Below are 57,671 nucleotides of genomic sequence, written 5' to 3' on the forward strand. Positions count from 1 at the left end.
CTCCCGTTAAATACAGAAATCATCTTTTAAATTAGTCTATCTTTTTTTAAATTGTCCTTGACAAAGGGTACATTTTATATGGCTAATGATTTTTTTATTTAACACCTATTATAAGAATTTTTATTATATATTTTTTAATGCCTGCAAAGCAGCTATATTTAGTAAACTCCAAGGTTTATTAAAATGTGGTTGGAAGAAAAAATCTGTCATTGCAAGTTCTTCTATAGTCATTTTATTTTGAATTACTACTGATAATGTGTTCATAAATTGTGTTAAATCTAAATTTGAAATTATTTGACCTCCAAGTATTCTTCTACTGTCTTTATCATAAACTAATTTTAATAATGCTTCTTCGTAAGTAGGCATAAACTCTGGTCTATAGTTATCCGTAACAGAAACTGCTCCTACATTAAATGATGTTGTATTTTTTGCAACTTCTTCAGTTAATCCTGTAGATGCAATGCATTTTTCATATATCTTAATTCCTGATGTGCCTTGTGTTCCCATATACTTTAATTTAGGTTCAACTATATTATGAGCAATTAAAGTTCCCATTCTCACTGCATTTGTTGCCAAAGGTATATATCGTGTATCATCAGCCGGATTGAACTTAACAACACAGCAATCTCCTGCTGCAAATACATTTTTTCTACTTGTTTGCATATATTCATCAATCATAATTGCACCATTTTGAAGTGTCTCCAATTTACCTTTTACAAGAGCAGTGCTTGGTGCAAACCCAATACATAATATAACTAAGTCTGCCTCATATTCATTATTATCAGTTACTACATGTGAAACTTTATCATTATCTCCCTTGAACAATTTAACTTTTTCCCCTAAAACTAGGTTTATTCCATGATCTCTAAATTCCTTTTCTGCAATATCAGTAAATTCTTTGTCCAAGTACTTAGACATTATTCTCTCTTCAGCATCTATTAATGTAACATTTTTATTCTGAATTTTGAAAGCTTCTGCAAGTTCCACACCAATGTATCCGCCACCAATTACAACTACATTCTTTGCATCACTGCGTCTAGCTTCAATTTCTTTCGCATGATTATAGTTCTTACATAATAAAATATTTTGTAAATTTCCGCCTTCAAACTTAGGTATTATTGGCCAAGACCCTAATGTTAAAACTAGCTTTTCATAACTGTCTTCAAATATTTCACCATTTTCTAAATTCTTAACTTTAACAATTTTATTATCAAAGTCAATATCTAAAACGTCATGTTTCATCTTTGTTTTAACTCCTAAAGAGCTCAAATTATCTGGCGAATTATAAAATAACTTTTCTGTTTCAGTAACTATTCCGCCTATACTTAACGCAATTCCACAAGATAGAAATGATATATTATCGTTTCTTTCATAAACTACGACATCACTATCTGGGTATAATTCCTTTAAATTAACAATAGCAGCTGTTCCTGCATGTGTGCATCCAATTACAATAACCTTCATATCATATCCTCCTGAAATCTTTTTGATAATTTTTACTTATAAATAATAATTATTAACTAATAATATTATATATCTTTATTCAAAAAAAATAAAGAATTTTTCTTCAAAAATACAATTATTCTCTGATATCTATTTTACAATTAACTCTCTACATTCTGTAATTAGCTATCACTTACTGTTATAAAAGTTTTAGTATGCAGATTTATCATTGAAACATATATATTATTAATTATCTGTTTATGATATATTTTATACTTCCCACTGAATAATATACTTAATGCACTTAAAACCTTATTCTATCTTTTTAAAGTTCAATTTTTCCATTACAAGATCCATTTTTTTTATATCAATAGGCTTTGTCGCATATACTTCACAACCATTGTTAAAAATACTTTTGACTAAGTCCGCATCATTTAGAGCTGTTGTCATTATTATTTTAACTTTTTTATTATTCTCAATATTTTTTTGCTTTTCTATTTCTCGAATGGTCTTTAGAACCTTTACTCCATCTACCTTTGGCATCATTATATCTAAGCACACTAAATCATAAGGTTCGCCTTCGTCTAATGCAATTAGATATGCATCTAATCCTTCCATTCCATCAAGTGTAATATCACACTCACCATACTTGGACATAAATTTAAACAAAAGCTTTCTACTTGAAAGATCATCTTCTACTATTAAAATTTTCACTATTAAGCCCCCTTATAAAATATATGGTATAAAACTTATAAACTATTTGTAATTTTCTCGTAGTTATTTTTAATTCCCAACTCATCTTTCTTTCTTGCCGCAAGTTCAATTTTAAATGCTAAAATCTTAATATTATTCAAACTATTTTCTTCACAATATTCTTTTATTTCATGAGCTATATTTTCAATCTTAATGTAATCTTCTAGCGTTTTTTCTTTAATAAAATATCTCTCCATGCTATATAACCATTTTAACAACGTCTCCTTAATCTCTTTATCAACTATAATAAAATTATTATTATATGTAGTATTTCTTAAGAATAGTTGAATGGTGCTTTTTGCCTCTAAGTCGATGTTCTTTAGAGTCCTTTCCAAAATTTTTTTAAGTTTATTTATATCTATTGGTTTTGAAATATAGTCATCCATGCCTTGTGATAAAAATCTTTCTCGATCTCCCTTCAAAGCATAGGCCGTCATCGCTACAATAGGAATATGCCCTCCTGTTTTTATTTCATTTTTTCTAATTATCCTAACAGTTTCACTTCCATCTAATTCAGGCAATTGTACATCCATTAGAATTAAATCAAATCTGTAATTTTCAATAAATTTCAAAGCTTCAACTCCATTTGATGCAATCTTTATATTAATATATCCCAGCTCTTTCAACACTTTTTTAATCACTATCTGATTGATCTTATCATCTTCTACTACGAGAATTTTTTCACTCTTAGAATTTTCATCATTTATTCTTTGATGATCTAATTCTCCAATATCATCCATTGCCTTTTCTAATTTAATAGCAAAGTAAAATTTACTTCCAACTCCTTTTTCACTCTCTACTTCTATATTCCCACCCATTAATTCTACAAGTTTTTTGGAGATAGAAAGTCCAAGTCCCGTTCCTCCATATTTTCTTGTTATAGATCCATCAACCTGACTAAAACTCTTAAAAAGGTGTTTCATCTCATCTCTGCTAATTCCAATCCCTACATCTTCGACCACAAACTGAATTTCATATTCATTTTTACTTTTGTTTATCTTTCTTACTTTTATAATTACAAATCCAGATTCTGTGAATTTTACAGCATTAGAAACTAAATTGTTTAATACTTGCTCAAGTCTATATACATCTCCAACTAAAACTTGCGGAATATTCTCATCAATCGTATAGTGAAGTTGTATATACTTTTCATTAGCCTTTGGCAAGTTAGTATATATTACATTTTTAATAAGAACTTGTATATTAAAATTCACATTCTCAATCAAGACTTTCTCTGCTTCAATTTTTGACAAATCTAAAATATTATTTATTAATGATAATAACGAATGAGCACAACTTTTTACAATACTCAGATTTTCTTTCTGCTCTTCTGTAAGATTAGTTGAAAGCGTCAAATCTGTCATGCCTATTATTCCATTCAATGGAGTTCTTATTTCGTGACTCATATTTGCTAGAAACTCACTTTTAGCTCTATTAGCTGCCTCTGCTGCTTCTTTAAGTTTGAAAAGCTCCTCTTTTGTCAGTGCTCGGTCAAACTTATACACATTTTCTCTTTCATTCCCCACAATATTCCCCAACCTTTCCCTTTAGATATATTAACTCCTGTTAATACTATCCTTATTTTAGAGGAATAAACCGCTTATCTTATCTCATTCTATATAATTAAGGTAGGAAGCAAAACAAAAATTTCTCTTAATTTTCTCTTCCTACCTTTATCTTTGTAGATTAGTATTTACCAAATTCACTATCACTTAGTTTTATTCTTTTTTTATTTGAAGTAACTGCCACTTCTTTATCTAACGAATTATCTCCCATATAATATGATTGTTTCAATATATAGTTTTTACTATTTTTAATTGCTCTCCCTTTCAAACTATCATTTTTAAGTTTAAAACTAGATACTAAATCTTTAAGCAGTTCTGATTGACTTGAAAGTTCCTCACTAGCTGCCGCACTTTCTTCTGCCGTTGCTGAGTTTGTTTGAACAACTTGTGATACTTGCTCTATTCCTAAATTTACTTGTGATATTCCAGTAGCCTGTTCATCTGAAGATGCTGCTATTTCTGATACAAGAGTCGCTGCTTTAGATACTCCATCAACTATTTCGTATAAGGCTTTTGCTGTGTTATTAGCAATTTCAGTTCCATTTTCAGATTTCTTTATAGACCCTTCAATAAGTGCTGTTGTTTCTTTCGCTGCATTTGCACTCCTAGCTGCTAGATTCCTAACTTCTTCAGCAACTACTGCAAAGCCTTTTCCATGTTGTCCTGCCCTTGCAGCCTCAACTGCTGCATTTAGCGCAAGTATATTGGTCTGAAATGCTATTTCATCTATTACCTTTATAATTTTTGAAATATTGGCTGAAGATTCATTTATTTCACTCATAGATTTAAGCATTTCATTCATATGCCTACTTCCTTGTTCTGCATTTACTTTTACTTCAAGAGCTAATTCCTTAGCCTGATTCGCATTAAAAGCATTTTCCTTAGTTTGTGCTGCAATTTCGGTTATTGAAGATGTCAATTGTTCTATCGCACTTGCTTGCTCTGTAGCTCCCTGTGATAATAACTGGCTACCGTCTGAAACCTGGCTCGCACCTGTATAAACTTGTTCTGACACATTATTTATTTCACTAAGAACTGAATTTAATGAATCTATTATTGTATTTAGAGAAGCTGATATGCTATTAAAATTACCATGAAACTCTTTTACATTTTCAATATTGAGATTACCTTGTGAAATTTGCCCTATTATATCAGAGATCTCTCCAACAACACGTTTTAATCCATCTTCGGTCTCATTAACAGCTTTAGCTAGAATTCCGAACTCTCCTTTATAATTTTCACTTACTGGAACATCAAGGTTCCCTTTAGATATTTCACTCATAACACTTGTAACTTCCTTAATTGGTTCTACCATAGCTCCAATCAGTTGATTTATACCCTCTACAACCTGTTTAAAGTCTCCACTGTGTTTTGTTTCATCTGCTCTTATATCCAATTTCCCTTCTACCGCAGCATTTGATAGCATTTTGGCATCAGATATAAGATTATCTATCGCACTCTTAACATCTTTTAAACTATTAGATATTCCTTCAAATTGTCTGCTAACTTCATCAGTAAATTGATCTGCTTCTTTAATTTTTAAGTCAAAATTAGTATTTCCACATGCCAAAAGCTTTAGATTTCCCTCAAGTCTCTTAACTTCACCCTTTGTATAATCGCTTACCCTAATAATAGGTGTTAAATCAGTTACGACTTCCACATATCCTACATTCTCACCATTTTTATTCTTTAAATAAGACGTATCTTGCTTATTGCTCATGCCACACCATTCAAAGAAACTTTCTGATTTTCCCTTATGAAGCTGTTTTATACCACATTTTTCAGTATTACATATATTAGCCCCTGCATGACTACACGCCAACCCGTAACCAGATTTTCGATCTCTAATGACACCTTGATTAATCATTAAATTTTCAAATGACTTGTTCATATACGTCCAATTCATATCATTGTCTGTAACATGAATTGGGAAAGGTATAGCATCTATAATAGCCTCATACCAAACAGCCTTATCTACTACAGTATCTAAAGTTCCATTTACTCCATCTATTACTTTTCTGAAATCTCCTTCATGTTTTCCTGAATCGGCTCTTGTTTCAAACCTTCCTTCTATTGCCGAATTTGATAACATATTTACATCTGTCACCAGCATTCTTACATTCTCTACTACCTTATTTAATGCAGGAGATATTTCATCTTTTTCATCTTTCGCAACTATATTAATATCCATGTTACCTTTAGCTATTTTATTCATAGCCCCTATAACATCATTCTGTAATGTGTTAGAAAACGAGTCCATAACTTTAGCCATTTGTCCTATTTCATCGTTAGTTGATATGTCTACTCGTTCACCAAGATGCCCTTTACTCATTTCCCCAAGAATAGTTAATACCTTATTTATTGGCCTACTAATTAATCCTGATATTATTATTCCAGATACTAATGCAATAACTATTCCTATAGAAATCACTACAAGCATTATAATAATTGCACTACTCGCAGCTTTTGAATTAGTGTCAGCCTTCACTTTACCTTCTGCCTCTTTTAGCTCAATAAGTTTGGTAGCCGAATTATCAATATTACTAGAGAATATGCCTGCATCACCATTCATGATACCTACAGCCTCCGTATCCTTATTTTGTACCGCCAAATCAATAAATTTATCTCTAAGTGGTCTGTATTTATCCATATTTACTTTTAAATTATTATATTCATTAACTGATTCCTGATCTTTAAGGGTGAGCTTAAGAGATTCCATAGCTTTATCTATTTCTTCATCATTTTTAGATATTATGTTCTTACTTTCATTATTTTTATATGTATCAGTTTCAATTAACAAAGTTCTACACAATACTTTATTTTTTTGTAAATTTACTTGTATAGTACTGGCAAAACTAATAGCTTTTGTGTTGTCTTCGTATAGATCACTATCTAATTTACTGATTTTTTGTAAATTAAAAATCCCCACCGATCCTACAATTCCCATTAATATAACAATTCCTAAAAACGCCGTTAAAATTTTACCCCTTATCTTTAAATTCAAAAACCACTTCATATTCTTTACCTCTCATCTTCTTTAAATTTTATCTGCACGTAATTTAATTTAAACTTAATACAATCCTATATTTTTTTGTAATTATTAAACTTCTCCTTTATTTAATTCTTCTATTTCATCATCTTCTAAAAGCCTATTACAATCTATAAGAAGTCTTACTTCATTCTGAATCTTTCCAATACCCTTTATATAACTATTTGAATTATATCTCTCCAAATTTACCTTTGGAGGAGGAGAAATATTACTTTCATCAATATTTGCAACCTCTATAACTTTATCTATTATCAAACCAATATCTATATTTTCAATTTCAACTACAATAATGCATGTCCTATCATCATATTCTTTCTCCTCTTTTTTCAATTTAATCCTAACATCCATTACTGGTATTATTTTTCCTCTTAGGTTTATTACACCTTTAATATACTTAGGTAATTCAGGCACCTCTGTTATCGGCTCGACTCCTATTATTTCTATTACATATTTAATATCAATTCCATAGCACTCTTGGCCAATCGAAAAAATCAGGTATTTGTCCTTTTGAGTATCTTCTTGATTTTCAATTGTTACATCTAGTAAATCTGACATTCTAATCCTCCCATAACGCAATTTTATAAGTTAACAATTTCAGATATATCTAATATTAAGCTTATAGTTGCATCTCCTAGTAATGAACAACCACTTATTGCTTTAACCTTTTTTATATATTCTGGAAGTGCCTTAATAACAACTTGTTGCTCTCCAATAAGTTCATCTGCAAAAATACATTTTGCTTTCCCTTGATCTTCAACCATAATTACAATACCATCTTCTATATTTACTACATTAGTTTTTATATTATAGAACTCATGAAGCTTTAGTATAGAATAACATTCTCCTCTTATTAATATCATTTCATTATTATCTATATCTCTTATAATATCTTCCTTTTTGATAATGAATGATTGCCTTATTGAAGTAACAGGAATAGTAAAAGCTGATTTTCCTACCTTTATTGTCATACCATCAATGATCGCAAGAGTTAATGGAATTTTTATAGAAGTTGTTGTTTCTTCACCAGGTATACTATCAACTGTTACAATCCCCCTAATTTTTTCAATCTCCTTTGTAACCACATCCATTCCAACTCCACGTCCTGAGAATTCTGTAACGTTTTCCTTAGTTGAAAATCCAGGTAGAAAAATCATTGAATATATATCTCTATCAGTCAAATCGTTTTCCTTTACTTTTAGTAGTCCATTATCTTTTGCCTTTTTTAATATCTTATCTTTATTAAGGCCTTTACCATTATCTTTTATGATAATCCAAACTTCTCCACCAGTGTTTTTAGCCTCAATAGTTATTTTTCCAATTGAAGGTTTCCCATTTGCTAGCCTCTCTTCTTTGGTTTCTATTCCATGGTCCATTGAATTTCTTACTATATGCATTAATGGATCACCTATATGTTCAATTATATTTTTATCTACTTCTGTCTCTTGTCCTATTATTTCAAGCTCCACTTCCTTATTCAACTTTTTACACATATCCCTAACTATTCTATTCATTTTGGTTAATGTAGGAGCAAGTGACACCATTCTTATTGACATAACAACATCTTGAAGATCAGAAAGTCTTTTTCTATGCTGCCTCGCTGCCTTATTAAAACTATCCAATTGCAATTCAGATATTTCTGGATTCTTAGTTACCATTGCTTCTGAAATAACTAACTCCCCCACTAAATCCATTAATTTGTCTAATTTTTTCACATCTACGCTAATTAAACTTTGTTTATACGATAAGCTTTTAGAAGCCACTTTCTCACTGCCATTTGTATCATTAACTATATTATTAATTGATTTGATAATATCTTCTTGTGGCTTTTCATTCTTTTCACTAAATTGCTCACTGAATTCAATTTCGCTATAAAATTTGTTTATATCAACATTATTCAAAAAAGCATTTTCCATCAAAAGTGTTCTAATATCCTCAATACTTTGATTTGTCTTGAAAAATATTTTAAATCCCTGCTTCTTTATAATTTCACACGTATCATTATTTTCAATAATATCCTCAGGATAATAATATGAAACTTCAGAAATTTCTTTAAGCTGATGCACAACAGTAAAGCATCTTATATTCTCCATATCACATTCTTCATCAAAAAATAAAGTAGCACTAAATAAATTAAGGTTCGAATTTACCCTATCAGTGCTTAAGTAATATTTTTGTTCCACATCTTCCTCACTTACTAATTCATCAGACCCGCCATTTCCTGAATCTTCTGAATTTTCATCGCATGTTTTAAGGAGTTTTAAAAACCCCTTAACTTTTTCTATAAATAAAGTAAAATCTCCATCTGCTTCTTTATCATTATTTATTTTTTCTGTTTCTATTTTTATTAAATCGCTTCCTTCTAAAACTAAATCTGTAAGCTTTGAATAATCTATTTTCTCAGGCTTTGATTCTCTAATAAAATAGAATAAATCTTCTATAGTATGAGAAAGATTAGAAATGTTATCAAACATCATCATCCCAGAAGAACCTTTGATTGTGTGCATTATTCTAAATATTTCGTTTATAGCTTCTGTTTCTAGTCTATCATTCTTTTCACCGTCAATAATGAGTTGCTGAAGTTGTTCTATCATATCCAACGTTTCAAATATAAACATTTCTAGCATCGGTTCTCTAGTATCCATGCTTGTCCTCCTTAGTAAACACTTTTAAAACTTGCTTAATGCTTTAACAAGATAATCTTCTTTAAATGGTTTTACTACGAAACCTTTAGCACCTTGAATTACAGCTTCCCTAATTTTTGTTTCTTGCCCCATAGCACTTAACATAATTACTTTAGCCTTTGAATCAAATTTCATTATTTCAGTTAATGCCTCAATGCCATCCATATCAGGCATCGTAATATCCATTGTTACAATTTCAGGGTTTAGCATTTTATACATTTCAACAGCTTTACGGCCATTTTCTGCTTCCCCAACAACTTCATAACCATTTTTTTCAAGCATTGTTTTTAAAGATAACCTCATAAATGCAGCATCATCAACTACAAGTATTCTTTTCATAAATAATACCCTCCCGTTTCATCATAACTTTATTAAGATAATAATATTTCAATCTATATTACTACATAATCCTTCCAATCTATTTAAATAATAGCCCTTTATAAATTATATTAAAAATAATTGCAAGCATATTTTATTTGCAAACGTTTATAGGTGAAATACTTGCATAAATTGGTTGTATTATGTAAACAACTATCTGATTATAATTTAAATGATTTATCTTTAAAAGTCAATGCTTGTATTATTCTGTCTGTTTGTTCTAAAAATTAAGTATATTTGTATATTCTTACTATACCTATGTTTCATATTTACAATATTTTTTTAGCATAATATTACTTTTTATCAAATTAAACATAAAGTGTGAAATAAGCCAGTATAAATAATAAAACAACTATCCAATTGCTCTCTAATTGGATAGTTGTTTATATTAGTCTTATAACTCTCAACTAATTTTACTTATATTTTAATTCTAAATAAATATATATATATGTTGTAATTCACAATGTACATTTCACAATTCACAATTACGGCTGAAATTCTTGCAATATTTTTAGAATTGTGATGAAGAATTATTTTTACAACGTATATATATACATTGCAAAATATATAATTTATATTGGCACTGCTAAAATTACTAGTAACACTATTTCAACATCTTATTCAATTAGTAATTATCCTGCTATATTAATTTAAACTGTTTTAATCCTTTATAAATACCATCATTCTCAATATTATCTGTTTTATATTTTACAACATCAAGAATCTCTGGACTACTGTTTCCCATTGCAACTCCATATTTAACATATTTCAACATATCTATATCATTTAAACTATCACCAAATGCATATGTATTTTCAATATCAATTTCTAAACGCTTTATAATCTCCTCTATTCCCTTTACCTTAGAAAATCCTTTTGGTACTAATTCAATAAATTCTGAACTATGGCATATGCAGTCAAAATCCTTTTCTATTATTGAATATGCTTCTTTAAAATTACTATTCTCATATGTTCTACATGTAATTTTATTGAAACTATGTTCATTTCCTGTTATTGGCTTTATTTTTTCCCTATATTTATTTTTAAACATCATTATTGAAGATCTTTTATCATCTATAAATTCATCTTCATCCATATATAAATAATCTTGCCCTTCTAGAATACAAAATACTTTATTATTTTTTAAAACACTTATTGCATTATCAGCTATTTGCTTTTCCAAATCTATGTTATAAACTACGTTTCCATCATATTCTACATAACAACCACAAGATGCGAGTATTCCATCAAACCCAATATCAATTAGATCTTGTGAAATCATTGCTCTTGCCCTTCCAGTTGATATAAAAGCAAGATGACCATTCTCCCTTAACTGCCTAATACCTTCTATTGCGCTCTTTGGAACACCAACTTCACGATTATATAGTGTTCCATCTATATCGAAAAAAACTGCCTTCTTTTCCATTCTTACCTCCTTAAAAAACAATTACATTCACAACTATATCATACATTAATAACAAAAGAAGTAAAAGGTAATATATATTATTTACTTTAAATATATAATAATGAGAGCTAAATTTTCCTTAAAATATGTTGCAATTTAATTTCAAATGTATAAATTAATACTATTAAGAAAGATAAGGTGGTATCTGAGTGGATATAAAGAAATTAATAAATGAAATGACCTTAGAAGAAAAAGCATCTCTCTGTTCCGGAAAAAACCTTTGGGAAACTAAAGAAATTGGAAGATTCGGAATTCCTTCAATAACTTTTGCGAATGGTCCCTATGGATTATCAAAAAAAAACTGTGATTCTTATGATCCTGTTCCAGCTACATGTTTTCCTACGCCTACTGCCTTGGCCGCAACTTGGGATGTTAATCTTGCTTATTCTGTCGGAAAAGCTATTGGTGAAGAATGCTTAGCTGAAAATGTTAATATTCTCTTTGGTCCTGCTGTAAATATTCAACGTTCTCCATTAAGTGGAAGAAATTTTCAATATTTTTCAGAAGATCCAGTTCTAAGTGGTGAAATGGGTGCAGCTTTTATAAATGGAATCCAAAGTGAAGGTATCGGAGCATGTGTTAAATATTACATTGGAAATAACCAGGAATCACATAGACAAAATATTAATAACATAATTGATGAACAAACTTTAAATGAAATTTATTTATCAAACTTTGAACGGGTAATAAAAAATTCTAATCCCTTCGCTGTAATGGTTGCTTACAATAAAATAAATGGAATACCTTGTGCCGAAAATGACTATTTGTTAATTGATATTTTAAGAAATAAATGGAATTTTAACGGATTAGTTTTATCAGACTTATATGCAGTAAATTCAATAATAAATTCATTACAGGCTGGATTAGATTTAGAATTTCCAAACTCACCTAATAATACAAAACAAATTATAGAAGCTGTACTTAGTGGCACTTTAGATTCATCAATCCTTGATAATGCTATTGAAGATATATTAAATACTATATCTAAAGTTATTAAACCTGTGAAAGAATGTGAATGCAATATTTATGACAAAGAAAAACATAATGATTTAGCAAGAAAAGTTGCTGAAGATAGCATTGTCCTTTTGAAAAATAAACGTAATCTTTTACCTTTAAAAAAAGATAGGTTAAAAAATAGGAAATTAGCTATAATTGGAGAATATGCAAAAGAAACAAGATATCAGGGTGATGGTAATTCTAATGTCATACCTATAATGTCTGAAAATGCCTATGATGAGATAATAAAACTCGTCGGAAGTTCAGTCAAAATATATTATGAAAAAGGTTATAATATCTCTAAAAATTCAGGAGATGATAATAATACACTTCTTGCAGAGGCAAGAAAAACTGCACGTACCGCAGATATAGTTATATTATTTGCAGGAACTCCAGAATATTATGATAAAGAATATACTGACAAGGTAAATCTAGATCTCCCCACTGATCAAGTGAAATTAATTAAGGAAATAGGTAAAGTCCAGAAAAATTTAATTGTAGTACTTAGCAATGGATCTCCAGTTACTATATCATCTTGGGCCAAATATGCTGATTCTATTTTAGAAACATGGCTTCCAGGACAAGCAAGTGGAGGTGCTCTTGCAGAAATCCTATTTGGCATCGCTAATCCATCTGGTAAATTACCAACTACTTTTCCTATACAATTGTCAGACACTCCAACATATTTAGATTATATAGATTCCGAAAATAATTTACAGTATAAAGAAGGGCTTTTTGTAGGCTATAGATATTATGATAAAAAAAATATGAATGTTGAATTTCCTTTTGGATTCGGATTGTCCTATACTACTTTTAAATATAGCAGCTTAACTCTTGATAAAGATATATTAACTGATAATGATACATTAGAAATTAAACTTAAAGTAAAAAATACTGGAAAATATTTTGGTAAAGAAATTGTGCAGTTATATATAAAAAATACTGATAGTAACATTTTAAGACCTGAAAAAGAATTAAAAGCCTTTACAAAAGTATCTCTTTTTCCAGATGAAGAAAAACAGGTGAGTTTTTTGATTGATACAAAAGATTTTTCTCACTATGATATAAACACAAATAACTGGGTAATTGAAAGCGGTCCTTATGAAATTTTAATTGGTAAATCTTCTAGAGATATTCCTTTATCTAAAAACATTTATGTTCAGTCACCATATCTACCTAAAACTAATTATACTAGAGATACACTCGCACAAGAGTTTCTCATTAATCCAAAAACTAAGGCAATTGTAGAACCTTTATTAAGCAGCGCCGCTCAATCAATAACTTCTGATACAAATGCGCAAGAAAAACTTATAAATTACTTTAAAAACATTCCTATAGGAAGATTCACTACATTAAGTAATGGAACATTCACCGAAAAAATGCTGAATGATCTTTTATATTCTGCAAATGAAGCTTAATTATAGAATATCTTCATTGATAATTCAAAATAAAATTACAACAATATAGCTGAAAAATATAGATCAGTGTATCCACATTAAAAAGAACATGTTTCATATAAGTATTTATCAACTTAGTACAAAAACATGTTCTTTATTTTCATTATTATATTTATATAACAGTTTTTATAGATTCAGCAATGTTTTCTGCTAATTTTTGTTGACTCACTGGGTCTGAACACCTTTTCGCCTCTTCCTCGTTAGTTATAAATCCTGCTTCTACAATTACTGATGGCATATTTGTGCTTTTTATAAATAGTCTGCTATCCTTTGCACCTCTATCATTAAAATTAAACTTCTTAACAATATTGTTATCAATAACTGTTGCTACGTTCTTACTTATCGTTAACTTGTTAGGAGATACCCCACCTTTAAAATTTTGACTTTGCTCTGCCGAACTATAATAAACTTCTACCCCTTTTGCGTCTGGAGCATCCTTTACAGCATTATGGTGTATACTTACAAATAAACTTGCATTTGCTGTATTGGCAATTGTAATTCTATCTTTAAGACTCTGATTGGTCCCTATCGTTTGTACTTCCTTAGGATATCTAGTCATTACAACATTATATCCTCTTTTCTCTAATTCCGTTTTTAACTTAGATGCAACCTGCATATTTAAATCTACTTCTTTATAAGTTATGCCTTTAATTGTAGATACAGCACCTAGATCACCACCGTAGTTATGACCTGGATCAACCACTATTGTCTTTTTCTTTTTATCAAGATTAGCTATAGCAGTCATTGCCTGGTTGCTTAAAGTGCTTTGCGTTAATGTTGATGCTTGTACACGTATTGCCGGAGCCAAACTTGACACTATTGCGAAACCAATTACGAAAGTAACTAATTTCACCTTAAAATTATCCAACTTTCTCATCCCCTCTCTAGTAAATATTACCAGAATTCTTTACATAATTAAAGAAAAATTTGGAAATTTTAATTCGTTAAGAAGGAAGACTAATGCATTCATATAGCTTATTGTTCAAAAGAACCAACAGTTGATGTAAACTCTTCTGAATTAAGCTTTTTTTGATAATAATTGGTTCCCCATACACCCGCTAGAATCATCACTGATCCTATCACATGGTATAATTGGAAGTTTTCATGTAATACAAGTACACCAGCTGCAATAGATACTATCGTTGATATATTTGCAAATACGGCTGATCTAGATGCTTCCATTTTAGAAAGCGTATAATTAGCCAAAAAATATGCTACAACTGAAGATAATATTCCAAGATATAATATAGATACTATAAAGTTAATACTTCTTAATGGTATAAAATATTCTGATAAGTTTCCATTTATTACGTGGTTAGTAATTGAAACAATATTAAAAAATATAGCTCCAATAAGCATCATAAAGTATGTTACTTCAATCGCTGTAAATTGTTGTGATATTTTTCTTGCTATTATATTAAATAATGCAGCTGAAAACACAGCTCCTCCTAGAAGGATAATTCCTAATAGAGTACTCCCTCCTGCATCATTAGAATTTTCCATAAGAATTATCAGTATTACTCCAGATACCGAAAGTATTATGCTTATAACTTGCTTAACAGATGGTTTTTCTTTTAATAAATATACAGCTAAAACTGTTACAACTATAGGTATAAGCGCAATCATAAGCCCACCTAAAGACGAAGATGTTTTCTTAATTCCATAAGTTTCAAATATAAAGTAGACTATGGGCTCTATAACAGCCAAAATAACAAGCCATTTCATAGGCTTATTTTTATAATTTACCTTTATTACTTTTAAAAATATCAAAATTGTCATTATTAGCAAAGCTGCTAAGAATCTAAACGAAAGTAATTCTATTGGTGTAGCTACACTTAATGCTTGCTTCGAAAACAAGAAGCTTAATCCAAAAATAAAATTAGTTATTATAGCAGTAAAGTATGGAATTATATGTGATTTATTTTTCATATTTATGTCATTTCCTTCCTTGTACATAGATCTTAAAATACGGACTTAATAAGTCAAGAACCCAAAAGTTATTATAGATCCCTTAAATATATAAATTTCCAAGTAAGTATACTATAAAAAAATACCATCTACAACAATTTATATAGATATATCTAAAAAGCACTTTCTTGTTTTTAATATTAGCTAAAGTGGTATTTTAATAATTTAATGTAAAACTTTAAAGTAAAATATAGATTAATCCAATTTTTATGAATAATTCTAGTAATTTTGAAAAAGATATAATAATGAGCATGAATTTTATAGGAGTGAAATGTATATGAAGGTTGGAATTCCCAATGGACTATTAAATTACAAATATTCTGCTTTCCTTGAAAAGTTCTTTTCTGAACTTGGTGCAGATATTGTTAGATCACCAGATACAAACAAAACAATACTAGATGAAGGCGTAAAAAATTGTGTAAATGAAGCATGTTTGCCTATTAAAATTTTTCACGGTCATGTAAATGCAATAAAAGATAAATGTGATTTAATGGTTATCCCTAGAATTATGCAATTAAGTGAACATGAATTTATCTGTCCAAAATTTTGCGGCTTACCTGAAATGATTATAAATAGCATTCCCAATATGCCAAAAGTTACTATGGTTCCTATTTATGCAACGTCAAAGGAAAAATTATATAAATGGATAGTTTCAACTGGAAGCTTAATAACAACAAACAAAAAAAGAATTCGGGATGCTTATGATAAAGCTTTAATAGCACAAGATGAATATGAAATAGGAATTAAAAGCGATGGATATAAATTAAATACAGCTCTAATTGGCCATCCTTACAATATTTATGATAAATTTGTGAATATGAACTTAGTGAAAAAATTAAATAAATTAGGTGTTGGTATTATAACGGAAGAATTTATAGACGAAGCCTCTATTGCTGACAAAACAACTGAATTATTTAAAAGACCTTTCTGGACATTTGCAAAAAATGCTTATGGGGCATCTACATACTTAGTAGAAAATAAAAAAATTAACGGTATAGTATACATATCTTCGTTTGCCTGTGGTATTGATTCTGTTGTTATAGATCTTATAAAACAAAAAGTGAAAGATTTTCCTTTCTTAGTATTAAAAGTTGATGAACATACTGGAGAATCTGGATTTGACACAAGAATAGAAGCCTTTGTCGACATGTTAGAAAGGAAGTAATGTTATGAAAATTATGACGCCTCATTTAGGAAATACATATCTGGTTACTAAGGCAGTGTTCGATACTCTTGGTATAGACTATATAATTCCAGAATTCAATAGTAAAAAATCATTAGAAATAGGATCTATGTATTCTCCAGATGATATGTGCCTCCCATTTAAACTTATGATGGGAAATTACATACAGGGAATTGAACAAGGTGCAGATACAATAATAATTACTGGAAGCTGCGGACCTTGCAGATATGGAGAATATTGCGAACTCCAAATAAACACGCTAAAAAAATTGGGACATAATTTGAATTTCATTGTATTAGATAAACCGTCAGAAATAGGCCCAAAAGAATTTCTAAATAGGATATCTTCTATCTCATCTAGCAGCAATAAGAATATGCCGCAAAAGCTAAATGCATTACGTATAGGATTTAAAGTTCTAAATCTAATAGATAAAATAGAGGCAAAGGCACATTACTTAGCAGGATATGAAAAAAATAAAAATGAATGTAAAAAACTCTTAAGTAAGTGTAAAATTGATGCCGAAAATAGTAATAGTCCTAATGAGATGATAAAAATACTAAACAAATATGATAAAAGACTAGATTCCCTAGAGATATGTAGTGATAGGAATCCAATAAAAGTAGCAATAATAGGAGAAATCTATACAATAATCGAGCCATTTTCAAACCTTTTTATTGAGGATAAACTTATGGAATATGGGGTTTCAACTCAAAGAAAACTCACTCCAAGTTGGTGGGCTAAAAATTCTATTATGTCAGTTGTTGGAATGAATTCTTTAGACATACGAAAAGCTTCTAAAGAATACCTTCCATTATATATTGGAGGACACGCAAGAGAATGCATTGGAGAAGCAGTAATGGCTGCACATGATGGATTTGATGGTGCAATTCAAATATTTCCTATGGGATGTATGCCAGAAATTGTTTGCAAAGCTGTGCTTCCTTCCATATCTAAAGATAAGAATTTTCCTATTTTAACTCTTGTGGTTGACGAAATGACGGGTGAAGCAGGGTATATTACAAGAATAGAAGCATTCCTAGATCTATTAGAAAGGAGAAAACAAAAATGTATTATTTAGGTGTTGATGTTGGCTCAGTAAGTACTGACATTGTTCTTTTAGATAATAATCTGAATGTCGTAGATAAACTATATCTAAGAACAAAAGGAAAGCCAATAAATGCAATTCAAGAAGGTTTTAAAATCTTAAAAGAGAAATATAAGAACGAACAAATTAAAGCTGTTGGCACTACAGGTAGTGGAAGGCAAATTGCATCATCTATCCTTGGAGCAGATGCAGTAAAAAACGAGATAACAGCTCACGCATGTGCTGCACTTGCTATAGATAAGGATGTTAAGACAATTTTGGAAATAGGAGGACAGGATTCAAAAATAATAATATTAAAAGATGGAGTTGCCATAGACTTTGCGATGAACAACGTCTGTGCGGCTGGAACTGGATCTTTCCTCGATAGGCAAGCTGAAAGATTAGGAATCCCAATAGAAGAGTTTGGAGATTATGCTTTAAGATCAACAACTCCACTAAGAATAGCTGGAAGATGTGCAGTTTTTGCCGAGTCTGATATGATACACAAACAACAGCTTGGTTATAATGAGCCTGATATTATAAACGGCTTATGTGAAGCCCTTGTTAGAAATTATCTCAATGATATTGGGAAAGGAAAAGAAATATGCCCTAAAATATTCTTTCAAGGTGGTGTAGCAGCTAACAAAGGTATGAAGGCATCTTTTGAAAAAGCTTTAGGATGTGAAGTATACATTCCTGAACATTATAATGTTATGGGCGCCATAGGTGCCGCAATTATTGCTAAAGAAACTGTTGACAAGACCGGTGCTACTAACTTTAGAGGCTTTGATATTGCTGATTCTAGTTTTATATCAACTAGCTTTGAGTGTGAAGGCTGCTCTAATAGGTGCGAAGTTGTAAGAATAGAAGATGATAGTATAATAATAGGATGCTTTGGAGACCGCTGTGGAAAATGGACCAATACCATTAATGAAAATATTACTAAAGGTGCTTAATCATAAAAACATAATTGTTTCTTACATAATTAAGGATAAAAAATACAGACTAAGTAATTGATTTTAATTACTTAGTCTGTATTGCGATATAATATTAATCTCTTTTATATTTTTTTCTTATATAAAAATAAACTGGAAGACCTATTAAAGTTATTCCTATTCCATATATTGCATTTAATGAATCTGTTATAAAAGTACTTATTAATATGTACAGCCCACCAACTATTCCTATCAATGGAACAATTGGATATAAAGGAACTTTGTATGAAGTTTTTAATTCTTTATGTTTACGTCTCAATATAAAAATCCCACATACGCACATAACAAAAAATATCCACATTACAAACACAGCCAAGTTTGTAAGTTTGTCAAAAGATCCACTTAATACATATAAACTTGCTAGTAATACTTCAAAAGCAAATGTATTTATAGGAGTCTCAAATTTTTCATTGATTTTCCCAAAAAATTTAGGAAAAGGGAAAAGATTATCCTGAGCCATAGCAAAAGGAATTCTAACACCTGTCATTAGATACCCATTTAGCGCTCCAAAAATAGAAATCATTATGCCTACCGCGATTAAAGCCGCTCCCATATTTCCAAACAATATTACCGCTGCATCTGAAGCTGGCTTGGAAGAAAGTACTACATCGTTAACTGGCATTATATTTATTATCGCTACATTAATTAATATATACACTATTATTATTGCTATTAATCCCATTATTATTGACTTTGGGAGATCTTTTTCTGGATTTTTAAGCTCCCCAGCCATATTTCCTACGCTAATCCATCCGTCATAGGCCCATAAAGTACCAAGTATTGCAGCTCCAAATCCTGCTGCTCCTGATGTATTTGATGAGAATACCGTAGTCGAGAAATCATGAGCTGTACCATTTATTAATCCAAATATAACAATAAAAATTATCGGAACAAGCTTACCAATTGTAGAAATTACTTGTACCTTCCCGCCAAGTCTTGATGATAGAACATTTAAAGCCATTACAAAAAATAGAATGCATATAGCGAATATTTTCTGCAGCATTGGTGTTAGATCTGGAATAAAATAAGTTGCTTGAGTAACAAAAACTATTGATAATGCAGCTGCCACCCCTGGCACATAGATTAAAGTCTGCATCCAACCAAACAAAAATGCCCATTTTTCACTATATAATTCTTTAATATAAACAAAGACTCCACCTGTCTTAGGAATTGCTACAGCAATTTCAGCAACTGTTAAAGCTGAAGCTATAGTTATACATCCACCAATCACCCAAGCCATTATTCCCAGAGTTGGTGTCCCTGCATTTTTAAATACTGTTGACGCCTTAAAGAAAATTCCTGACCCTATAACTACCCCTATAACTATAGTAATAGCTTCAATAAGTCCTATTTCTTTTTTTAAACCTTTAGGAATAACATTTTCTTTATTCTTTTGAGTTGACTCATTCATGCTAATCATCTCCTGACTCAATTTTAAATTTTTATATATAATATTAAACAAAACACTTTTTCTATTGTATAATTCGTAATGAATTTCGTCAACAAAAAACCATAATTATATTATTTTGCAAAAATATAGGCCGCATCATTTTCGAGTATAGCTTTTAAATTATCTTTTTCATTTCCAAGTGAGTCCAAATCTTCTTTTTTAATAAATAATAATGTTTTATCTTCATTATCTTTCAAAAATCCTTCTATGCCACCTTCTAATGGAGTCAAATCTGCATAAAGTTCGCTATCTAGCCAATAGCTTTGCTCAAAATGATTTACATATATTTTTTCTCCGCGATATTCTGGTAAGTTTCCGATTTCCTGAATAAGCTCTTGACTCAAGTCCTCTTTTGGATTTGAAATTCTAGTTACTATAACTTCTTCACTTTTATATATCGATAATATAATCATAGCAAGCAATACTATTTGTGTAGCAAAGTTTCTATTACGCTCTTTTAATATAAAACCTGATGCATATCCTATCCATATTGCTGCGGCAGGATATATCGGTAAAACATACCATGAAATTTTCGTTTTTGAAATAGTATATAATATAAACGGAATAATCATCGACAGCCATATTATCAAATTGCAATTTATTAGTTTCCTGCCTGTAATATATCTATGCGCTATAGTCAAATATGTCATGCTAACAGCTACAAATACAAGATTCCAGTAAAAATATGACCATTGCAAATGTTCAATGTAGTAACACTTTCCTCCAATATGTCCTTCTAAAGGTCTTGATGTTCTTGCCATCAAATCAAATTCTATCATGGTCTTAAAAAAAGCTATTCCATCATTGGCATATCTCAAGATTGCCCATATAAGAATCGGAAAAGATGCACTCAATACTAATGTCAAAATTTGTTTTAATGTTAATTTAAATAAATTTTTACTAAATATTAAATATAGTATTCCTATAAAAAAGATATTACCTGCATGAAAACTTTTAGTTAAAAAAGCTGCTGAAAATGATAATCCAAATACATATATCCATTTAATACTCCTTTCCATTAAAATTAAAGACATTACCGATATTGTAAAAAATAAAACGTATATGGCATCTGCATCTCCGGTTCTTGCACAATGCTCTGTAATAAATGGTATTGTTGTTGTTAGAACAGTTGTCGCAATCAGAGATGTCAATCTCCCATATATATTCAAACTAAAAATTGCTACAAGTACTATAGTTATTATTGCTGCAAATGCAGAAAATACCCTTAGCCCCAAAGCATTAAATCCTGCAAATTTATATCCCATAGCTATTGCCCAAAAGCTTATTGGCGGTTTTAAATTCCAATAATCATTTTTATAAGCATATGTATTTACTATATAATTGCTATTTTTTATCATCTCATAAGCGCTAACACCATGTCGTGCCTCATCCCAGCTATATATAGGAATGACACCTAAATTGTAAAATATATTAAAGGAGGCAACTAACAATATAGCTATTAATATAATGTAATAACATTTTTCAACAAGCCCTATAATATTATCAATTAACTTTGTTCTAAACATGCTCATACTTTGCCTCCCTGTAATATACTTAATATTTTAATTTCATAAAATCATTTACTATATTAACCTTAGCTTGAAAAATATATACATTCATAAAAATGTCAATCAACCTTTTCCATAATTTATACTCATAAGGAGTACAAGGGCCACAGATTTCATTACAATATAAATTCTTAGAGGATAAAAAAAGTAACTTTTAGTCTAGAACCAAAAGTTACTTTCATAGTTAATTGTTGTATTATTACTAGTAAAATTAAATCACTCTCTTTAATTAATATTTATCAACTACAGTGCCTAAGACAGCATGTTTTATAATCGGGTTATTCTCAATCGCCTTTAGTTCTTTTGGACTTCCAACCACTACAGCTCCAATTATTCTAATATCATTCTCATCAATATTTTTGATATACTGAGCCTCCCCTATATCCTTTAACTGTTTAATCGCTGCCTTAAAGTTTTGCATTCTACCGTCTGTATCACTTCTAAACTCTCCTGCTCCATCAATGGATTTTATCCCAATAACATTAAATGCTGGATTATTAAATTCAATAATATGTTTCTTTTCCTCATCTGAATTATTATCTACCCAGTAAAATGTTATTAGATTACTATCCAAAATACTATTTACTTCTTCATAGGTATAGTATTTATCAAAAGACAAAGCCATTTCTACCATTTTATTATCATCCATTTCATCTAAAAAATGAAAATCATTTATTATATTTTCTTTACCTTCCGATATTTCATCTTCTGTACGTTTATTTTTATCTGTTTCATATTCATATATATTTCTTCCATAATTGACATACGGATATAAAAAATGTAATTCTCTTAATCCATATGCAGTACTATACCTTTTATTTATATCATCATTTAAAGGGATGTTACTTATTGTCCGTCCACCTTGATCAACTTTTTCAAACTTATTATCAAATATACTTCTATTATTTGTTTTTAATCCAGCAAAAAGAACCCTGCTTCCTATCCTTTTACTAACATAATCAACAGTTTCATAGTTAAAATATCCCATTTCAATGCACCTTTCTTCTCCTACGTACTCATTTGGATACATTATAGAATATTCTAACTGCTTTACTATTTTTTCTTTTGAATATGAACCTTCTACATATTTATTACTTGCAAAATTTAAAGCCAGATTTCCAACGATAATTATAATTAAAGTTGAAATAATTCCGATTGCAATAAGTTTCACATTTAATTTATTTCTTTTCTTTTTCACTTCTTTTTTTATTTCTTCTTCCATTCTATCAGAAAACAATTCGTCAATATCTTTACTCAAATTCTTCACCTTCCCATATTTTCTTGAACTTATTTCTTGCTCTATAGCATAAAGTCTTAGCTGATCCCTCTTCAATGTTAAGTAGCTTCCCTATCTGTTTATAAGTTAAACCCATACTGTATTTTAAAACCAGTAGATTCTTTTCACTTTCTTTCATTAGAGATAGAATTCTATTAATATCTAAAGCACTATCTATATGCATAATTTTAAAATCGCTCTCAATAGTTATTAATAATTCATCCGTTAAACTTATGTTCACCTTGCTCTTTTTGTACAAGCTATAAAATTTGTTTATGGATACTTTAAACATCCACGCCTTTATGTTCCCATCAATTAAAATGTCAATATTTTCATAAGTCTTGATAAAAGTTTCTTGTATAATATCCTCTGAATCTTCCTTTGATGCTCCTATAGAAATCAAATACCTATATATTATAGATAAATCTTTTTTTATTAAATCACATGTACTATCTTTAATGATTCATCCCCCCCTTTATTGAACACACTAAAAATAATTAGTATTTATTCTATAAACAATTGTTTTTCATTTTTAATGGCGCCACATATATATAACTTTTAAGTATATTAAAAAGTGAACATACATCTAATATATTTTAAAAAATTATGTTTTTAAAAATATAAAGACTATAAAAAAACAGAGGCATTATATCTTATGCAATGCCTCTGTTTGCTTACAATCTTCTATATTCCTCTTGTTTTATTTGATTAGTTTTTAAATAGTAGTTAATTTGATTAAGCAATTTTTCTTTATCTTCTGGTAAACTTCCTCTTAGAGAAACATAATTTGATGCGTGATTACATCTAAATATAACTGATTCATTGACATTAATATGTTGTATTAATATCTCTATCTCATTTAATACTTCTTTATCACTTAGAAGTTTAAATTCTTTTCTTAATATTTTATTATACAAATCCGTTTCTTTTTCAACCATAAGAGTTAATACACCTAAATAATTTGGAGCCATAGCGCTTATTAATTCGCCTGTTTTAATTGCATGAATATCACTTTTTTCAATGCCGCCAACTCCAGCTATAACTGTTACTGATAAAAAGATATCAGCATTTTTAACCATTCTAGCAGCATCAATTATCTCGTTACTGTTTACTCCTTTATTTATATCCTTTAAAACCTCATCACTTCCACTTTCAACACCCATATATATCATATATAAGCCTAAGTCTTTAAGTTCTTTCAACTCTTGATGAGTTTTACCTAATATTGATTTTGGTGTCCCGTAAAGAGTTACCCTCCTGCATTCAGAAAATGTATTTCTTATAAGCGTTAAAATTTCTTTTAATTTTTCCGTTGGAATGATTAACGCATCACCATCTGCCAAAAATATTTTTTCTACATGCGAATACATTTCTCTAAAGTAATTTACATCTGTTTTAATATCTTCCAAAGATTTTATTGTAAATTTCTTAGATTTATACATATTACAAAAATTACATTTATTATGAGAACACCCTAAAGTTACTTGTATTATAAGACTATTACTTTCACTTGGAGGTCTATATAGTGGATAATCGTACATTATCAAACCATCTCCCCTGTTATTCTTTAATTAATATAGCATTTTTTAAGTTCTAACACTATCTCTATATATTTTTCTACTTCATTAAATCATCTATAAGAATTTATTCTCATATTAGTGATATTCTAATATATATTTATCTAAAGTATATTTACTTACTTGCATTTCATATGATAGCATCAAACTCATAAATATAACCTTCTATAGATTTTACTACAGAAGGTTATATTTATGAAGTGCATTTTCTAATACTAATATTTATATAACATAACTATACTCTGAGAACCAGATCCAATAGTCCAGAAAATTACATAGTCCCCTCTCTTAACTTTACCTTCCTTTATCGATTCATACAATGCTATGAAAGGGCTAGTAGTTCCAGTATATCCATATTTATTCCCTATATATATACTCTTATCTTCTCCTATATCTAAAAGTTGTCTTATATTTTTTATATTTATAAACGCAAACTGAGAAAAGCAGAACATTTTAATGTCTTCATTTTCTAAGCCATTTTTCTTCAGCATCTTTTTAGCAATCTCTGCTGCTGGATAAACACATGCCCCACCATCGAATGGCAACCATTTCAAATAAAGCTCACCTACATCATTTGATTTGAAGAAATTAGAGAATCCTTTACTTGGATACATAATATTATGACTTTCCTCTGTGTTTATATAATATTCTGCATCAACTATTCCACACTCTTCTTCAACTTTTTCCAAAATTATTGCACATGCAGCATGTCCATAATTTCCATAGCAAAGCTCATTATTGGGATCAGCTAACGAATCGACATCATCACAACCAATAATCAATGCTCTTTTAGCTCGCTTTGACGATTCTAAATAATTTGATATATTCTCTAAGGCAACAGTCATACCAGCACAATTTGCATTCATATCAAAACACATTACATTTCTTCCCGCATTTAATTCCTTATGTATTAAAATAGATGTTGCTGGTGCTATATATTCAGATAATATAGATGAATATACTAGCACATCTATGTCACTACCTGTCAAGTTAGCTTTATCTAATGCTGATTTTGCTACTTTTACTGCTAGAGATAAAGTTGTCTCCTGTTCATTAAACATAAAGCGTTTATCTCTACCCATTACATCTACCAATAAATGTTCTACATCCTTATATTGTTTTTCAAAATGTTTTAAATAAATATCATTTGAAACAACTTTAGATGCATGACAAATATCAATGCAACTTAATCTTATTCCCATAATAATCTCCTAGCTAATGTAATTCAATTTAATATTATAAATTATGTATTGTTTTAAATTATTTCAATTCCCAATCCAGTGTTCCTACTTATTCTTGATAATTGCATCTTTAAAGTTATATTACTACCAACATTTGCTATAACCTTTACAAACTTGCAAGCCTTGTACATTTGAAAACATCCTTCTAACATTGGTAACATCTCTTGTCTTGAAACGTTTAACTCTCTTGCATCAAAATTTAATACATATTCTGAAGTTTGTATAGGAGATAGTTCTTTTCTAAAATCTTCAACAAAACTATTAGCATCGTCTGGTTCAAACATTCCCCATATCCTTATGTTAATCTCCTTTTTCGCCTTGTCCAAAGACAACTGATACTTTTTCATTTACTACACCTAACCTTTCTTTATTTAAATTCTTATCATATACACATATTTCAATGATTTTCTATTAAAATAAAAAGGTGCCTATTAATTATTAATAGGCACCAAAAATAAACAAATGACTAATGTTTATATAACTACATTTTGGCAACCTGGCAATCATTGAAAATAAATTTCTTTAGACCCATAGCTTTGCGGCCCTGCCTTTCGGCAAGTGTGCTATTATCAATGCATATGATATGCATAATTTTACACTTATTTTTGATAAATTTCAATATTTATACTAATATTTTTACCATTAATGGCATTAAAACTAATTTTAGTAAGTTACATTTATAACCTCTACCTATTTTGAAAAGATTCTTTAAATTCTTTCTTAATAACTAAGAAATCTTCTAAATCATTCAAAAACTGAAATAGCAACGCTCTGTTTTCAAATTCGTTTCGATTCTTAGGTAAATCCATTTTTTCATAGTCTTTTCTAAGTAAATTTAGTTTATTTATAAGCTCTACACAATCATTATCTTCCTTTAGATTCATTGCAACTTCATTTGTAAATTCTGATAATATTCTAGTTTGATCATAAGTCATATAAAATCTCGAAAAATGCCTCTTCATTCTTTTCATTGTATCTAGCTGTATTATTCTCATCTCTATATAACTCAAATAATAATCATTTTTTTTAAATAAACGATTATTATTTATTATCTGTGCCATAAATTTAGACTTATTAATTAATTCCTCAACATTCACTGATATTTGTTTTTCATAAATTGGTACAGCCTGAGTAACAAGGCTTACTGCCATATCTGATAATATAGCTCTATAATAATCTTCTATTCTTTCTTTATTCTTTTCAAATTGTTCTTCTAATGACGCAGTATATAGATTAAACATCATTGCTACTCCAATTCCTATTACAGTTAATTGTGCTTCGTTTATAATCCATGAAATATTTATATTTGTGCTTGTAAGTAAATGTGTTGATAATACAGATCCAACTACCATTCCTTCCTCTATTTTTAAGATTATTGTCGTTTGTATAAATATAATTAAAAATAATCCAAATATGATTGGGTTATTTCCAAGTAATAAATATAGCATAAACGACAAAAGAATGGCTAATGCAGATGCAATTATTCTTCTTCCTGCAACTAATAAAGATTCTTTTTTTGTATCTTGAATGCTTAGTATTGCAATAATTCCTGAAGTCACTCCGAATTGTAAACCAATATAATTTGATATAATAATCGCTATTGTAGCTGATAGTGCCATTTTAAGAGTTTTAGATTGTAAATATTTTATCATTTTTACTTTCTCCTACCATGCTTAAATTCTTATTCATTATATAATTTTCACTTTTATATGTAATTTACCTTTTATGGATATCTCAATTAAATTACACTTTTTTTGCACACGTGTTCTAGATTTATAATGAAATATATACCTCCTTTTGGGAAATTACAAGAGGCATATATTTAATTACCTAGAAGCTTTTTTTAACTTTTTGTTTTCATACATTTTATAATCAGCTTTCCTTAACAGCTCCTCTAAATTATCTGATTCATTCAGCTTATAGCTAGTTAATCCAAAACTTATTTCTAGTTTATATGTTTTACCTTCTGAATCTTCTATTATTTTTAATCTTTTTTGTATTTTATCAATAATTTGATTTACTTGTCCACTATCTATTTTAGGAAAAATAACAATAAATTCATCTCCGCCATGCCTAAATGCCGAATTACTTTCTCCTATGTTTTCTTTAATACAGTTGGCAATTGTTTTTATATACCAATCGCCTTCATCATGTCCAAATTTATCGTTTACTAACTTTAGGCCATCAATATCAATAAAGCATATAGAAAAATCCTCATCATCACTTTTCGCTTTCGCATAAGTATCTTCGAGGATACTTAATCCATATCTTCTATTAAAAATCCCAGTAAGTTCATCAACATTGGCCAATTTTTCTAAATCTTCTTTTTCCTTCTTCTGATTTGTTATATCTGCAATTGCCAATAATATAGTACTTTTTTTGCCAAAATATAATTTAATAGATGATATAAGCATTGCTATATTTTTTTCTGCTTCAGTTGTAATAACCATTTCTTGATTTTCAAGTCTTTCGTTAAATTTTATTTTTTTAATCCACTCATCATTATTTTCAACTTTGGAAAATATAATATTTCTTATATTTAATTTTTTATCCTTTTCAAATAACTTGCTTTTAAAATCCTTCCCCTGCTTATTTATAAGGATTACATCTTCTGTATCATAATCCACTAAAAACATAGCCCCAGGCGCTACTTCAAATAGTTTATAAAAATTCTTTCGGCTTTCATTAATATCTCTAAAGGCCTTGATTATGCTCTTTTCTGCTGGAGCAAATATGAATAAAATTTCAAATAATATTAACATCAATGTTATAGCTAATAAAATAATTTCAATATTCTTTATCATTAAAATTTTTTCTTTGGCATCTAGGTCATATTGAAAAACTATATCATCCATCCCTTTAAGAAACAACTTTTCATTTTCTTCGATTATTCGCATTTTACTTAAAAATTGACTTCTATTGTAATTACTGATCTTTGCCATATCTATAATCTCACGTGAACTATTAATCATTGCTTCATGTGGTTTCTTTATATCTAAAAACATATCTTCAATTTTTTTATTGCTTATTTTAGAAATCCCCTCTTCGATATTCCCTCTTTGCAAATCAGTGCTAGATTTTTCCCATATTTCTAATGCTGAAGCTAATTCATCTATATACAAATCTTCCGTTTCCTTGTTTTCTGATAAATAAATAGCATATACATCCTTTGAAATTTTTTGACTAAGCATTCTTTGTCTCCCTGCAATATTGATTATCCTAGAATAGCTCATTTCATTATTTATATTACATTGAACTATTATCTGGCTTAGTAATAATGCAAAAATAATTATGCACAATGCTAATATATATCTCTTTCTTATAGTTTTTATAACTCTAGTATATCTAACTGAATTCTTCTCCATTATTTTCTCCTAAGCTACTAATATTAAATAGTTTATTTTAAACAAGTCCATCTTACTTCTTATCTATATATAATTTACTAATTATTTTTACTGTACATTGTCTGCCTTCTCTGATTTCTAACTTCAACATTTTATTTAAATATGTTCTGTTTTAACAAGAAAATTATAACATATTCTTTCATTAAAATATCGAATTTTTAGACTTAATGAGAGTAAATATATTGATATATATAATTATTAATATAAAATGTGACATTGTAGAATTTTTCCTACTATAATACTAAAATTATTTTTAAATAAACCTATCATTCAATATTTGAAAATAACAATTATATACTATAATCTCTAATAGCCATTTAGAGATTATTTATAAAATTATCTACATATGTTAAACTAATTTTATAAAAATTTAGGGAGGATTAAATTGTTGAAGATATACGAACAAATTTCATACGACATAAAACAAAAAATAATCCTTGATCAAATGTCTCAAGGTGCTAAACTACCATCACTCACCTCCCTCTGCAAGGAATACAAATGCAGTAAAGGAACTGTGATTAAAGCCTACAATAACCTATGTAATGAACATATAGTTTACTCTTCACCTCAGAGTGGATTTTACGTTGCTGATAACCTTGTACGATTTGGCACAAATCAAGCTAATATTTATGATCTATCAACTGGTAACTCTTTGGTTAGCAATATTCCAATAAAGGATATTCAGCATTGCTTAAACTCAGCTCTGGAGCTCCACAGCAACATGTCTCTAAACATGGATTTAGAAGGCCTTCCTTCTTTACGTGAACTGTTAACTGATTTACTTATGAGAGATGATATATATTCTAAAAGTAAAAATTTAATTCTATCCCAAGGTATTCTGCAAGTATTAACTCTTTTTTCAAAGATGGAATTTCCAAATGGCAATGATACTATACTTATCGAAGATCCTTCTTATACTTATTATATAAACTTTTTAAAGTATGAGAATATGAAAGTTAGAACTATAAAAAGAGACGAGAATGGAATTAATTTATATGAACTTGAAGAAATATTTAAAAACCAAAGTATTAAATTCTTTTACACGATTCCTAGAAATCATAACCCTTTAGGCACTTATTATTCATTAAATCAAAGAAAAGCAATAATGAAGCTTGCCCATACTTACAATGTATATGTTATCGAAGATGATTATTTTTCAGATTTAAGTACCTTGTCAAGATATTCACCTATTTATTATTATTCGGATTTTAGAAATTGTATATATCTTAGAAGCTTTTCTAAGACAATACCTTATATAAGAATTGGTGTAGCTATAATTCCTGATGATTTAATTAATAACTTTAAGGAATGGATGAGATACTCATATTATTTTTCATATTACATGCCATCATTGGTGTCTCAAGCAACACTTGAGTCATATATTAAAAGTTCTATCTATAATAAGCATGTAGCCATTCTTTCTAGCAATTTAAAGGACACTTTAAAATTATTTAGGAGAATAACTTCTGCTTGGGATTCAAATTTAGTTAATATACTTGGCGGAAGTTCTGGTTATTATTCTACTATAAGATTAGCTCCTCATATCGACTGTAATAAATTATTAGACAATTTAAAAAATAAAAATATTCTTCTAGCCCATAATTCGGCCTCATACTACAATACAGAGAATTTTGACAATAGTCTAAGACTCAGTATTGCTAGAATTAATTCTACTGATTTGAAATTAGCATTAAATATTATTTATGATGAAATATTAAAATTATCATAAATACAATAATAAAAGATCTAAGGGTCATATTCTTTCCCTTAAATCTTTTATAATATTAAGCAAATTGTGGTAAATAATCTTTATGTGCCTCTAGTAATTCATCCAATAATATTTTCGCTATTTTCTCTGATGGAATTAATGGATTAATAGTTAATGCAAGAAGTGCTTTATGATAATCCCCTTCAACTGCTGCTTCAACCACTAAACGTTCAAATGATTTTATTGTTTGAACCAATCCATTCACACTTACTGGTAATTTCCCCATAGCAATAGGTTTAGGCCCATCCTTAGTTATAATACATGAAATCTCAACTGCTGAGTCATTCTCTATTCCTTCAATAGCCCCATTGTTTTTAGTATTAACTGGTTGAATATCTCCCTTGTTGTTATAAATAGAGTTAATTAATCTGCAAGCTGCATCTGAATAATATGCTCCACCTCTCTTTTCCAATTGCGGTGGCTTAATATCTAAATTTTCATCTTTGTATAGTTCAAATAAATCATTTTCTAATCTCTTAACTACTTCTGCTCTAGTTTCTCCTTTAGAAAATTCTTTTAATTCTTCTTCAAGCATATCTGCTGTTTGAAAGTAATACCTATGATATGGGCATGGCATCATTCTAAGAGCTTTAATAAATTCTGGGTTCCACTCTAAATCTTGAATATTTTTTACAATTGACCCCAGTTTACCTTCTGCTAGTGAGTCTATTACTTTATCTGTAATTTTTTCACCATCAAAATAAATTTCTCTACCAAATACCATATGATTCAATCCCATGAAATCCATAGTAATTCTGCTATGCTCTACTTCAAGCATGTCCGCTACTGCTTTTTCCATGCCAATTGGAACATTACATAATCCAATAATCTTTTTATTCTTTCCATATCTAAGAAGAGCTTCTGTTACCATTCCTGCAGGATTTGTAAAATTTATAAGCCATGCATTTGGACATAGCTCTGACATATCTTTATCTATATCTAAAATCACAGGTATTGTTCTTAATGCTTTAAACATACCTCCAGCACCATTTGTTTCTTGTCCTATTACTCCATGACTTAATGGTATTCTTTCATCCTGAATCCTAGCATCTAAAAGACCAACTCTTAATTGTGTAGTTACAAAATCCGCATCTTTTAGTGCCTCTCTTCTGTCTAAAGTCAAATGAATTTCCATAGGTACGCCAGCTTTTTTAACCATTCTTTTAGCTAATTTCCCTACGATATTTAATTTTTCTTTTCCGCTTTCAATATCAACTAGCCATAATTCCCTTACCGGAAGTTCATTATATCTTTTTATAAACCCTTCCACTAATTCTGGAGTATAGCTCGATCCCCCACCAATTGTTACTATTTTAATTCCTTTTTCCATCAGATATCCTCCTATATATTATAAAATATAAGCATAATCATTTTTAAATTTTGATTTAATAATTTAAGTATTTGTTTATATTGGTATACTTATTTTTTATTCTTTAAGTAATTTATTTAGATACTCTTATAGGAAATTTCCTCTTCTATACTTTATATAAAAATTGTATTTTCTCTTATTTTCATAAAATTCTAACAGATCTGTTTTCTATATCGTAACTCAATATAATCCCATATTCAATAATATAAAAACACAACTGTGCTAGTACAGTTGTGTTTTTTATTAAATTCAGAAGCACTTTAATAGCAAAATACTATTTATCAATATATTTAATAATATCTTTACCAAAAACCTTAACCATTATTTCCAAATAATTGTAACCTTTAAATGTATTGCTTCATATATAAGAATCATTTTTAAATTTTAGTTATATACCTCTAAAATTTATTAATTCAATGTTTTTTTCGTTAATAAACTGTATTACTTCTTTATTAGTTAATGTTTCTAATTCCTTTACTCTTGGGTATGCATATGAACTACTACTAATAATCTTAGAATCAAGATACCCTGGATGGCACATAATTTCTAAAGAATCTACATTAATATTATCTTCCAAAATGTTTATTAACATTTTGGGTTCAATCATAGAAATATTATAAAAACTATCAACAAACTTAGTTGTTGTTTTAATACTTTCATACTTTTCTTCTTTAATTGCCTTAATATGCCTAACTGGTATATTATACTCCTTTGCCAACTCAGCAACTACCTCAAAAACACTCTCAATAGAATGTACATGATGATGTGTATCTATATGTGTTGGAACTATCCCAAGAGATAAAAACTTTTCAAATTGTTTTCTAAATTCCCTTCGTATATCTTCAATACACGCTGACTCAACAATATTATCATATTTTAAAAAATTCCCTTCATTATCAACTAAGGTTTTCACGTTCTTTGATAATGGTCTGCCTGCGGTAAGAACCAGGTGAATTCCTACACCTAATTTAGGATTTTCTTTTGCCAAATTAACCGCATGTTCCGTTGTCTCCATATTACACATTAATGTGGTAGATGTTACTATTCCATTTTTGAATCCTTCAATTATACCTAAATTAATTGCTTTTGAAATACCAAAATCATCTGCATTCATTATTAATCTCATATCTTTCTCTACTCCTTATATTTAATGTTTTAGTCTAATAGAAATATATTTATAATACCATAATAATCCACATTATTTTTATCAGCAATAGCTCTAGATAATAATCACATTATACGTATCTCTTATTTTAAGTCAGGATATATTTCATGTTATAAACCTAGGACATATCCCACTGCCTATATATGCCAAACTAGTATTACAATATAATATTCAAGGATTCAACAATTATTTTACTTTTTTTCTCTTCATTAATCATATTAAGATATTCCTTAAGCTTTTCATGCCACTCCTTCTCACTTTCAGTTCCATAATCCACATCCATAACTGAATCATTTGGAATATATTTAAGTAGCAATGATATTTCAAAATCATCTAAGACCTTAAATATCTCAATAAATTCATAATCAAATATGCAATCAGAGCCAAGAACATTTACTAAATCCCTAAGACTATGAATTTCTTCCCTTATAATTTGTATCTTATTCTCTACTTTATCACACTCTCTAATTTCTTCAGTTATACCCTTAAATCTGCTGTTCTCTAAACTTTCTCCATCTTCATATCTAATTAAATTTTCATTTGCATTTTTAAATGTTATAAATGTATTTTCCAATTTATTAATTTCAATATTCTTCTTAATATTTGGCATAATCTTGTAAATAGTTTTATTTATATAATTAATAAAATTTATATCATTTATAGTAAACTCCTTGAAAATATCTTCAACTATCATAGATATTACTTCATTAAATTCCTCTTCTTTCAATTTTCCTAATTTATTTTTAAGATAACGTTTTTCAATATCTGTTATATCTAGAGTTATTCCTTCTTTCCCTAATAGCATACATCCTAAATAATTAGTCAGAACTAATTCAAAGATATTTATTAATATATGATCTGAATTTTTATCAAAACTTTTAAGCAAATTTTCAATTTCATGACTATCAAAGTGGGAACAAAATTGATTTTCAAAGTCTATTTTTCTTAAATATTCGTTTATATATTCTATGCCTACTAAATCCATCTCATCTATAGCTAGTGGATAATCTATAGACCCCTGAGTTTCATGAGCTGCGAATCTACTATCGTATTCTATAAAAAATAATGGAATCCCATAATTTATAGTATCTATATACGCATAATTACCTGTCTTTAATTTATTTTTTTGCACGTTCTTTAATAGTTCTTTACTTTCTTCTATTTTAATCTTTAAAACTTTTTCCCCTTCAGAAAATAAATATTTCATTGTATTTTCTTTTATTAACGTAATCCGTTCCTTTATTGATGTTTTACCTTTTAGAAAGCTACCTATAGTATAATAAATTGATAACATTATTTGCTCTGCAACTTCAACTCTTACCGAATAGCTTTCAGCTTTTGTATAATAATTTGCAGTTTCTCTTAAAATATCTAATATTTGAACTTGAATATTTTCTAGTTCTTTATTATTTAATATATCATTTGAATGAAGTACTTGTAGTAATGACTGAAAATAATGTTCCTTACTTAATAAATTTTCAATGGTATCATTTCTGTCAGTAATATAATTATCCATTATAACTCTTCATCTCCATCCACATTTAAATAATCAGAAACCCCATATTTAATATTATGAGCTATAGTATCCAAATACTTATATCTAAGTAGCTCTAAAGATCCTTGGCATTCATTATCGAAATAGCCTTTCATTAAATTAATTAATTCAATGTCACCTATTTCTTCCATAGTTTCATTTTTATAATAATAAAATGTTTCTATTAGCTCCTCTATAGTTTCAATATAATTGTATTGAGAAATATATGGCGAATCGCAAAAGGTTGATATTATTTGTTTTATTATCCCTCCACCAAATTCAACTCTGCCATTCTTACTTAAAGCTTCGCTTCTTATCTCAACTATTTCTTTAACATTTTCTTCGCTCAGCTTTAATCCAAATTCTAATGTCTCCTCATTACACTGCAGAATCTCTTCAAAAGTTTGTTTACTTATTATAGAATCAGAAATAGACATAAGATAATTTTTCATAAATAACACCATCCAAACTTTTTTATTTTTAAACATTGACATTTCTTTTTAAATATGTTATGATTATTATATATAGATAAACGTAATAATCTTCTAACAATTAATTGTATCATCGGCTATCCGGAAAGTCAATGGTGTTTTTTTATGCCCATTTTGTATAAATAGTAACTTTTATACATTAATATAAAATCCTTAATAATTAAAAAGACTGTTAAATATCTAGTAAATTTTGATATTTAACAGCCTTTTTTAATTATTAGGTTTAAATTTAACAATTCTGATTTTTTCAATAGATAATCAAATTCTGAACACTTAACATCCTAAACAAATGTCTATCTTCATTTATACAGGTTAATCTCTCATCAAGTTTTTACTTGGCAATCTATTTAGATGACACAATTATATCACCCAATCACCATTTTTGAATACTGGGATCTTTTCTCCACCAGCGGTTTCACCTATTATTTCAAGTTCCTCTGATCCTACCATAAAATCTACATGAGTTAATGAATCATTAGCTCCATTTTTTATTAGTTCTTCTTCCGACATATTGTCACCATCTTTTAGGCAAGTTGGATACGCTTTTCCAAAAGCAAAATGACATGATGCATTTTCATCAAATAATGTATTAAAGAAAATTAGTCCTGAATTTGATATAGGTGAGTTATAACCAACTAGAGCAACTTCTCCTAAATATCTAGCACCTTCATCTGTATCTAGTAATCCTTTTAATATTTCTTCTCCCTTTTCTGCAGTAAAGTCAACTATCTTACCATCTTTCAATGTCAACTTAAAGTTATCAATTAAATTTCCTCCATAGTTCAATGGCTTTTTACTAGTAACATAGCCGTTTACTCCCTCTCTCTTTGGGAGGGTGAATACTTCTTCTGTCGGTATATTAGCAACAAAGTTAATACCATCTTTAGAATTCTCTTCACCACTTAACCATAGATGTCCTTCTGGAAGTTCTACAGTTAGGTCTGTGCCTTCTGATTTATAATAAAGATATTTAAAATTCTTTTCATTTAAATAATCTTTTCTATTTTTTAATTTTTCTAAATGTTCATTCCACGCTTCAATAGGTGATTCCTTATCAGCTCTTACTATACTAAAAATTGAGTCCCAAAGATTCTCTACTGCATCTGCTTCTGATAAATCAGGGAATACTTTTCTAGCCCATCCCTTTGTAGGTATTGAAACAACACACCATTGAACTTCATTACTCATCATGGCAGCACTAACATCTTTCATAGCTCTATTTGCTGTTTTTGCTAAAGTGGAAATCTTATTAGGATCTACTCCGCTTAATAGCTCTGGATCTCTAGCAGAAATACTTATAAATGCAGTTTTCTCCTTTATAAGTTGCTCTCTTGATAATACAGCATGTTTTGGCTCCCTTTCAAAACTTTCCATAGGAGCTTTATTGTATTTTATCAAGGCAAGTTCTTCATCATTGTAATCAACTATAACATTAATAGCACCAGCTTCATAAGCTTCTTCTGCTATCAGTCTAGCAAACTCTGCACATTCTATTGGTGAATTTATAAGCAATTGTTGCTTATCTTGTAAATTTATGCCCTTCTTAACAACGAGCTCTGCATACTTTCTTAATGTATCTGTATTCATTTTGCTTTCCTCCACATTTTTCCTTAAGTTTTATTATCATAATTATAGCATATCTTACTCTATAAGTTTTTATTTAAAACCTGCATAATATACTTTCATTTATATCTATTTCGATAAATGTAATATAAAAATATAACATTTATTAAAATAGAAATTCAGACTTCATTAGAAATTATCTGTTTAAGAAAATATATGATCTTTATAGCAATTATTCGTATTTAAAAGGCCCAATCTAATAAAAATCGGGCCTTGATTACTAAAATGTAAATACTTTTGATTATTAATTTTTTCCTATGCTATTTTTATAGGAAATCTTTCATAAACTCCTTGATCTTATTTATTTTAATTTCACTTTCAACAAGTGATTCTCCACTTTTTAAAAAGCTAACTTTGTCATGGAAGTTGGATTTCTCTTCTTTATATAAAATTCCCAAAGGAATCTTATCTCCCCATTCCATTGATTTTTCAATAGCCTTCAATTTATTACTTGGATCGTATTCTTTTCCAAGTTTATAAACTCTTTTATTATACCATTGGAATGTATTAATTTTATTAAATGACACACATGGCTGTAAAATATCAACAAGAGCGTATCCTTTATGATTAATAGCTTCAATCATAACTTTCTTCAAATGCTCCTTATCTCCACTAAATGCTCTAGCAACAAAACCGGCACCAAGCGTTATTGCAAGCGCTACTGGATTCATAGGAATGTTATTTGACCCATTTGGCTGAACATCTGTTACATGTCCGATGTCAGTTGTAGGTGATGCTTGCCCTTTTGTTAACCCATATATTTGGTTATCGTGAACAAAATGTGTTATATCTACATTACGCCTAATATTATGAATAAAGTGATTTCCTCCTTCTCCATAGGAATCCCCTTCTCCTGTATTTACTATTACAGTTAATCTTTTATTTACAATCTTTGCTGCAACTGCAGGTGGTAATGATCTTCCATGAAGTCCACAAAATCCATTAGTATTTATATATTGAGGTGTTTTAGCAGCTTGGCCTATTCCACCAACAATAAGCACTTCGTGTGGAGCCTTACCTAAATCTATAAGTGCTTGCTTTAGAGCATCAAGAATATTATGATCCCCACATCCTGGACACCAAGCTGTTTCTGATGTTAGAAATATTTCATTATTCATTATTGCTCACCTCCAACTAGCTTACTGTATATTTCTTGAGATGAAATAGGTCTTCCATCATATTTTAAGATACTGCTATTGCATTCAATACCTGTATATTCTCTAATAAGTCCTGATAGTTGTCCTGTCGCATTTTGCTCTATATTTATTATATTTTTTACTTTTTTCACATACTTCCTAAGATTTTTCTCAGGTAAAGGCCAGACATCCCCAAATACTAATGAGCAGTATTTATTATTATTTCCCGAACGTCCATTAAGAAGTTTTATAGCTTCCTTAACCGGACTATATAATGATCCCCATGCTAAAAGTAAAGTATCTGCATTTTCTTCACCGATGAATTCAGGTTCTAAAAGTTCTTCTTTTAAATATTCCATTTTCCTTAGTCTCTTATCATTCATTTTATTTCTTACTTCACCTGATTCAGTAATATGTCCATATTCATCATGTTCATCACTATCTACCAATACTGTTAATCCTGGTATTTTACCTGGCGTTATATGTGGCGAAACACCTGTCTTTGTTAATTCATAACGCTTATAATCTTTAGCATTTATATATTCATCATCTTTTAAATACCTTTCTATTTTAATCTTATCAAAATTAAAAGGCTTTACAGTTCTTATACTATCAGCTAAAAACTGATCTCCAAGTAAAATAACTGGTATTTGATACTTATCAGCAAGATTAAATGCTCTTATAGTTTGATAAAATGCATCTTCAGGTTCCCTTAATGCTATTACCATTTTAGGTATTTCCCCTGGTGATGAGGATATAACAAATTTCAAATCTGCTTGTTCTGTTCTTGTTGGCAAACCTGTAGTAGGCCCAGGTCTTTGTATTTCTGCTATTACAAGAGGTACCTCAAGCATTCCCGATAAGCCTACAGCCTCTACCATTAGCGCAAATCCTCCTCCAGACGATCCTGTCATTGCTCTAACACCTGCATAAGAGGCTCCAATAGCCATATTTATTGAAGCAATTTCATCTTCAGCCTGTTCAACTACAATTTCTGCTTCATTCATCTTTGAAGCAAGATAATTCATTATACTTGTAGATGGTGTCATTGGATAAGCGGAATAAAATTTACATCCTGCTGCAATAGCCCCAAGAGCAATAGCATCATTTCCTCCAATTAAAATACTCTCATCATTGTTCTTAGGTTGAATTTGATACTTTGGTGCAACTAGCTTGTATCCTTCTTCAAATGCATTGAAATTTTTACTGGCGATTTCCTCTTTGAACTTTTCTGTTAATACTTCCTTAATGCCACTTAAATCCAAATTAAATAACTTTACAAAAGCACCCAAAGCTATGCTACCATATACTTTTGAATTTCCAATGCTCTTAGCTAAAGCTTTAAGAGTAAGACCAAAGAATCTTTTATCCTCAAGCTTAATTTGCTCGTCAGCAATTATAAACCCATCTTCCTTTAATCTGCCGATGTGAAGATCAATTGTTTCTTTGTCTAAAGCGATTATTCCATCGATATCATCCCAATGGGAATTTATTTGCTCATTTCCAAAGCGTATTTGAAAAAAATTATGCCCGCCTCTTACCCTTGACATATAGTCTTGTATAGTAAATATTTCAAAGCCTTTCCTTTTTAAAACTTTCTCTAATATAGAGGAAATGGTCTCCATTCCTAACCCAGCTGCTCCTCCAATTAAAATATTATAAATCATAAAATTCCTCCCTTCTAAAAACGCTTATAAATTGCATGCTGATAATATTTTATTATTGTTTCTCAGTATTATGACTAGATAAATACATATAATCTACTTATTTTTCATATAACAAAATCTACTTATAATCATATGTTAATATTAATACTAATTTATTAATAAGGTGATTATTATCAAGAAATATTCTAATTTAGATATAGATAATCTTGAGTTTTTAGGATCTGGTACGCAAGGAAAGGTTTATAAAATAGATTCACAAAAATGTATAAAGATTTTTAAGAAAAAGCAAATATGTTCAGATGAAATAGAAACTCTGGTTATGGCACAAATGGATTTGCATTTTCCTAGACTTTATGCCTTTGGTGAAAATTATATAATACGCGAATATATTGATGGAGTAGAACTTGATAAATACTTATCATCTAATCCACTATCTGAGAACATTTTCCAAAAAATTATAGAACTATATGAAGCGCTGGATTCAGTAGGCTATAACAGATTAGATGCTGCATCATTTCATATTTTTATAACCTCATTAGATGAAATTAAGTTAATTGATACAGCTAGAGCCATGAAAAAGCGGACTATATATCCTGCTTTAATCATTGAATGTTTATCCGATTTAGGATACAAAAAAGATTTTTTAAATTTTGTCAAATACAATAAACCCGAACTCTATAAAAAATGGTTAAGAAGTAAAAAATAAATTATTAATAAATATTTTATAATATTTTTTGAGGAGAGTAGAAATGAGATTTATAGTCTTTGGTGATTCTAAAGGTAAAGAAAAAGGAATAAACGAAAAAGTTCTAAATACGCTAATGAAAGAAACATGCAAATTGGATCCTACTCCAAAATTCATCGTAATTTGCGGAGATTCTGTTGCCGGCAGTAATAAAGAAGATGTTTTTAATTTTCAACTCAAAAGACTAAGAGGAATAGTAGAAAAGTATCACCCTAATATTCCCTTACTTCCAGTAGTCGGTAATCATGAAGTGAATATAGAACCTATAGATGATAGATTCGAAAAGATACTTGATCAAATTTATTGCGACTTAAATCCATGTGATTTCCTTGAAGGTTATAATAGAACAGCTTATTACAAAGATTTTGAAGATACTAGGCTTATAATCCTTAATGCCTTCCATTACGGTTCAACTCATAAAATCAGTGAGTACCAGCTTAAGTGGTTCGAAAATACTGCTTCTAAATATAAAAAAAACAAACTAGTTTTTGTTCATTCTCCGGCTTATCCTACTGGAGCTCATCTCGGGCATTGCCTCGATTTATACCCTAAATATAGAGATGCCTTTTGGAGAATTGTAGATAAGTGCAATATAGATATAGTTTTCTCTGGACATGAGCATAACTATTCAAGAAGAATCATAGACGATTCCTTTAGCAACGGGAATTCCTGCTATGAAAGAAAAGTTAATCAAGTAATCACTGGTGGTGGTGGCGAAAAGCTTAGAGATAAATATAAAAGTAAGCAAGGAATAGTAGTCGCTCCTATAGCTGTATACCACTATTTAGTTGTAGATATAGAGGCTGATTACATTAAAGTATGTGCAATTAGCTTAAAAGGTAAGAAATTAGATGAATTTATTATAGTTAAAACAAATTTCTAGCGGGTAAATTTAGATATCATGGGAAATTATACATCTGTGTAGAGAATAGTCTGCTAAACTTTATGAAGATGATTAAATGCATTATTAAGCCAAGTGAGCATAGACTATTTCTTTATATCAGAAAATAAAAAACAAATATATTTTTACTTCTATTTAAACCTAATACTAAAGCAAGCTTGAAATCAATTCCTTACTTGGTGATGGTATTGTAACTGTGCTTATAATTTCACCAGTTTCAATAAATCCTAGAGAATCAATTTTTCCCATATCAATTGTTCCTGTAATAACTGGGAATACATTTTCATTAACATTTGCTATTAAATAATCACTTATAAGATAACTGCTCCAATATTAGCCCCTACCTTAACAGCATTTTTCACCGCACCTACATCTCCAATATTACTATGTATTTCCCAGGACATGCTGGTGAAGCTAAAACTAATTCGACATTTGAAGATTTAAGCATTTCATCACATGCTTCCATTCCCTTTGCAATACTTTTATATTCAAGTAATCCAATAAGACCTTCTCATTGCTGTCTCTTCCCCTCTCATAGATTTAATAATGCATATATTATTTAACTATAACTATACTTTCATCTGTTATTTCTTTTATAATTCCATCTATGCTTGAATGAATCTTAGCTCCTAGCTTCCCACCTGAAATGTCTCTTATCAAATCACCTTTTTGAACTTTATCTCCAACTTCATCTATAGGTTCAGCTTTTGCACCTATATGTTGTGATCTTAATATTGTAACTTTTTGAGAAAAAATATTAATTCCATAATATGATAAATATTTCCCTTAAACAATGAAGTATGTTTTCCAATAGTACTCTACTAGGTAAACATAGTTACAAAGTATAAAGGGAAATATATTATCATAACTGACTAGATTATCTTATATTAAATGAATCTACCATAACACACCTACGTTTTCTGCAGAAAGACCTTGCTGTTGTTAAACCTTCACCAGTAGGGCCTGCAATAGTAAATGTTGTAGTTCCTTCCCCACCAACACCTATTCCAGCATAAGATGGTGCATTTTTGACAAAAATAGTTGTTTCTAAAAGTCTTGCCATTTTTGTAAGTTTATCCACATTTTTCGAATGCATTATAGCTGTATGTCTATTTCCATGCTCAGCAACGTAAGCACATTCAATAGCCTCATCTACATCTTTTGTTCTTACAATAGGTAGAATAGGCATCATCATTTCTTCAAGAACAAAATGATGATTCTTATCTACTTCCATAATAATTACTTTTATGCTACCATCAACTGAAATGCCAAGCTTATTTAAAATATATGGTGCGCTTTTACCTACAAAAGAAACCTTAGGTCCGCCATTTTCATTTGTAACTAAATCTAAAAGCTTTTGAATTAAGTTTCTATCTTTAATTTCATAAGCTCCATTCAGTTTCATGTAATGTATTAAATAATCACATATTTGATCAACCGCAAAGACTTCTTTTTCAGCTATACATGGAACATTATTATCAAAGCTGCATCCATTAACAATATCAATAGCGGCTTTTTCTATATCAGCAGTTTCATCAACAACAACAGGCGGATTTCCAGCACCTGCTCCAATAGCTTTTTTCCCCGTGGACATAACCTTAGTAACAATAGCAGGTCCACCAGTTGCTACGAGCATTCGGATTTTTGGATGCTCCATCATAATATTTGTATTTTCAATAGAAGGTTCTTTAACCGTTGCTATAAGATTATCAGGAGCCCCTGCTTCTTCTAATGCTTTATTTAACATAGTTACTAATTTTATTGAAACGTTTTTTGCTCTTGGATGTGGGCTAAACACTACTGTATTTCCACCAGCAATCATAGAAATAGAATTACAAATGATAGTTTCAGTAGGATTTGTAGTAGGCGTAATAGCTCCAATTACTCCAAATGAACAATATTCAACTAAAGTAAGCCCATTATCCCCTGTCATAGCCTCTGTAGTTAAATCTTCTGTTCCTGGTGTTTTTTCGGCTGCTACTCTATTTTTAATTAATTTGTGTTCATATTTACCTATTTCTGTTTCTTCAACAGACATTCTTGAAATCAATTCTAGATTTTCTTTTTTCAAGATAGTAGCTTTTATAGTATCCACATATTTTTGTCTGTTCGTCATCGAAGCATTTAATAATTGTTTTTGTGCTACAAATGATGCTTCAACTGCCGCATCCATAGTTTCAAAAATACCGTAATTTTTTGTAGAATCAACTTTATCCAAATTTAATAAGTTTTTATTTTTCACTTCTTCTATTGCTTGTCTAACTAGTTTTTCAACTAATACTACATCTACATCCATTTATATACACCTCTTTTTAAAATTTTCATCCTCTATTACAGTTCATTGCAATGCCTAAAGGCGTTACTAATAAAGGCTCATTAAACTTTATGGTTTTAATACCTATTTCTTTTTCAAAAACGTCATTAAATTCCTCAAAGGATGAAGCCCCTCCAACAACGTAAATTTCTGATACGTCATAACCGTTTAAATATCTCTTTACTATTGATGCCATTTTTTGAACTACAGGTTTAATAATCGGAAATATATCTTTATCTTTTTTCGGATCTTTCTTTAATTCTTCTGCTTCCCTAATTGATATTCCATAATATCCTGCAAGCACAAGTGTCATATGTGTACCCCCAGTTGCTTCATCAGCAGTAAAAATTACTTGTCCATCCTTCAATATACTAATTCCTGTTGTTCCACCTCCAACATCAACAACTGCACCGTCCTTAATGTCTATCACCCTAGCTGCCGCTGTTGGCTCATCCACAACATTTATAACTTCAAATCCTGCTGCTTCTACAACATTGGATATACACTTTACATTACCGGAAATAATTCCTGGTGGTATAGCAGTTGCTGCTGTTAGAAGCTCTCTACCAATTATCTCTTCAACCTTGGCTTTTAAATTTTTTACTATATTTATAGCCCCTACAAAATCTACTACAATTCCATCCTTAACAACTGTAGAAGGGTAAGTAGCTCCTGCAATAGGATTATTATTGGCATCTACAACTGATACAACAATATTGGCCGTTCCGAGGTCAACTCCCGTTTTAAGCTCTCCTTCAAATGAATTACTTTTATTTTCAGCAATCAAATTGGAGAATTCTGTTAATATGTCACTATTTATTAACATTCTTATCTCTCCTATCATAATTAATTTGTAACTAACTGCTTACTTCCTATGCAGGATAACAAAGTCATCATTTTTTAAAGCACAAGCATTAGCTTCATCAACATCCACATGCATTTCAAGAGAAGACTTATCAGAAACCCTTATTAAAACATTACCTAAGATACCATGTCTTTCGCCCATAGTTTCCACTTCAACAATTTCCTTATCTTTCACTCCCATTTTCTCAGCATATTCAGGTGTCATATGAATATGTCTTAAAGCAATGATTGTTCCGTTTGGAATTTTCACACTCCCTTTAGGTCCTATAATTTCAAGTCCTGGAGTATTTTCTAGTTGTCCTGATTCTTTAATTGGAGGTTTTACCCCCAATCTAAAACTATCTGTCATTGAAACTTCAACCTGACTTTCACTTCTTATCGGTCCTAAAATACGGACATTTTCAAATTCACCTTTAGGACCTCTAATCGTTACAGTTTCATTAGCTGCAAATTGTCCTGGTTGTTTCAAATCAATTTTTTTAGTTAAGCTATATCCTAGACCATATAGAATATCTAAATCCTTTTGACTTAGGTGCACATGCCTATTTGATACGCCAATAGGAATTTTATAATTCTCTAATGCTTTGATTTTATCTACAACTATTTTAGTAATTAACTTTACTACATCTTCGCTATGCATTTTATCAACTCACTCTCTAGATATCCTATAAAAACTCTATAAAGTTTTTGGTAATATCTTTTCTGTATCAATATGTGGTCTTGGAATAACATGTTGTGAAATCACTTCGCCAACATTTCTTGCGGCTGCAACTCCAGCATCTACAGCCGCTTTTACTGCTCCAACATCCCCGCGAACCATTACAGTTACAAGTCCTGATCCAATTTTTTCATATCCAACAAGCATAACATTCGCTGCCTTTGTCATTGCATCAGCTGCTTCTATTGCACTAACTAAGCCTTTTGTTTCAACCATTCCTAAAGCTTCATTATTCATAATAAATTCCTCCTTATTTTTTAACATATAAATCTAAATGAACATCGCATTAATAATAAACATTGAAATAAATATTACTGTAGCTGGTGGGTCTATATAAGTATCACAATAACTGTTAATAACTTTTCCTGCAATTAACCAAGCTATTGCACAGGCAATTCCTACGCAAACACCTATAAATATATTTCCTGTCATAACCGTAGCCGCTGCAGCTGGTAAAGTGATATGATGTGTTACCGGAACTCCAAAACCAGTCTGCAAGAAAATCAATGAAGTTGCACTAATTCCAAAGCAAACGATAGGATACATAGACATAACTTTAGGTGATACACCTGAATTAACCATTGATATAGCAATACCGCTTACAACAATTCCAACTGTTGCTCCAAGCACAATATGATTAACTAATGTTTTTGTATCAGGAAGCCAATCTCTTTTGCCTGACCCAGTATACTTACCAACTGGACCTGTCTTACCAAATACTAATCTCGAAATCATCAAAACGGTGAAAACAGAAATAGCAGGAAGGTCTGTTTTAAAGTTCAATACTGCACCATAAACATAGTGACATAAAAAACCTATAACTCCGAATAAACCTCCAACGAGTATTACTGTATAATCATTAATTGAATATAATGGTGTTAATACATCGTTTGCATTGCTCAATGTTTTTCTTTTATTCCCAGCAAATGCTGCTGCCGCTACTCCTGCTGCAAATGCAATATGAGGACCTAAAAAAGAACCAAAAGTAATATTTCCAATCGTTGGTTCAGCAATACCTGCTAATCCTAAAATTCCTCCAACAACTGCTAAAATTCCCGTTAAAATAAAAGCAGGTATTGATCCAAGAAGTGCTCCTAAAGCTCCTCCACCAAATGCTGCTATTAATGCATAGATATTCATAACATCAAACTCCTTAAATACTATTTAAAATTTTCCAAAACACATTGCATTGCCTTCTTTCTCAAGATTTCCACTTTATCAGTTTTTTCCCATTTAAAATTTTTATTTTCACGCCCAAAATGACCATAGGCGGCTGTATTAAAAAATTGTGGTTTCTTTAAATCAAGTTGCTCTAAAATATTAGCAACCGAAAAAGAAAAAGTCTCTTTAATTATTTTTCTTATATCTTTAATATCTACTTTCTCAGTTCCAAATGTATTAATAGTTATTGCTTCTGGTTCAGCTTCTCCAATTACATAGCTTAAGGATAATTCAACCTTATCAGCCAGCTTTGCAGCAACCATATTTTTTGCCACATACCTTGCCATATATGCTGCTGATCTATCTACTTTTGTGGGGTCTTTTCCTGAAAAGGCTCCACCACCATGTCTTCCAATTCCACCATAAGTATCTACCATAATTTTTCGTCCCGTTAAACCCGTATCGCCTGCAGGACCACCTATAACAAATCTTCCGGTAGGATTAATATGTATCTTCGTATCATATTTAATCCACCTGCTATCAATAACATTACGAATAACCTCATATTCAATAACATTTTTCATATAATCATAGTCAATATCTGGATCATGTTGAATTGAAATTACTATGCTTGAAATGTTAATTGGATTTCCATTACTATCATATTTCATTGTAATCTGAGATTTACCATCAGGACGAATCCAAGGAATTCCTTCACTTTTTCTAAGTTTGGATAACCTCATTGTAAGTTTATTGGCTAAATCACACGTTAATGGCATATAATTATCAGTCTCATTAAAGGCATACCCGTACATAATTCCTTGATCACCAGCTCCTAATATTTCTTTAGTAATCTTCCTGTTTTCTTCTATTTTGTCAACACCTAAAGCAATATCTGGAGACTGTTTATTGATATTTGTAAACACTAGGCAGGTCTTATAATCAAAACCATATTCTTCTTTCGTATAACCAATATTTTTTACAACCTCTCTTGCAACATCAACAATATTCACCTTTGCATTTGAAGTAACCTCTCCTGCTATCATAATTGTATTCTTTGAGACCATGGTTTCCACTGCGACCCTTGAATTATTGTCCTGTGCTAAATATGCATCTAAAATTCCATCCGATATCTGATCGCAAATTTTATCAGGATGTCCTTCAGTTACAGATTCTGATGTAACAAAATATTCGCTCATGTTTTATCACCTACCTTGATTTTCTGATTCTACAACATTTTTTTATATTTATAGACCGTTGTATTTTCATACTTCTTAAACACTTTGCTAAAATAACTGCTCTCATTATATCCAAGTTTAAATGCAACATCCGTAATACTTAAATCAGTAAAACAAAAATAACTTTTCGCTATACTAATCTTTCTCATGTGCAAATATTCCATAACACTTATGTTAAACTGCCTTTTAAAAATTCTACTTAAATAGCCTTGGCTTACTGAACAATTATTAATTATCTCATTTAACCCAATCTCTTCTTCAATATGATTTTCAATATAACTAAACACATCATTTAATATTGAATACTTTTTTATGCTATTTTGTTGAAAAACATAATTCATAACTTTGAATAACCAAAATTCGAAAAATCTTTTCTCATTGCCTAAATGTTCTTCCATCGGAAATAGCTCATTAAGCTTTTGGGGCTTTTTGTTTAGCAGTTGGACAGAATTAATAAGATTTTCTCCTATTTGCATAAATTCTTCTCTTAGTAACTTTGTATCAGACTTTTTAGAAGAACACATCTCATCTATTATATTAGGAATTTCATAATACATTTTTTTGTAATTTTTTTCTTTAATCATTAAAAGTAGACTATCATACTTATTCCCTTCTATCTCACTTTTAACATTCTGATTCTCATCTTTATAATTACTCAATAATTTTTCTATTTGAGAAAAGGATACAGGTTTTGATATATACTCTTTAACTTTAGTTTTTAAAGCTTCAATTGCAAAATCAAAACTGTTATAAGATGATACAATAAAAATAGTGGTACTTGGATTAATGGTGTATATCTTTTTACTAGACTCTATCCCTGATTCACCCGGCATCATGATGTCCATAAAAACAATATCTATTTTATTATTTTTACATATCTCAACTGCCTGCTCACCGCTACCAACAGAATATAAGACCTCAAATCCTTCAACTTTAGATATCATAACCTTTAAAGATGCTCTCATTAGTGGTTCATCATCTGCAATTAATACTCCATACATATCTAGACATTCCTTTCTTCGAATTTTATTGGAAATCTTATAATACTCCTTGTACCTTCTCCTTCAGTATTTTCAATAAAGGTATCATACTTTTCACCAAATAATGTTATGAGCTTTTCTCTTGCATTGGAAATGCTTATCTGAATAGATTCTCCCTCATAACCACCTTTATATATCTTGAATTTCTTAGCTATTGCCTCATCACTAAATCCAGATCCATTGTCAGAAATACATATAACAACATCCTTACCTTCATAATAAGAAGTTACCGCTACTTTTCCACCATTATTCTTTGTTGCAATTCCATAAAAAACAGCATATTCCACAAATGGCATAATAATATGGCTTGGGATTCTTTGATAATGCATTTTTTCATTCATGTTAATTGAATATTGAAGCAAATTTCCATACTTAACTTTCTGAATCTTCAAATATTTTTCAATATTTTCGAATTCATCTGATAAATTTGTATAGCTCTTTTGACTACCTAAACTCTGCTTTAAATAATCTGCAAACATTACAATCATTTCATTTGTCTTAGGTGAATCTTCAATGGCTGCTAAATTAGAAATCGAATTCAAAACATTGATTAAAAAATGTGGGTTTAATTGAGCTCTGAGATTTATAAGTTCATTTTTTTTCAATGCATTTTCTATTTCAAGTTCTTTTTTAGAATTATTTAATTCCTCAACTTCCTTTTTTAATGAGTTTTTTTGCATCAATCTATATGCTTCTTTCTCTCCCAATTGATTTATAATAAGAGAAATTAATTCCGCAACACTCATAAATTTTTCATAATCATATAATTGAACAGACTCAAACAAACTTAACATATGCTTATCTTCCCTATAATTTTGGGAATGTTTTATTACATTTTCAAGTTTACTTACTCCTGAAGGTGCATCTAAGCATCTCACTTGTCCACCAATAAAGCCACCTAGGTAATGGCCTCTAACGATTATAGGTATTGCAATTTCAAGTAATCCGCAAGGGCAAAAATATACACAATTCTTTTGCGTAACTGCTGCCTGAATTCCACCAAAAGCATCGGAAGACTTACAGACACATTCTGCTTTCTTATTTTTTCTAATCTCGCTACAAAATTCTGTGAAAGAAGTCATTTTGGTAATTGGTTCACCTTTATAATCAACAGTAACAAATGCAAGGCCTGTTGCTCTAGATATCTTTTCTTGAATATCCTCTAATGTTTCTTTGCCAAATAAATTGATTATATTAAATTTATTAATTAAATTTTCATCAATCTGCGTATTGCTGTCAACGATTTCACCTTTTGTTCTATCATGGAATTCATGCATTTAACCCACTCCTTCATACATCACAAGAATATATTTTTCTAAATATATTCTATCATACTAAGATTAGGTTAGTACACTAATTGAAGCAGTCGTTCCATACCAAATTTTGTAATATCTCTTCTATTTGCTTGTGTACATCCATCCTTTAGTGCATTTTCAGCTATAATTGATTTTACATTTTCAAATTCATTTTTATCTACACCACACTCTTTTAAGTTTTGAGGCATATTCATAATCTTCGTCAGTGTTTTAATATATGTTTTTAAAACTTCAACTGCAAATTCATCACTTTGTGCTTTTTCCACCATACCAGTTTTATAAACTAATTTAGCGTATTTCTTTAAAATCTCATGATCTTCACAGTTATAATCTATTACAATATTTACTAAGATTGAATTGGCAAGTCCGTGCGGAATATGAAATCTACCTCCTAATTGATGAGCAATGCTATGATTTATACCAAGACCCGCTATATTAAAAGCCATACCTGCCAAATTAGATGCTTCATGCATTTTATTCCTTGCTGCGATGTCAGTACCTTGTTTATAGCACTGTACCAAAGATTCAATGACCAATTCAACAGCTTTTTCAGCTAATGCATCTGAATATACATTTGCATCTTTTGCAACATATGCTTCTATTGCGTGAGTTAAAACGTCTATTCCTGTGTTTGCAGTAATGTCTGCTGGAACAGAAACTGTTAGATTTGCATCTAAGATTGCTTCATCTGGCAGCATCACATCATCAAAAATAATATGCTTTGTTTTTGTCTCAGTATCAGTAACTACTGTCGCTGACGTTACCTCAGATCCAGTTCCACTTGTAGTTGGAATTGCTATAAAATTAACTTTATCAATAAAGTTTTGCTGTTTTGCGAAATAAATAATTCCCTTCGCTGTATCTATAGCAGAGCCTCCACCATACGCAATAACTATGCTAGGATTATTTTTCTTAATAAGAGCAACACCTTTTCCAATTACATTTAGTGGCGGGTCTGGAATAACCTCATCAAAAACAGAAACATTATTACTGTCATTAATAAAACTCAGTAGACCTTTTACGCTGCCGTTTTTCACAAGAAATTGATCACATACCACACAGATATCTGTATTTTTAAATTTCTCTAGGCGCTTCAGAGAATTTTCTCCTGAATATATTTTTGTTTTAATATACACACTTTTCAAAACTTCCTCTCCTTTCCTACCTAATTGAAAAACCATTTGTTAGGGAACATCGTCTTCTTCTTGCAAAATGCCTTGCTGTAGTAGTACCTTCTCCTGTGATTGTAGCAATTGTAAAGCTGGTATCACCTTCACCATTACATCCAATTCCTACAAGTGAAGCGCCATTTTTAACAAATACTGCCGTCTGCATTACTTTTGCTGCTACATTTAATCTTTCAATTGATTGAGAATGAATTGTTGCTGTGTGCCTGAATCCTTGTTCTATTTCAAGTGCTGAATCCAAAGCTATTTCAAAATTCTTTACTCTTATTAATGGTACAAGTGGCATAAGCATTTCAACTGTTGCAAATGGATGCTGCTTTATAGTATTAACTACAATAAGCTTAATATCTCTTTCACATACAATTCCTGCAGCCTTTAAAATCTCATTTGCACTTTTACCTTCAAGACTCTTATTTAAGGTCATGTCCCTTGTTAATGTAGCTACTGTGAGTTTAAGCATTTCCTCATCATTATCTACGTAATATACATTATTTCTAACAAGCTCTTCTACTAATAAATCAGCAATACTTGAAACAGCTACTATGCTTTTTTCTGAAATACACATTATATTATTATCAAAAGAAGCTCCCCTCACAATATCTCTTGCAGCCTTTTTGATGTCAGCAGTTTCATCAACAATAGTCGTAGGATTACCAGGACCAGCTCCAATAACTTTTTTGCCAGATGCCATTGCTTGCCGTAATACATTATTACCACCTGTCGTAACCACCATTGAAATATCTGGATGAGTCATAATTTCATTGGTACAAGTAATTGAATTTTCATTTAGGGTTACAACTAAATTATCTATTCCACATCTTTCTCTTATTGCAATACTGATTATCTCTGTAACATATTTTGACACTTTTATTGCTCTTGGATGTGGACAATGAACAACTCCATTTCCTGCTGCCAGCATCCCTATTGTATTACTAATTAATGTGGCACATGGATTAGTACATGGATGTATGGCGCAGATAACACCATAAGATGATAGTTCATATAATGTCATCCCATTATCTCCTGTTCTCACTTCAGTAATTAAGTCTTCTATTCCTGGTGTTTTTTTAATCGCTAGAATAAGTTTCTCAATTTTGTCATGTACATTCCCCATTCCAGTCTCTTCAACTGTCATATAAGCTATTTCCTCAACTCTACATAAAAGCTTTTTCTTAATAGAATCAATAATCTCTTGTCTTTCATTCAAAGTAAATTTGCTATATTGATTATATGCACCTACCGCTGCTAGAACTGCATCATTCACTGAAGAAAAAACACCACTTTTTAATTCTTCGTTATTAAAAAATTTATAATTTATATCCATGTTAACCTCCTCTCTTGATTATGGAATAAATACATCTTTAGACATCAATTGTATCTATGATTCCAATAATAGCCATATCAATAGCAACCTTTTGTTTCTCTACACGTACAGCTGACCCTTTACAAAGTAATACATAATCCCCTATACCTGCTCCAACATAATCTGCTGCAACTTCTTCGTTGCCAATAAAATTTTCTTTTACATCTATTCTCTTTACAATCATTAGCTTATACCCAACTAATGAATCATCTTTTCTCGTAGCTACAACATTACCAACAACTTTTGCCATATACATGCTAATCGCAGTCCTTTCTTTTAGCAGCTTAAAAAGTGCTATTTATTATTTTCCTTTTTTTCTACTGCTAGTTTTTCTAGTTCTCTTTTCTTCTGGCTGAGATTGAGAAATTTCTATATCAGATTGCTTAAGTTGAATACCATCTTCTTCAGGTTGATCGATGTCTTCATTATTTTCAACTACTGCCCCTTCACTTTGAGAAGTATTTTCTTCCTGCTTATCTTCCTGCTTTTCAACTTTTTCAGTTAAAGCCTCTTCTAATACAACTACGGGATTTTCTAAATATTCTTTGTTTTCAACAGTATTATTTCCCTCAATAATATTATTTTCTTCACTTACATTACTTTCTTCAATTATATTATTCTCTGTGATAGAAGAAGTATCTTCTTCCTTTTTAGGCTGACAAAAAGCGCTTTCTATATTATTAGAAGGTCTTGGAATTACTTTAGATGAAACGAATGCGTTGTTTTCAGTAGCAACTTGTCTTCCTGCTGTAACTGCAGCTGTTACCGCTCCAACATCTCCTGAAACTTTTATCGTCATGTACCCGGATCCCTTAGTATTTTCAAGGTCAATTATATTAACATTAGCCGTTTTCGCCATAGCATCTGCAGCTAAAATAGCAGTTGATAAACCTATTGTTTCAACTAAACCTAATGCTTCTTTCATCCTGCCACCTCACTTTAATCTTTATTAATGTGTGCATCTTTTTACAATTTTCATAAAATACGAGTAATCTCGCATTCTATGAAAATCTTTATTATACTAAACGATACATTTGAATATGCTCTAACTTCTTCTAATAATTTGAATGTTTAAATTATTTGCCTTATCCTTAGCTAACTCAGTTATTATATCTCCTGAATATAAGAATAATTTTTTATCATTCTTATATCTTTCTATTTCCTGAACAGTAATTATTCTTTTGCCATCTTTATTATTTAAAACCTCATTATATTCTGTACTTTCATAGACCAGAGAACTATTTTCACCAAATTTATTTTCATATTCTTCAATTTGAAAAATATCCTTTGTTATTTCAATATTAAATTCTAACAAAGTCTTGTAATAATTTAATATCTTATTAATATAACTAGGTGGCTCTTTGCCAGTAAATTTCTCAAGTCCTGAACTGAGCAAAATAATTCTTTGCCCCTTTTCCATACTTTTAAAAATCCATCTACTTTCAAAAATATCATCAATGCATAATGCTGTTTTAACTACGATTTCTCTAGGAACTACTGGAAATACCGTGAGATATTCTGATGATTCATCAAAGTCAACATTCTTTCTACTTATTACGGATTTACATACACTAAATTTTTTCAAATTACTTAAGTGAAAATCATTATATATTCCATCTGGTAATACTGCATAAACTTCATATTCGTTTCGCTTATCTAATTCTTCAAATATAGATGAATACTTGTTATTCCACTCTTCAGTAAATATTACATACAGTTTCTTTGTGGGAATAAATAAATTCTGTATGGAGCTTTCGGCTTGAAGCAATTGTATGGCTTTAATCACTAATTCTCTTAGTCTTTTCTCATCTATTTCCACGTTATCCCTCCTAAGCTCTAAAAACAATTACTGTAATATTTTCTTTTTGCATAACTATCTCATTATAATTTAAAATCTTCTTATACGAATTTAGGAAGAATCTTTTCAGTGTCCATATGAGGACGTGGAATGACATGAATAGAAACAACTTCTCCAACTAATCTAGCAGATGCAGCCCCTGCATCAGTTGCTGCTTTTACAGCGCCAACATCACCACGAACCATAACTGTTACTAGACCTGAACCTATCTTTTCATATCCTATTAAATTAACATTTGCTGCTTTAACCATAGCATCTGCTGCTTCTATTGCAGCAACTAAACCTTTAGTTTCAACCATTCCTAATGCATCTGAATTCATATTAAATACCTCCTTAAATTTTAGGTAAACTTTTGTTTTTTTATATTTAACTTTATATAGAAAATATTGAATTTAATATATTATATTGATAAAGAAACTCGACTCGTATTCACTCGCTGAGTAAGTGATTCACACCAAATCAATTTTTAATGAGGTTAACTCATATATGAGTTAACTAAGTTCAAGTAACCAAATCGCAGATTTGGACTTTCACTTATTCTTAAGGAAACTCGACTCACATGCGTTCACTGAGTAAGCGATTCACACAAAATCGTAGATTTTGGTTCTCTGCTTAAATATAAGGTGTTGTAGTTGATTTAGGTTCATCACCTAACGCACCAAGTAATTTTTTACCTACTTCAATTGATGCTCTTACAGCTTGTCTTACAGCTCCCGAATCACCACTGAAAGTTAATATAACCTCATTTGAGAAACTTGTTCCGTTTCCTGGTGAACAGTAACCTACAACATCAACATTAGCAGCTTTTACAGCAACATCAGCTAAAACTGTTCCAATTGCAGCTGGTCCTGCACAAACCATTCCAAAAGCTCTGCCTAATGGCGTTCCAAAAGCTTTTTCTAAACAATAACTTGCTCTAGCTGTGTATTGAAATTCTAAATGTCCTGCATCATTTGCATACACATCTCCAAAATATTTATCTAAGCTTGAAAGTGCAATTTCAACTGCACGTCTAGCATCTGAAACATCATCAGCTCCTATATAAATTAAACTTCCATGACCTGCTCCGCCTTTAGTATCTCTAGGTAATTCAACAGAAATAACTTCTGTATTTGTAGCTTTAACAGCATCATCAACAGCCATAATTTGAGGTCCAGCTCCAGTTCTTCCGCCTATGATACCGATTGAACGGTACTTTCCTAATTTCATAGTTTCTGTAAGTAGTGGATCTACACTTGCAATTACTAGTCCAATAGTATCTCCTATTGCAGTACCTACAAATTCAGTAACACCTATTCCTCCACTAGTATTTTTGCTTATATTTTGAGAATCATTATTTTGATTTTTAACAGATATTCCAAGTTCGCTAGAAACCTGTTTCATTACCTTTTCAATCAATTGTTGATCCATTTTGACTCCTCCATTCTAAAATTATATCTTTAACCACCAATAATACATTTAATCCCCTGATCCTCAATAATCTTTTTTAAGACTTCAATCTCATCTTCTTTTAATGACCGTGAGTCTTTCATAAGATAATCTCTTCCAAGGAGTTCATATTTATTTTCACCATAAGTATGGTATGGTAACAAATGAATCGTATCAATGTTATTCAAAGTTTTAGTAAACCTACATAATTCCAAAATATCTTGAATTGAAGAATTAAAGTCTGGTATTAATGGTACTCTAACTACCATTTTTGATATTTCAGAAATTCTCTTTGCATTATTTAGAATTATTTCGTTAGAAACTCCTGTGTATTTTCTGTGTAATTCAAGATTTGTACTCTTAATATCCATAAGCACTAAATCTATATATGGAAATACTTTTTCAATAGTTTCTGAATTTGCATAACCTGTAGTTTCAATAGCTGTATGCCAACCTTGTGCTTTACATGCCTTAAAAAGTTCTTTTGAAAAATCTGACTGTAATAGTGGTTCTCCTCCTGATAAAGTGATTCCACCACCAGATCGTCTATAATTTATAGCATCTTTTTTGAGTTCTTTTATAACTTGTTCAATCGTCATTTTTTTACCTTTTAAGACTAAAGAGCTTGTTGGACAAACATTGCTACATTCACCACATGCTGTGCAAATTTCTCTATTTATAAAACCTTTATTATTAACACTAATTGCACCTATTTTGCAGGCTGAAATACATCTTCCACAATGAATACAATTCGCAGATTGATACATTATGACAGGTTTAATTTTCTGTGATTCAGGATTGCTACACCATAAGCATGATAAAGGACATCCTTTTAAAAAAACTATTGTACGAATTCCTGGGCCATCATGTATAGAGAATCTCTGTATATCAAATACTGTTCCTTCCATACTATAATTAATTGTATCCATCATGCACATCTCCCCTAACCTTATAAAGTGTAACTTTTTCAAATAAAACTTATAAGGGATAAAATTTTGGCCTACTTATTATGTTCAAATAAGCTTAAAGTGAATGTTCAGTACGATTTATAATGTCATCTTGTACTTCCTTTGCTAATACAGTAAATTGAGCACTATAGCCTGCAACACGAACAACCAGGTCTTTATAATTTTCTGGGTGCTTTTGAGCATCTAATAATAATTGCTTATCAATTACATTAAATTGAACATGCATACCTTTATGATCAAAGTAACTTCTTATTACAGAAGCAAAGTTTTGTAATCCTGTATCT

At 30.1% G+C, this 57,671-nt stretch carries 52 protein-coding genes and 1 riboswitch (1 of these 53 running past the window's edge); of the genes, 7 read left to right on the top strand and 45 right to left on the bottom strand.

The features are described 5' to 3' along the window. Positions 1 to 123: 123 nt before the first annotated feature. The 8 genes from ACJDTP_RS03120 to ACJDTP_RS03155 all read right to left on the bottom strand — a co-directional run bounded on the left by ACJDTP_RS03120 (position 124) and on the right by ACJDTP_RS03155 (position 11,295). Positions 124 to 1,464: an FAD-dependent oxidoreductase gene (locus ACJDTP_RS03120; protein ID WP_406760480.1), complete on the bottom strand. Its 1,341-nt coding sequence runs from the start codon at positions 1,462 to 1,464 to the stop codon at positions 124 to 126. 291 nt (positions 1,465 to 1,755) lie between these two features. After that, on the bottom strand, positions 1,756 to 2,157 hold the full coding sequence (locus tag ACJDTP_RS03125) for a response regulator transcription factor (RefSeq protein ID WP_017209005.1): 402 nt from the start codon (positions 2,155 to 2,157) through the stop codon (positions 1,756 to 1,758). Positions 2,158 to 2,192: 35 nt separating this feature from the next. Continuing rightward, the gene (locus ACJDTP_RS03130) at positions 2,193 to 3,722 is read right to left on the bottom strand and encodes an ATP-binding protein (protein ID WP_406760481.1); all 1,530 of its coding nucleotides are present in this window, start codon (positions 3,720 to 3,722) and stop codon (positions 2,193 to 2,195) included. A gap of 160 nt (positions 3,723 to 3,882) precedes the next feature. Then, positions 3,883 to 6,777, bottom strand: coding sequence for a methyl-accepting chemotaxis protein (locus tag ACJDTP_RS03135; protein ID WP_406760482.1), 2,895 nt, complete (start codon positions 6,775 to 6,777; stop codon positions 3,883 to 3,885). Between the two features lie 84 nt (positions 6,778 to 6,861). After that, the gene (locus ACJDTP_RS03140; RefSeq protein ID WP_077838774.1) at positions 6,862 to 7,365 is read right to left on the bottom strand and encodes a chemotaxis protein CheW; all 504 of its coding nucleotides are present in this window, start codon (positions 7,363 to 7,365) and stop codon (positions 6,862 to 6,864) included. A gap of 23 nt (positions 7,366 to 7,388) precedes the next feature. Then, the gene (locus ACJDTP_RS03145) at positions 7,389 to 9,452 is read right to left on the bottom strand and encodes a chemotaxis protein CheW (RefSeq protein WP_406760483.1); all 2,064 of its coding nucleotides are present in this window, start codon (positions 9,450 to 9,452) and stop codon (positions 7,389 to 7,391) included. Positions 9,453 to 9,476: 24 nt separating this feature from the next. Continuing rightward, complete coding sequence (locus ACJDTP_RS03150) at positions 9,477 to 9,830, bottom strand: response regulator (RefSeq protein ID WP_065418691.1); 354 nt, start codon at positions 9,828 to 9,830, stop codon at positions 9,477 to 9,479. Between the two features lie 679 nt (positions 9,831 to 10,509). Then, on the bottom strand, positions 10,510 to 11,295 hold the full coding sequence (locus ACJDTP_RS03155; RefSeq protein ID WP_406760484.1) for a Cof-type HAD-IIB family hydrolase: 786 nt from the start codon (positions 11,293 to 11,295) through the stop codon (positions 10,510 to 10,512). A 188-nt stretch (positions 11,296 to 11,483) separates the two neighbouring features. Here ACJDTP_RS03155 and ACJDTP_RS03160 point away from each other — a divergent pair, with 188 nt between their 5' ends. After that, positions 11,484 to 13,748 carry a glycoside hydrolase family 3 C-terminal domain-containing protein gene (locus tag ACJDTP_RS03160; RefSeq protein ID WP_406760485.1) on the top strand — a complete coding sequence of 755 codons (2,265 nt, stop codon included), beginning with the start codon at positions 11,484 to 11,486 and terminating at the stop codon, positions 13,746 to 13,748. Positions 13,749 to 13,899: 151 nt separating this feature from the next. On the opposite strand, the gene ACJDTP_RS03165 is transcribed toward ACJDTP_RS03160, so the two are convergent. Continuing rightward, positions 13,900 to 14,664 (bottom strand): N-acetylmuramoyl-L-alanine amidase family protein, encoded by a 765-nt coding sequence (locus tag ACJDTP_RS03165; protein ID WP_077845111.1) that lies wholly within the window; start codon positions 14,662 to 14,664, stop codon positions 13,900 to 13,902. A 98-nt stretch (positions 14,665 to 14,762) separates the two neighbouring features. Continuing rightward, positions 14,763 to 15,716 carry a DMT family transporter gene (locus ACJDTP_RS03170; RefSeq protein WP_077845110.1) on the bottom strand — a complete coding sequence of 318 codons (954 nt, stop codon included), beginning with the start codon at positions 15,714 to 15,716 and terminating at the stop codon, positions 14,763 to 14,765. A 316-nt stretch (positions 15,717 to 16,032) separates the two neighbouring features. Between ACJDTP_RS03170 and ACJDTP_RS03175 the strand changes: the two genes are divergently transcribed. From ACJDTP_RS03175 to ACJDTP_RS03185, 3 genes are read left to right on the top strand one after another with little or no spacing between them, the layout of a single operon-like run. Next, entirely contained in the window at positions 16,033 to 16,920 is an 888-nt protein-coding gene (locus ACJDTP_RS03175) for an acyl-CoA dehydratase activase-related protein (protein WP_406760486.1), read from the top strand. A gap of 4 nt (positions 16,921 to 16,924) precedes the next feature. Next, positions 16,925 to 18,016: an acyl-CoA dehydratase activase-related protein gene (locus ACJDTP_RS03180; protein ID WP_077838781.1), complete on the top strand. Its 1,092-nt coding sequence runs from the start codon at positions 16,925 to 16,927 to the stop codon at positions 18,014 to 18,016. Then, positions 18,004 to 18,978: an acyl-CoA dehydratase activase gene (locus ACJDTP_RS03185; protein ID WP_077838782.1), complete on the top strand. Its 975-nt coding sequence runs from the start codon at positions 18,004 to 18,006 to the stop codon at positions 18,976 to 18,978. Before ACJDTP_RS03180 ends, ACJDTP_RS03185 begins: the two co-directional genes overlap by 13 nt. Positions 18,979 to 19,072: 94 nt before the next feature. Here the strand turns inward: ACJDTP_RS03185 and ACJDTP_RS03190 are convergent, their stop codons facing one another. The 9 genes from ACJDTP_RS03190 to ACJDTP_RS03230 form a co-directional block, all read right to left on the bottom strand. Continuing rightward, the gene (locus ACJDTP_RS03190; protein ID WP_077845108.1) at positions 19,073 to 20,428 is read right to left on the bottom strand and encodes an APC family permease; all 1,356 of its coding nucleotides are present in this window, start codon (positions 20,426 to 20,428) and stop codon (positions 19,073 to 19,075) included. A gap of 110 nt (positions 20,429 to 20,538) precedes the next feature. Continuing rightward, positions 20,539 to 21,999 (bottom strand): ArnT family glycosyltransferase, encoded by a 1,461-nt coding sequence (locus ACJDTP_RS03195; RefSeq protein ID WP_406760487.1) that lies wholly within the window; start codon positions 21,997 to 21,999, stop codon positions 20,539 to 20,541. A 265-nt stretch (positions 22,000 to 22,264) separates the two neighbouring features. Further along, positions 22,265 to 23,293, bottom strand: coding sequence for an anti sigma factor C-terminal domain-containing protein (locus ACJDTP_RS03200; RefSeq protein WP_078114703.1), 1,029 nt, complete (start codon positions 23,291 to 23,293; stop codon positions 22,265 to 22,267). Further along, the gene (locus ACJDTP_RS03205) at positions 23,286 to 23,714 is read right to left on the bottom strand and encodes an RNA polymerase sigma factor (RefSeq protein WP_406760488.1); all 429 of its coding nucleotides are present in this window, start codon (positions 23,712 to 23,714) and stop codon (positions 23,286 to 23,288) included. Before ACJDTP_RS03205 ends, ACJDTP_RS03200 begins: the two co-directional genes overlap by 8 nt. Before the next feature lie 271 nt (positions 23,715 to 23,985). Continuing rightward, complete coding sequence (locus ACJDTP_RS03210; protein WP_077845104.1) at positions 23,986 to 24,852, bottom strand: radical SAM protein; 867 nt, start codon at positions 24,850 to 24,852, stop codon at positions 23,986 to 23,988. Between the two features lie 251 nt (positions 24,853 to 25,103). Continuing rightward, complete coding sequence (locus tag ACJDTP_RS03215; RefSeq protein WP_077845103.1) at positions 25,104 to 26,090, bottom strand: 3-oxoacyl-[acyl-carrier-protein] synthase III C-terminal domain-containing protein; 987 nt, start codon at positions 26,088 to 26,090, stop codon at positions 25,104 to 25,106. A 53-nt stretch (positions 26,091 to 26,143) separates the two neighbouring features. Beyond that, the gene (locus ACJDTP_RS03220) at positions 26,144 to 26,476 is read right to left on the bottom strand and encodes a hypothetical protein (RefSeq protein WP_077838789.1); all 333 of its coding nucleotides are present in this window, start codon (positions 26,474 to 26,476) and stop codon (positions 26,144 to 26,146) included. A 140-nt stretch (positions 26,477 to 26,616) separates the two neighbouring features. Then, a riboswitch (cyclic di-GMP riboswitch) is annotated at positions 26,617 to 26,704 on the bottom strand. A 111-nt stretch (positions 26,705 to 26,815) separates the two neighbouring features. After that, positions 26,816 to 27,781 carry an aromatic acid exporter family protein gene (locus tag ACJDTP_RS03225; protein WP_406760489.1) on the bottom strand — a complete coding sequence of 322 codons (966 nt, stop codon included), beginning with the start codon at positions 27,779 to 27,781 and terminating at the stop codon, positions 26,816 to 26,818. 174 nt (positions 27,782 to 27,955) lie between these two features. Next, a complete protein-coding gene (locus ACJDTP_RS03230) occupies positions 27,956 to 29,494 on the bottom strand; it encodes a diguanylate cyclase (protein WP_406760490.1) in 1,539 nt (512 codons plus the stop codon). Between the two features lie 427 nt (positions 29,495 to 29,921). Between ACJDTP_RS03230 and ACJDTP_RS03235 the strand changes: the two genes are divergently transcribed. Further along, positions 29,922 to 31,262, top strand: coding sequence for an aminotransferase-like domain-containing protein (locus tag ACJDTP_RS03235; RefSeq protein ID WP_406760491.1), 1,341 nt, complete (start codon positions 29,922 to 29,924; stop codon positions 31,260 to 31,262). 55 nt (positions 31,263 to 31,317) lie between these two features. Here the strand turns inward: ACJDTP_RS03235 and ACJDTP_RS03240 are convergent, their stop codons facing one another. The 7 genes from ACJDTP_RS03240 to ACJDTP_RS03270 all read right to left on the bottom strand — a co-directional run bounded on the left by ACJDTP_RS03240 (position 31,318) and on the right by ACJDTP_RS03270 (position 40,286). Next, entirely contained in the window at positions 31,318 to 32,631 is a 1,314-nt protein-coding gene (locus ACJDTP_RS03240) for a 6-phospho-beta-glucosidase (RefSeq protein WP_406760492.1), read from the bottom strand. 427 nt (positions 32,632 to 33,058) lie between these two features. Further along, positions 33,059 to 33,796: a chitin disaccharide deacetylase gene (chbG, locus tag ACJDTP_RS03245; protein WP_406760493.1), complete on the bottom strand. Its 738-nt coding sequence runs from the start codon at positions 33,794 to 33,796 to the stop codon at positions 33,059 to 33,061. 196 nt (positions 33,797 to 33,992) lie between these two features. Further along, on the bottom strand, positions 33,993 to 35,351 hold the full coding sequence (locus ACJDTP_RS03250) for a DUF6179 domain-containing protein (protein ID WP_406760494.1): 1,359 nt from the start codon (positions 35,349 to 35,351) through the stop codon (positions 33,993 to 33,995). Then, positions 35,351 to 35,821 carry a DUF6323 family protein gene (locus ACJDTP_RS03255; RefSeq protein WP_077845096.1) on the bottom strand — a complete coding sequence of 157 codons (471 nt, stop codon included), beginning with the start codon at positions 35,819 to 35,821 and terminating at the stop codon, positions 35,351 to 35,353. The genes ACJDTP_RS03250 and ACJDTP_RS03255 overlap by 1 nt, the downstream gene beginning before the upstream one ends. A gap of 399 nt (positions 35,822 to 36,220) precedes the next feature. Then, positions 36,221 to 37,447, bottom strand: a complete 1,227-nt coding sequence (locus ACJDTP_RS03260) for an aminopeptidase (protein ID WP_406760495.1) — start codon at positions 37,445 to 37,447, stop codon at positions 36,221 to 36,223. A 302-nt stretch (positions 37,448 to 37,749) separates the two neighbouring features. Beyond that, positions 37,750 to 38,601 carry a 2-oxoacid:ferredoxin oxidoreductase subunit beta gene (locus ACJDTP_RS03265; protein ID WP_406760496.1) on the bottom strand — a complete coding sequence of 284 codons (852 nt, stop codon included), beginning with the start codon at positions 38,599 to 38,601 and terminating at the stop codon, positions 37,750 to 37,752. After that, entirely contained in the window at positions 38,601 to 40,286 is a 1,686-nt protein-coding gene (locus tag ACJDTP_RS03270; RefSeq protein ID WP_406760497.1) for a 2-oxoacid:acceptor oxidoreductase subunit alpha, read from the bottom strand. The genes ACJDTP_RS03265 and ACJDTP_RS03270 overlap by 1 nt, the downstream gene beginning before the upstream one ends. Positions 40,287 to 40,449: 163 nt before the next feature. Between ACJDTP_RS03270 and ACJDTP_RS03275 the strand changes: the two genes are divergently transcribed. Both ACJDTP_RS03275 and ACJDTP_RS03280 read left to right on the top strand, forming a co-directional pair. Next, entirely contained in the window at positions 40,450 to 40,992 is a 543-nt protein-coding gene (locus ACJDTP_RS03275) for an RIO2 family protein (protein ID WP_406760498.1), read from the top strand. Between the two features lie 43 nt (positions 40,993 to 41,035). Next, the gene (locus ACJDTP_RS03280; protein ID WP_077845092.1) at positions 41,036 to 41,914 is read left to right on the top strand and encodes a metallophosphoesterase family protein; all 879 of its coding nucleotides are present in this window, start codon (positions 41,036 to 41,038) and stop codon (positions 41,912 to 41,914) included. A gap of 385 nt (positions 41,915 to 42,299) precedes the next feature. Here the strand turns inward: ACJDTP_RS03280 and ACJDTP_RS03285 are convergent, their stop codons facing one another. The 19 genes from ACJDTP_RS03285 to ACJDTP_RS03375 form a co-directional block, all read right to left on the bottom strand. Continuing rightward, entirely contained in the window at positions 42,300 to 42,398 is a 99-nt protein-coding gene (locus tag ACJDTP_RS03285) for a BMC domain-containing protein (RefSeq protein WP_241394303.1), read from the bottom strand. A gap of 89 nt (positions 42,399 to 42,487) precedes the next feature. Then, the gene (locus tag ACJDTP_RS03290; protein ID WP_406760596.1) at positions 42,488 to 42,694 is read right to left on the bottom strand and encodes a biotin/lipoyl-containing protein; all 207 of its coding nucleotides are present in this window, start codon (positions 42,692 to 42,694) and stop codon (positions 42,488 to 42,490) included. A gap of 115 nt (positions 42,695 to 42,809) precedes the next feature. Further along, positions 42,810 to 44,228, bottom strand: coding sequence for an aldehyde dehydrogenase family protein (locus tag ACJDTP_RS03295; RefSeq protein WP_078114693.1), 1,419 nt, complete (start codon positions 44,226 to 44,228; stop codon positions 42,810 to 42,812). A 25-nt stretch (positions 44,229 to 44,253) separates the two neighbouring features. After that, positions 44,254 to 45,072 (bottom strand): ethanolamine utilization protein EutJ, encoded by an 819-nt coding sequence (eutJ, locus tag ACJDTP_RS03300; RefSeq protein ID WP_077845090.1) that lies wholly within the window; start codon positions 45,070 to 45,072, stop codon positions 44,254 to 44,256. Between the two features lie 39 nt (positions 45,073 to 45,111). Then, the gene (locus tag ACJDTP_RS03305; protein ID WP_012060204.1) at positions 45,112 to 45,750 is read right to left on the bottom strand and encodes a phosphate propanoyltransferase; all 639 of its coding nucleotides are present in this window, start codon (positions 45,748 to 45,750) and stop codon (positions 45,112 to 45,114) included. Between the two features lie 36 nt (positions 45,751 to 45,786). Next, the gene (pduA, locus tag ACJDTP_RS03310) at positions 45,787 to 46,065 is read right to left on the bottom strand and encodes a propanediol utilization microcompartment protein PduA (protein WP_012060205.1); all 279 of its coding nucleotides are present in this window, start codon (positions 46,063 to 46,065) and stop codon (positions 45,787 to 45,789) included. A gap of 33 nt (positions 46,066 to 46,098) precedes the next feature. Beyond that, the gene (locus tag ACJDTP_RS03315; RefSeq protein ID WP_406760499.1) at positions 46,099 to 46,968 is read right to left on the bottom strand and encodes a DUF7973 family transport facilitator; all 870 of its coding nucleotides are present in this window, start codon (positions 46,966 to 46,968) and stop codon (positions 46,099 to 46,101) included. 20 nt (positions 46,969 to 46,988) lie between these two features. Beyond that, positions 46,989 to 48,188 (bottom strand): methionine adenosyltransferase, encoded by a 1,200-nt coding sequence (gene metK, locus ACJDTP_RS03320; protein WP_078114690.1) that lies wholly within the window; start codon positions 48,186 to 48,188, stop codon positions 46,989 to 46,991. A 29-nt stretch (positions 48,189 to 48,217) separates the two neighbouring features. Next, a complete protein-coding gene (locus ACJDTP_RS03325) occupies positions 48,218 to 49,228 on the bottom strand; it encodes a response regulator (protein WP_406760500.1) in 1,011 nt (336 codons plus the stop codon). A 2-nt stretch (positions 49,229 to 49,230) separates the two neighbouring features. Further along, complete coding sequence (locus tag ACJDTP_RS03330; protein WP_077845086.1) at positions 49,231 to 50,544, bottom strand: sensor histidine kinase; 1,314 nt, start codon at positions 50,542 to 50,544, stop codon at positions 49,231 to 49,233. A 68-nt stretch (positions 50,545 to 50,612) separates the two neighbouring features. Continuing rightward, entirely contained in the window at positions 50,613 to 51,719 is a 1,107-nt protein-coding gene (locus ACJDTP_RS03335; protein WP_406760597.1) for a 1-propanol dehydrogenase PduQ, read from the bottom strand. 25 nt (positions 51,720 to 51,744) lie between these two features. After that, positions 51,745 to 53,094, bottom strand: coding sequence for an aldehyde dehydrogenase family protein (locus ACJDTP_RS03340; protein WP_077845084.1), 1,350 nt, complete (start codon positions 53,092 to 53,094; stop codon positions 51,745 to 51,747). 37 nt (positions 53,095 to 53,131) lie between these two features. Then, positions 53,132 to 53,389: a EutN/CcmL family microcompartment protein gene (locus ACJDTP_RS03345; RefSeq protein ID WP_012060212.1), complete on the bottom strand. Its 258-nt coding sequence runs from the start codon at positions 53,387 to 53,389 to the stop codon at positions 53,132 to 53,134. 45 nt (positions 53,390 to 53,434) lie between these two features. Beyond that, on the bottom strand, positions 53,435 to 54,058 hold the full coding sequence (locus ACJDTP_RS03350; RefSeq protein WP_406760501.1) for a BMC domain-containing protein: 624 nt from the start codon (positions 54,056 to 54,058) through the stop codon (positions 53,435 to 53,437). Between the two features lie 120 nt (positions 54,059 to 54,178). Then, positions 54,179 to 54,952: a hypothetical protein gene (locus ACJDTP_RS03355; RefSeq protein WP_406760502.1), complete on the bottom strand. Its 774-nt coding sequence runs from the start codon at positions 54,950 to 54,952 to the stop codon at positions 54,179 to 54,181. A gap of 80 nt (positions 54,953 to 55,032) precedes the next feature. Continuing rightward, the gene (gene pduA / locus ACJDTP_RS03360) at positions 55,033 to 55,311 is read right to left on the bottom strand and encodes a propanediol utilization microcompartment protein PduA (RefSeq protein WP_012060215.1); all 279 of its coding nucleotides are present in this window, start codon (positions 55,309 to 55,311) and stop codon (positions 55,033 to 55,035) included. A gap of 292 nt (positions 55,312 to 55,603) precedes the next feature. Continuing rightward, positions 55,604 to 56,401: a propanediol utilization microcompartment protein PduB gene (pduB, locus tag ACJDTP_RS03365; protein ID WP_012060216.1), complete on the bottom strand. Its 798-nt coding sequence runs from the start codon at positions 56,399 to 56,401 to the stop codon at positions 55,604 to 55,606. A 29-nt stretch (positions 56,402 to 56,430) separates the two neighbouring features. Further along, entirely contained in the window at positions 56,431 to 57,351 is a 921-nt protein-coding gene (locus ACJDTP_RS03370) for a glycyl-radical enzyme activating protein (RefSeq protein WP_077845080.1), read from the bottom strand. Between the two features lie 91 nt (positions 57,352 to 57,442). After that, positions 57,443 to 57,671, bottom strand: partial view of a glycyl radical protein gene (locus tag ACJDTP_RS03375; protein WP_077845079.1) — the end only. The gene runs 2,306 nt beyond the window's last position; only the last 229 of its 2,535 coding nucleotides appear in the window; the start codon falls outside the window, past its right edge; it ends in the stop codon at positions 57,443 to 57,445.

This window comes from Candidatus Clostridium helianthi (assembly GCF_045310795.1).
Lineage (GTDB): Bacteria > Bacillota > Clostridia > Clostridiales > Clostridiaceae > Clostridium > Clostridium helianthi.

Bases quoted from the DNA above. Each gene is read 5' to 3' on its own strand.
- ACJDTP_RS03315 (WP_406760499.1), bottom strand. From the start codon at position 46,968: ATGAATATCTATGCATTAATAGCAGCATTTGGTGGAGGAGCTTTAGGA.
- ACJDTP_RS03185 (WP_077838782.1), top strand. From the start codon at position 18,004: ATGTATTATTTAGGTGTTGATGTTGGCTCAGTAAGTACTGACATTGTT.
- ACJDTP_RS03370 (WP_077845080.1), bottom strand. From the start codon at position 57,351: ATGATGGATACAATTAATTATAGTATGGAAGGAACAGTATTTGATATA.
- ACJDTP_RS03195 (WP_406760487.1), bottom strand. From the start codon at position 21,999: ATGAGCATGTTTAGAACAAAGTTAATTGATAATATTATAGGGCTTGTT.
- ACJDTP_RS03220 (WP_077838789.1), bottom strand. From the start codon at position 26,476: ATGAAAAAGTATCAGTTGTCTTTGGACAAGGCGAAAAAGGAGATTAAC.
- ACJDTP_RS03175 (WP_406760486.1), top strand. From the start codon at position 16,033: ATGAAGGTTGGAATTCCCAATGGACTATTAAATTACAAATATTCTGCT.
- ACJDTP_RS03135 (WP_406760482.1), bottom strand. From the start codon at position 6,777: ATGAAGTGGTTTTTGAATTTAAAGATAAGGGGTAAAATTTTAACGGCG.
- ACJDTP_RS03140 (WP_077838774.1), bottom strand. From the start codon at position 7,365: ATGTCAGATTTACTAGATGTAACAATTGAAAATCAAGAAGATACTCAA.
- ACJDTP_RS03295 (WP_078114693.1), bottom strand. From the start codon at position 44,228: ATGGATGTAGATGTAGTATTAGTTGAAAAACTAGTTAGACAAGCAATA.
- ACJDTP_RS03350 (WP_406760501.1), bottom strand. From the start codon at position 54,058: ATGAAAGAAGCATTAGGTTTAGTTGAAACAATAGGTTTATCAACTGCT.
- pduA (WP_012060215.1), bottom strand. From the start codon at position 55,311: ATGAATTCAGATGCATTAGGAATGGTTGAAACTAAAGGTTTAGTTGCT.
- ACJDTP_RS03225 (WP_406760489.1), bottom strand. From the start codon at position 27,781: ATGATAAAATATTTACAATCTAAAACTCTTAAAATGGCACTATCAGCT.
- ACJDTP_RS03210 (WP_077845104.1), bottom strand. From the start codon at position 24,852: ATGTACGATTATCCACTATATAGACCTCCAAGTGAAAGTAATAGTCTT.
- ACJDTP_RS03170 (WP_077845110.1), bottom strand. From the start codon at position 15,716: ATGAAAAATAAATCACATATAATTCCATACTTTACTGCTATAATAACT.
- ACJDTP_RS03120 (WP_406760480.1), bottom strand. From the start codon at position 1,464: ATGAAGGTTATTGTAATTGGATGCACACATGCAGGAACAGCTGCTATT.
- ACJDTP_RS03230 (WP_406760490.1), bottom strand. From the start codon at position 29,494: ATGGAGAAGAATTCAGTTAGATATACTAGAGTTATAAAAACTATAAGA.
- ACJDTP_RS03340 (WP_077845084.1), bottom strand. From the start codon at position 53,094: ATGGATATAAATTATAAATTTTTTAATAACGAAGAATTAAAAAGTGGT.
- pduA (WP_012060205.1), bottom strand. From the start codon at position 46,065: ATGAATAATGAAGCTTTAGGAATGGTTGAAACAAAAGGCTTAGTTAGT.
- ACJDTP_RS03155 (WP_406760484.1), bottom strand. From the start codon at position 11,295: ATGGAAAAGAAGGCAGTTTTTTTCGATATAGATGGAACACTATATAAT.
- chbG (WP_406760493.1), bottom strand. From the start codon at position 33,796: ATGAGATTAATAATGAATGCAGATGATTTTGGTATTTCAAAAGCAATT.
- ACJDTP_RS03240 (WP_406760492.1), bottom strand. From the start codon at position 32,631: ATGGAAAAAGGAATTAAAATAGTAACAATTGGTGGGGGATCGAGCTAT.
- ACJDTP_RS03345 (WP_012060212.1), bottom strand. From the start codon at position 53,389: ATGTATATGGCAAAAGTTGTTGGTAATGTTGTAGCTACGAGAAAAGAT.
- ACJDTP_RS03285 (WP_241394303.1), bottom strand. From the start codon at position 42,398: ATGGAAGCATGTGATGAAATGCTTAAATCTTCAAATGTCGAATTAGTT.
- ACJDTP_RS03165 (WP_077845111.1), bottom strand. From the start codon at position 14,664: ATGAGAAAGTTGGATAATTTTAAGGTGAAATTAGTTACTTTCGTAATT.
- metK (WP_078114690.1), bottom strand. From the start codon at position 48,188: ATGAGCGAATATTTTGTTACATCAGAATCTGTAACTGAAGGACATCCT.
- ACJDTP_RS03305 (WP_012060204.1), bottom strand. From the start codon at position 45,750: ATGCATAGCGAAGATGTAGTAAAGTTAATTACTAAAATAGTTGTAGAT.
- ACJDTP_RS03330 (WP_077845086.1), bottom strand. From the start codon at position 50,544: ATGCATGAATTCCATGATAGAACAAAAGGTGAAATCGTTGACAGCAAT.
- ACJDTP_RS03190 (WP_077845108.1), bottom strand. From the start codon at position 20,428: ATGAATGAGTCAACTCAAAAGAATAAAGAAAATGTTATTCCTAAAGGT.
- ACJDTP_RS03325 (WP_406760500.1), bottom strand. From the start codon at position 49,228: ATGTATGGAGTATTAATTGCAGATGATGAACCACTAATGAGAGCATCT.
- ACJDTP_RS03180 (WP_077838781.1), top strand. From the start codon at position 16,925: ATGAAAATTATGACGCCTCATTTAGGAAATACATATCTGGTTACTAAG.
- ACJDTP_RS03145 (WP_406760483.1), bottom strand. From the start codon at position 9,452: ATGGATACTAGAGAACCGATGCTAGAAATGTTTATATTTGAAACGTTG.
- ACJDTP_RS03215 (WP_077845103.1), bottom strand. From the start codon at position 26,090: ATGGGAATAAGATTAAGTTGCATTGATATTTGTCATGCATCTAAAGTT.
- ACJDTP_RS03265 (WP_406760496.1), bottom strand. From the start codon at position 38,601: ATGAATAATGAAATATTTCTAACATCAGAAACAGCTTGGTGTCCAGGA.
- pduB (WP_012060216.1), bottom strand. From the start codon at position 56,401: ATGGATCAACAATTGATTGAAAAGGTAATGAAACAGGTTTCTAGCGAA.
- eutJ (WP_077845090.1), bottom strand. From the start codon at position 45,072: ATGTTAATAAATAGTGACATATTAACAGAATTCTCCAATTTGATTGCT.
- ACJDTP_RS03270 (WP_406760497.1), bottom strand. From the start codon at position 40,286: ATGATTTATAATATTTTAATTGGAGGAGCAGCTGGGTTAGGAATGGAG.
- ACJDTP_RS03255 (WP_077845096.1), bottom strand. From the start codon at position 35,821: ATGAAAAATTATCTTATGTCTATTTCTGATTCTATAATAAGTAAACAA.
- ACJDTP_RS03280 (WP_077845092.1), top strand. From the start codon at position 41,036: ATGAGATTTATAGTCTTTGGTGATTCTAAAGGTAAAGAAAAAGGAATA.
- ACJDTP_RS03250 (WP_406760494.1), bottom strand. From the start codon at position 35,351: ATGGATAATTATATTACTGACAGAAATGATACCATTGAAAATTTATTA.
- ACJDTP_RS03260 (WP_406760495.1), bottom strand. From the start codon at position 37,447: ATGAATACAGATACATTAAGAAAGTATGCAGAGCTCGTTGTTAAGAAG.
- ACJDTP_RS03150 (WP_065418691.1), bottom strand. From the start codon at position 9,830: ATGAAAAGAATACTTGTAGTTGATGATGCTGCATTTATGAGGTTATCT.